The 57,671-nt window shown below is 59.4% G+C and carries 49 protein-coding genes and 7 pseudogenes; 32 read left to right on the top strand and 24 right to left on the bottom strand.

Translation table 11 applies throughout. From position 1 onward, the window contains the following. Window positions 1-1,100: 1,100 nt before the first annotated feature. From IVA87_RS14900 to IVA87_RS14835, 14 genes are all read left to right on the top strand, one after another. Window positions 1,101-2,348 carry an MFS transporter gene (locus tag IVA87_RS14900; RefSeq protein WP_247305827.1) on the top strand — a complete coding sequence of 416 codons (1,248 nt, stop codon included), beginning with the start codon at window positions 1,101-1,103 and terminating at the stop codon, window positions 2,346-2,348. A gap of 217 nt (window positions 2,349-2,565) precedes the next feature. Continuing rightward, complete coding sequence (locus IVA87_RS14895) at window positions 2,566-3,780, top strand: TlpA disulfide reductase family protein (RefSeq protein WP_247334037.1); 1,215 nt, start codon at window positions 2,566-2,568, stop codon at window positions 3,778-3,780. 540 nt (window positions 3,781-4,320) lie between these two features. Then, on the top strand, window positions 4,321-5,616 hold the full coding sequence (dctA, locus tag IVA87_RS14890) for a C4-dicarboxylate transporter DctA (RefSeq protein ID WP_247278019.1): 1,296 nt from the start codon (window positions 4,321-4,323) through the stop codon (window positions 5,614-5,616). A 490-nt stretch (window positions 5,617-6,106) separates the two neighbouring features. Then, window positions 6,107-7,027, top strand: coding sequence for a P-type conjugative transfer ATPase TrbB (gene trbB / locus IVA87_RS14885; protein ID WP_247305784.1), 921 nt, complete (start codon window positions 6,107-6,109; stop codon window positions 7,025-7,027). Window positions 7,028-7,029: 2 nt separating this feature from the next. Continuing rightward, the gene (locus IVA87_RS14880; protein WP_247278044.1) at window positions 7,030-7,350 is read left to right on the top strand and encodes a TrbC/VirB2 family protein; all 321 of its coding nucleotides are present in this window, start codon (window positions 7,030-7,032) and stop codon (window positions 7,348-7,350) included. After that, window positions 7,350-7,613, top strand: a complete 264-nt coding sequence (locus IVA87_RS14875; RefSeq protein WP_247278017.1) for a VirB3 family type IV secretion system protein — start codon at window positions 7,350-7,352, stop codon at window positions 7,611-7,613. Before IVA87_RS14880 ends, IVA87_RS14875 begins: the two co-directional genes overlap by 1 nt. 8 nt (window positions 7,614-7,621) lie before the next feature. After that, window positions 7,622-10,054, top strand: a complete 2,433-nt coding sequence (trbE, locus tag IVA87_RS14870; protein WP_247334036.1) for a conjugal transfer protein TrbE — start codon at window positions 7,622-7,624, stop codon at window positions 10,052-10,054. Then, window positions 10,054-10,788 carry a P-type conjugative transfer protein TrbJ gene (gene trbJ / locus IVA87_RS14865; RefSeq protein ID WP_247334035.1) on the top strand — a complete coding sequence of 245 codons (735 nt, stop codon included), beginning with the start codon at window positions 10,054-10,056 and terminating at the stop codon, window positions 10,786-10,788. The genes trbE and trbJ overlap by 1 nt, the downstream gene beginning before the upstream one ends. A 2-nt stretch (window positions 10,789-10,790) precedes the next feature. Next, a complete protein-coding gene (gene trbK-alt / locus IVA87_RS14860) occupies window positions 10,791-11,162 on the top strand; it encodes a putative entry exclusion protein TrbK-alt (RefSeq protein WP_247305793.1) in 372 nt (123 codons plus the stop codon). 3 nt (window positions 11,163-11,165) lie between these two features. After that, window positions 11,166-12,398, top strand: a complete 1,233-nt coding sequence (gene trbL / locus IVA87_RS14855) for a P-type conjugative transfer protein TrbL (protein WP_247305796.1) — start codon at window positions 11,166-11,168, stop codon at window positions 12,396-12,398. Between the two features lie 51 nt (window positions 12,399-12,449). After that, window positions 12,450-13,130: a conjugal transfer protein TrbF gene (gene trbF, locus IVA87_RS14850; protein WP_247278012.1), complete on the top strand. Its 681-nt coding sequence runs from the start codon at window positions 12,450-12,452 to the stop codon at window positions 13,128-13,130. Window position 13,131: 1 nt separating this feature from the next. Continuing rightward, entirely contained in the window at window positions 13,132-14,106 is a 975-nt protein-coding gene (trbG, locus tag IVA87_RS14845) for a P-type conjugative transfer protein TrbG (RefSeq protein ID WP_247334034.1), read from the top strand. Beyond that, entirely contained in the window at window positions 14,103-15,308 is a 1,206-nt protein-coding gene (locus tag IVA87_RS14840) for a TrbI/VirB10 family protein (RefSeq protein WP_247334033.1), read from the top strand. Before trbG ends, IVA87_RS14840 begins: the two co-directional genes overlap by 4 nt. A 5-nt stretch (window positions 15,309-15,313) precedes the next feature. After that, window positions 15,314-15,556, top strand: a complete 243-nt coding sequence (locus tag IVA87_RS14835) for a DUF2274 domain-containing protein (RefSeq protein ID WP_247334032.1) — start codon at window positions 15,314-15,316, stop codon at window positions 15,554-15,556. A gap of 310 nt (window positions 15,557-15,866) precedes the next feature. On the opposite strand, the pseudogene IVA87_RS14825 reads toward IVA87_RS14835, so the two are convergent. From IVA87_RS14825 to IVA87_RS14815, 3 genes and pseudogenes are all read right to left on the bottom strand, one after another. Further along, window positions 15,867-16,177 (bottom strand): annotated as a pseudogene (locus tag IVA87_RS14825) (acyl-homoserine-lactone synthase); the annotation flags it as partial. A gap of 179 nt (window positions 16,178-16,356) precedes the next feature. Continuing rightward, on the bottom strand, window positions 16,357-16,539 hold the full coding sequence (locus tag IVA87_RS14820) for a helix-turn-helix transcriptional regulator (protein WP_247334084.1): 183 nt from the start codon (window positions 16,537-16,539) through the stop codon (window positions 16,357-16,359). A 145-nt stretch (window positions 16,540-16,684) separates the two neighbouring features. Next, window positions 16,685-16,816, bottom strand: a complete 132-nt coding sequence (locus IVA87_RS14815) for an autoinducer binding domain-containing protein (RefSeq protein ID WP_247305808.1) — start codon at window positions 16,814-16,816, stop codon at window positions 16,685-16,687. A 560-nt stretch (window positions 16,817-17,376) separates the two neighbouring features. On the opposite strand from IVA87_RS14815, the gene ald reads away from it, so the two are divergent. Continuing rightward, on the top strand, window positions 17,377-18,489 hold the full coding sequence (gene ald / locus IVA87_RS14810) for an alanine dehydrogenase (RefSeq protein WP_247305810.1): 1,113 nt from the start codon (window positions 17,377-17,379) through the stop codon (window positions 18,487-18,489). 412 nt (window positions 18,490-18,901) lie between these two features. On the opposite strand, the gene IVA87_RS14805 is transcribed toward ald, so the two are convergent. The 3 genes and pseudogenes from IVA87_RS14805 to IVA87_RS14795 all read right to left on the bottom strand — a co-directional run bounded on the left by IVA87_RS14805 (window position 18,902) and on the right by IVA87_RS14795 (window position 20,936). Beyond that, window positions 18,902-19,033: an MFS transporter gene (locus IVA87_RS14805; protein WP_247334029.1), complete on the bottom strand. Its 132-nt coding sequence runs from the start codon at window positions 19,031-19,033 to the stop codon at window positions 18,902-18,904. Between the two features lie 438 nt (window positions 19,034-19,471). Then, window positions 19,472-19,960: pseudogene (locus IVA87_RS14800) on the bottom strand (aldehyde dehydrogenase family protein); the annotation flags it as partial. Window positions 19,961-20,384: 424 nt separating this feature from the next. Further along, on the bottom strand, window positions 20,385-20,936 hold the full coding sequence (locus IVA87_RS14795) for a hypothetical protein (RefSeq protein ID WP_247334091.1): 552 nt from the start codon (window positions 20,934-20,936) through the stop codon (window positions 20,385-20,387). 67 nt (window positions 20,937-21,003) lie between these two features. On the opposite strand from IVA87_RS14795, the pseudogene IVA87_RS14790 reads away from it, so the two are divergent. Further along, window positions 21,004-21,266, top strand: a pseudogene (locus IVA87_RS14790) (hypothetical protein); the annotation flags it as partial. Window positions 21,267-21,536: 270 nt separating this feature from the next. On the opposite strand, the gene IVA87_RS14785 reads toward IVA87_RS14790, so the two are convergent. From IVA87_RS14785 to IVA87_RS14745, 9 genes and pseudogenes are all read right to left on the bottom strand, one after another. Further along, a complete protein-coding gene (locus IVA87_RS14785; protein ID WP_247334027.1) occupies window positions 21,537-22,595 on the bottom strand; it encodes an EscU/YscU/HrcU family type III secretion system export apparatus switch protein in 1,059 nt (352 codons plus the stop codon). 5 nt (window positions 22,596-22,600) lie between these two features. Next, window positions 22,601-23,410 (bottom strand): type III secretion system export apparatus subunit SctT, encoded by an 810-nt coding sequence (gene sctT, locus IVA87_RS14780; RefSeq protein WP_247305819.1) that lies wholly within the window; start codon window positions 23,408-23,410, stop codon window positions 22,601-22,603. 78 nt (window positions 23,411-23,488) lie between these two features. Beyond that, window positions 23,489-23,749: a type III secretion system export apparatus subunit SctS gene (gene sctS, locus IVA87_RS14775; RefSeq protein ID WP_247305821.1), complete on the bottom strand. Its 261-nt coding sequence runs from the start codon at window positions 23,747-23,749 to the stop codon at window positions 23,489-23,491. Further along, window positions 23,746-24,408 (bottom strand): type III secretion system export apparatus subunit SctR, encoded by a 663-nt coding sequence (gene sctR / locus IVA87_RS14770; RefSeq protein WP_247334025.1) that lies wholly within the window; start codon window positions 24,406-24,408, stop codon window positions 23,746-23,748. The genes sctS and sctR overlap by 4 nt, the downstream gene beginning before the upstream one ends. Beyond that, window positions 24,405-25,391, bottom strand: a complete 987-nt coding sequence (locus IVA87_RS35380; RefSeq protein ID WP_247334023.1) for a FliM/FliN family flagellar motor switch protein — start codon at window positions 25,389-25,391, stop codon at window positions 24,405-24,407. Before IVA87_RS35380 ends, sctR begins: the two co-directional genes overlap by 4 nt. Further along, a complete protein-coding gene (locus IVA87_RS14760; RefSeq protein ID WP_247334022.1) occupies window positions 25,388-26,050 on the bottom strand; it encodes a hypothetical protein in 663 nt (220 codons plus the stop codon). Before IVA87_RS14760 ends, IVA87_RS35380 begins: the two co-directional genes overlap by 4 nt. Window positions 26,051-26,778: 728 nt before the next feature. Further along, a pseudogene (locus IVA87_RS14755) lies at window positions 26,779-27,142 on the bottom strand (IS66 family transposase zinc-finger binding domain-containing protein); the annotation flags it as partial. 290 nt (window positions 27,143-27,432) lie between these two features. Then, complete coding sequence (locus IVA87_RS14750) at window positions 27,433-27,750, bottom strand: hypothetical protein (protein ID WP_247334021.1); 318 nt, start codon at window positions 27,748-27,750, stop codon at window positions 27,433-27,435. A 71-nt stretch (window positions 27,751-27,821) separates the two neighbouring features. Next, window positions 27,822-28,106 (bottom strand): hypothetical protein, encoded by a 285-nt coding sequence (locus tag IVA87_RS14745; RefSeq protein WP_247334020.1) that lies wholly within the window; start codon window positions 28,104-28,106, stop codon window positions 27,822-27,824. Between IVA87_RS14745 and IVA87_RS14740 the strand changes: the two are divergent. Together IVA87_RS14740 and IVA87_RS14735 are read left to right on the top strand one after the other, a co-directional pair. After that, window positions 28,105-29,376: pseudogene (locus IVA87_RS14740) on the top strand (IS256 family transposase). The gene IVA87_RS14745 and the pseudogene IVA87_RS14740 overlap by 2 nt on opposite strands. Window positions 29,377-29,434: 58 nt before the next feature. Then, window positions 29,435-29,642, top strand: a pseudogene (locus tag IVA87_RS14735) (transposase domain-containing protein); the annotation flags it as partial. Here the strand turns inward: IVA87_RS14735 and IVA87_RS14730 are convergent. From IVA87_RS14730 to IVA87_RS14705, 6 genes are all read right to left on the bottom strand, one after another. Further along, a complete protein-coding gene (locus IVA87_RS14730; RefSeq protein WP_247334019.1) occupies window positions 29,609-31,450 on the bottom strand; it encodes a secretin N-terminal domain-containing protein in 1,842 nt (613 codons plus the stop codon). The pseudogene IVA87_RS14735 and the gene IVA87_RS14730 sit on opposite strands and share 34 nt — an antisense overlap. A 386-nt stretch (window positions 31,451-31,836) precedes the next feature. Beyond that, window positions 31,837-32,460, bottom strand: a complete 624-nt coding sequence (locus tag IVA87_RS14725; protein ID WP_247334018.1) for a hypothetical protein — start codon at window positions 32,458-32,460, stop codon at window positions 31,837-31,839. Window positions 32,461-32,510: 50 nt separating this feature from the next. Next, window positions 32,511-33,611, bottom strand: a complete 1,101-nt coding sequence (locus IVA87_RS14720; protein ID WP_247334017.1) for a hypothetical protein — start codon at window positions 33,609-33,611, stop codon at window positions 32,511-32,513. 42 nt (window positions 33,612-33,653) lie between these two features. Continuing rightward, the gene (locus tag IVA87_RS14715) at window positions 33,654-34,637 is read right to left on the bottom strand and encodes a hypothetical protein (protein WP_247334016.1); all 984 of its coding nucleotides are present in this window, start codon (window positions 34,635-34,637) and stop codon (window positions 33,654-33,656) included. 7 nt (window positions 34,638-34,644) lie between these two features. Beyond that, entirely contained in the window at window positions 34,645-35,166 is a 522-nt protein-coding gene (locus IVA87_RS14710; protein ID WP_247334013.1) for a SycD/LcrH family type III secretion system chaperone, read from the bottom strand. Then, window positions 35,163-35,438, bottom strand: coding sequence for a hypothetical protein (locus tag IVA87_RS14705; protein WP_247334012.1), 276 nt, complete (start codon window positions 35,436-35,438; stop codon window positions 35,163-35,165). Before IVA87_RS14705 ends, IVA87_RS14710 begins: the two co-directional genes overlap by 4 nt. A gap of 838 nt (window positions 35,439-36,276) precedes the next feature. Here IVA87_RS14705 and IVA87_RS14700 point away from each other — a divergent pair. From IVA87_RS14700 to IVA87_RS14670, 7 genes are all read left to right on the top strand, one after another. Next, the gene (locus IVA87_RS14700; RefSeq protein WP_247334011.1) at window positions 36,277-36,657 is read left to right on the top strand and encodes a hypothetical protein; all 381 of its coding nucleotides are present in this window, start codon (window positions 36,277-36,279) and stop codon (window positions 36,655-36,657) included. Window positions 36,658-36,743: 86 nt separating this feature from the next. Further along, on the top strand, window positions 36,744-37,121 hold the full coding sequence (locus IVA87_RS14695; protein ID WP_247334010.1) for an EscI/YscI/HrpB family type III secretion system inner rod protein: 378 nt from the start codon (window positions 36,744-36,746) through the stop codon (window positions 37,119-37,121). A gap of 6 nt (window positions 37,122-37,127) precedes the next feature. Then, window positions 37,128-37,904, top strand: coding sequence for a type III secretion inner membrane ring lipoprotein SctJ (sctJ, locus tag IVA87_RS14690; protein ID WP_247334009.1), 777 nt, complete (start codon window positions 37,128-37,130; stop codon window positions 37,902-37,904). Continuing rightward, on the top strand, window positions 37,901-38,626 hold the full coding sequence (locus IVA87_RS14685) for a hypothetical protein (protein ID WP_247334008.1): 726 nt from the start codon (window positions 37,901-37,903) through the stop codon (window positions 38,624-38,626). The genes sctJ and IVA87_RS14685 overlap by 4 nt, the downstream gene beginning before the upstream one ends. Continuing rightward, window positions 38,605-39,231, top strand: a complete 627-nt coding sequence (locus tag IVA87_RS14680; RefSeq protein WP_247334007.1) for a FliH/SctL family protein — start codon at window positions 38,605-38,607, stop codon at window positions 39,229-39,231. The genes IVA87_RS14685 and IVA87_RS14680 overlap by 22 nt, the downstream gene beginning before the upstream one ends. Window positions 39,232-39,299: 68 nt before the next feature. Further along, window positions 39,300-40,607: a type III secretion system ATPase SctN gene (sctN, locus tag IVA87_RS14675; protein WP_256466475.1), complete on the top strand. Its 1,308-nt coding sequence runs from the start codon at window positions 39,300-39,302 to the stop codon at window positions 40,605-40,607. Next, complete coding sequence (locus IVA87_RS14670; RefSeq protein WP_346658360.1) at window positions 40,595-41,032, top strand: YscO family type III secretion system apparatus protein; 438 nt, start codon at window positions 40,595-40,597, stop codon at window positions 41,030-41,032. The genes sctN and IVA87_RS14670 overlap by 13 nt, the downstream gene beginning before the upstream one ends. 2,056 nt (window positions 41,033-43,088) lie before the next feature. Here IVA87_RS14670 and IVA87_RS35140 read toward each other — a convergent pair. After that, window positions 43,089-43,217 (bottom strand): hypothetical protein, encoded by a 129-nt coding sequence (locus tag IVA87_RS35140; RefSeq protein WP_256466474.1) that lies wholly within the window; start codon window positions 43,215-43,217, stop codon window positions 43,089-43,091. 75 nt (window positions 43,218-43,292) lie between these two features. Continuing rightward, window positions 43,293-43,465: pseudogene (locus IVA87_RS14665) on the bottom strand (transposase); the annotation flags it as partial. Window positions 43,466-44,477: 1,012 nt separating this feature from the next. Here IVA87_RS14665 and sctV point away from each other — a divergent pair. The 7 genes from sctV to IVA87_RS14630 all read left to right on the top strand — a co-directional run bounded on the left by sctV (window position 44,478) and on the right by IVA87_RS14630 (window position 57,500). Further along, complete coding sequence (gene sctV / locus IVA87_RS14660) at window positions 44,478-46,574, top strand: type III secretion system export apparatus subunit SctV (protein WP_346658359.1); 2,097 nt, start codon at window positions 44,478-44,480, stop codon at window positions 46,572-46,574. Continuing rightward, on the top strand, window positions 46,571-47,953 hold the full coding sequence (locus tag IVA87_RS14655; protein ID WP_247334005.1) for an FHA domain-containing protein: 1,383 nt from the start codon (window positions 46,571-46,573) through the stop codon (window positions 47,951-47,953). Before sctV ends, IVA87_RS14655 begins: the two co-directional genes overlap by 4 nt. After that, window positions 47,950-48,204 carry a hypothetical protein gene (locus IVA87_RS14650; RefSeq protein WP_247334003.1) on the top strand — a complete coding sequence of 85 codons (255 nt, stop codon included), beginning with the start codon at window positions 47,950-47,952 and terminating at the stop codon, window positions 48,202-48,204. The genes IVA87_RS14655 and IVA87_RS14650 overlap by 4 nt, the downstream gene beginning before the upstream one ends. A gap of 1 nt (window position 48,205) precedes the next feature. Continuing rightward, window positions 48,206-48,424 carry an EscF/YscF/HrpA family type III secretion system needle major subunit gene (locus tag IVA87_RS35135; RefSeq protein ID WP_346658358.1) on the top strand — a complete coding sequence of 73 codons (219 nt, stop codon included), beginning with the start codon at window positions 48,206-48,208 and terminating at the stop codon, window positions 48,422-48,424. A gap of 23 nt (window positions 48,425-48,447) precedes the next feature. Next, on the top strand, window positions 48,448-49,386 hold the full coding sequence (locus IVA87_RS14640; RefSeq protein ID WP_247334001.1) for a LysR substrate-binding domain-containing protein: 939 nt from the start codon (window positions 48,448-48,450) through the stop codon (window positions 49,384-49,386). An 838-nt stretch (window positions 49,387-50,224) separates the two neighbouring features. Then, window positions 50,225-55,732, top strand: a complete 5,508-nt coding sequence (locus IVA87_RS14635; protein ID WP_247333999.1) for a shikimate kinase — start codon at window positions 50,225-50,227, stop codon at window positions 55,730-55,732. Between the two features lie 334 nt (window positions 55,733-56,066). Then, entirely contained in the window at window positions 56,067-57,500 is a 1,434-nt protein-coding gene (locus IVA87_RS14630) for an IS4 family transposase (protein ID WP_247333996.1), read from the top strand. Between the two features lie 15 nt (window positions 57,501-57,515). Here IVA87_RS14630 and IVA87_RS14625 read toward each other — a convergent pair whose 3' ends face one another. Next, entirely contained in the window at window positions 57,516-57,662 is a 147-nt protein-coding gene (locus IVA87_RS14625) for a transposase domain-containing protein (RefSeq protein ID WP_346658365.1), read from the bottom strand. Between the last annotated feature and the right edge of the window lie 9 nt (window positions 57,663-57,671).

Genomic DNA, 57,671 nt, shown 5'->3' with positions numbered 1-57,671 from the left:
AGTAAGGGTGCACGCACCGTCCGCGAAATCGCTCGTCTGTCGGCGACCTGACAGTCTAGAGGGACAAGAGGCTACGAGACGTCTGGCGCTGGTCTTTGAGAGTCCGCCGTTTCTTTCTTTCGGTACGCCAGACTGCGACCAGAATGTCCCCGCGGTTGAAGCGGCATGCGGTCTCGACGCTTTTGTCGTGCGTCATCGCAGCGCGATTCATCCGTTCGACCGAACATACAAACCACGCGCGTGCAAGCGCGGGCGGTGTGCAGTCGCAGAGAGAAGGAAGCTGGAGTATGCAGATTAGCGGCGAGCGCCGGGGAGAACCGACCTCAAGTCGGAATGAAGCTGAGGTAGACGCGCAGCCGAGTCCAAGCGATGCTCAGCAGACCAGAAAGATACCGATTCAACTTTCTGAGTGCATTTTTCAGCGACTCCAAGCCGCGACTGAGCGCGCTGGTATGGGCAAGAGCGTCGCCATCGAGGCGGCTCTTGAGCGCTTCCTGGATCCGGCGCCGCCTATAGAGGGCCTTGTTTTCGAGGCGATCGAGCGAACGAATGAGCAGGTGCTCAGTCTGCGGACGGACATCGCGATGATCGCGGAAATAGTGGCTCTCCATGTGCGATACCACCTCACGCTGACGCCGCCGATGCCGCCATCCAAGCAGGACGAGGCGTGCGTACTCGGGCTCGAGCGCTTCAAGGCGTTTGCCGAGCAGGTCGATCGTCGCGTACGGTTTGGCCGCCCCTTGCTGCAGGAGGCAATTGATCGCTCGGGAAATTCCAGCCGATCCGGGTCTGAAATGGGAGGCGGAGCGTCACGCGCCGTTCGACGAGCGCCAGCTGAAGAAGAACCCCACTGTGTGGCCGTCGTAGGTGAAAACTCAGAGGCGTGTGCTGTCGCCGAGGAGGGCGGCAGCAATATCAACTTTCGACAGCTGCCAACGCCTTGTGTTAAAGCCAGTGGCCGCGTTCCGAGCAACACGCGCAGCGATGCCGCTGGGCTGATATCAGGCGAGAAGCCGGTCAACCGGGGTTGGAGCTGGCGGATCATCTCTTGCGTGTTCCTTCCCTTTGCCGCGGGATATTATCTTTCCTACCTGTTTCGGATGATCAACACGCTAATTTGTGGCCGCCTCGCGTCTGAATTGGAGCTTGGTACGGCCGATTTGGGGCTGTTGGGCTCGATCTACTTTCTGGTCGTTACCGGCAGCCAGATTCCGATGGGCATGCTCTTGGATCGCTTCGGTCCGCGCCGAGTCCAGGGTGCGCTCTTGCTGCTGGCTGCAGCAGGCGCTGCGCTTTTCGGATTATCGAGTGGATTTCTGTCGCTTCTGGTTGCTCGCGCGATGATAGCATTTGGCACCGCAGCTTCCCTCATGTCTGGCCTGAAAACAGTCGTGCTCTGGTTTCCGAGAGAGCGCGTGGCGCTCATCAACGGCTGTATGATCATGCTGGGTGCACTGGGCGCGGTAACGGCAACCGCACCAGCCGAGGCATTGCTTAATTGGATAGGCTGGCGCGGTCTATTTGAGCTGCTTGCCGCATCCAGTGCCTCCGCGGCCGCTTCGATCTATTTTTTGGTTCCAGAGCATGAGGCAACTGCGAAGAGCCCTCCAGGAACGGTCAGCCTGAAGACCGTCTATACGGATGGGCGGTTCTGGAGAATTGCGCCGATTTCTTCAACATGTATTGGGTCCGCGTGGGCCCTGCAGTCCTTGTGGGCAGCGTCCTGGCTGAACGATGTGGAAGGGTTGGATCGAACAAGCCTTGTCACACAATTGCTCGTCATGGCGATAGCCCTAAGCATTGGCGCATTGCTGCTCGGCGTGGTCGCCGATTCGCTGCGTCGGCATGGCAAGAACATTGAAACGTTGCTCGCAATCATAGCTGCTGTGTTCATTGCAGCCGAACTCGCGCTGATATTGCATCCGCCATTTCCGTCGCTACCGTCGTGGATCATTGTGGCGGTGGTCGGATCAGCAATCGTGCTCAGCTACGCGATCATCGGAGATTACTTTCCGGCCCAACTGATCGCGCGCGCGAACGGCGTGCTCAACGTTCTGCATTTCGGGTGGGCTTTCCTCGTCCAGTACGGGACGGGGTTAATTCTCGCGCAATGGCCGGCAAAGGACGGACACTACCCCTCAATCGCGTATCAGACGGCGTTCAGTATCAATGTTGTGCTGCAGCTGGTCGCCCTGGTCTGGTTCATCGCCCCTCGGCTCAAAGAGTTGATTTGGAAATCTGAGATCGCCCTCAAGCGCAAGTCGACGGGCCAAAGCAGGTCAGTTCACGTCATTATCCCGATCGCCGAAATGGTTATCCTGAAAACCGATCAAGATGTGGAGTGGTGAAGTCGGCCCTCTGCCTGACCCGCCTCGCCGGTCTACAGGCGCGTCAAGAACGTCCGGCCGACTGATTGCCTGAGAAGCTCCAAACAGCTGGTCGGATATGCGACATGCGTCACAAGGTCGACAGGAAAGATACGAAAAATGCGTAATATCAATGAGCGCTGGCTGGCATGCGACTTGCTGTTGTTTTCCGCAGAGCCAGGTAAAGCGAATTTGAGCAATGACCAGTGTGACTGAGAGCGCAAGGCAAGTCGGTGCGGAGAATGTGCTGAGAGTCGGTTCGCCGGCTCCCTCCATCAAAGTTGAGGACTGGCTACGTGGCCAGCCCGTTACAACGTTCGAACCTGGGAAAGTATACATTATCGAGTTTTGGGCGACGTGGTGCGGACCATGTATCGCCTCGATGCAGAATTTGGTGATCCTGCAAAGCAAATACAGGAGCAGCGGAGTTGAGGTGGTGGGCATCGCGGCTCACGAACAAGCTTCGACGGCAGATGAAGCGCGAGCCAGCTTGGACGCTTGGTTGACGAAGAGCTTGCCAAATCTGAACTTCGCGATCGCATTCGACTACGCCGGCGAAATGAACAAGCTTTGGATGGATCCCAGCTTTTCTGTCGGGATTCCCTCGTCATTCGTGATCGATCGTGACGGCCGCTTCGCCTTTATCGGCCATCCGACGCAATTCGATAACGCGTTGCCCAAAGTTCTTGACGGCTCCTGGGCAGTGAGCGACGAAGCCCAAGCCCTGGATGCGGAGAGGATAACCAAGGGTCGACGCAGAAAGCGCGAACTATCGCAGAAGCGAGCGCTGGTGGAGCCGATCTTTGCCAGACTTGAAGCCGCCATGAACAGTAAGGATTGGGCGGCAGCCCTTTCAGGGGTTGAGGAGGCACTCGCTGCGATGCCGGACGAGGTCACCTTTCGTGGGCTTCATGCGGAATTGTTGCTTCACAAAATACGCGACATGCGGGCCGGCCTGGCGGTATTGCGCCAATTGGTTCGCGATGCGATCGACAAGAAATCCGTGGTTTGGATGAGCGTGGCCATCCGCCAGCTCTTCGACCCCGCGAAAGACTACTCCGGTTTTCCACATGCCGAGCGCTTTGCCATGGGCAAGGACCTCTCCGAACACATCCTGGCGGCGAATCCGCCCCAAGGCAGCGAGGGCGCGAAGTTTCTCTCGTACGGGGCGGTCGCTCGGTACTATTACGAGACCGGTAACAGGGATCGCGCGATCGAATTGGTCGAGGTGGCGCTGAAATGGCTGGATGCAGCGCCTGCCTCGGATGTAGCGAAACGGGATCTCGTGCAGTGCTCACTCCAGGCCTTGGCGAGCTACAGGAGTGAGAAGCTCTGTTACGAGGAGTGTGGTTCGACACCGCAAAACACAGCTCCCGAAAAGCCGCAACCGGGATCGCCAAGGGAGGCAGCGTGAGCAATGCTGCTGGCCATGTCTTCTCGGCCCTTGTGGTTTTGCGATCGACGTCGATGCCTTTGGGGATGTCGGGGCATTCACCTGAGGCGAGGATAGGATGAGTGAGGGGTGAACGCAGGCGAGCCGCACCACCACAACTTCTCTACGATGAATGTTTCTTCAACGTACGTCGCGATCCGGTGCGATAGCGGCGAGAATGCCTGTCCAGGTGAAGAGTGGTCGCGGGCTGCTAAAGGTGGCGTCTTATAAGATGCTGGTGGCATCTTCGAACAACCAAAAAAGATTGAAATGGGTGGTGACGTTGATGCATTCCAACTCTCAAGGAAGCTTTCTCAAGTTTTTATGGCTGGTTTCAGAAGGGATTCAGAACTTCGTTTCGCGTTGGCCACGAGCCCATTCGGGAGAGGCGGCAAACCCTGGCAACGGACGGGGTCGTTTAAAGCGGTCAGTGCCCTGTGCGCGCCGCGCTAAGGTAACACTGAGCCAAGCCGTGCCTTCATTGTCACCCCTCTTTGGTACCACGGCGCCGGGGCGAGCGTGATGCACAATCACCGCCAGCGCCGCTCTGTCAAAGCCGCCGCCCTGTTCCAGCCATCCGGCCCCTGGTACAATGTTCTTTATGTCCAGGTACTCATCGCGATCCTGATTGGCGTTCTCGTTGGTTGGTTGTGGCCTGCTGTGGGGACGAACAGCTGGGTCAAAGCGCTTGGTGACGGATTCATCAAGCTGATCAAAATGGTGATCGCGCCGATCATCTTCTGCACTGTTGTGTCCGGAATTGCGCATGTTCAGGATGCACGAAAGGTCGGCCGAGTCGGCGTCAAGGCGCTGCTTTACTTCGAGATCGTTTCAACCTTCGCGCTGATCCTGGGTCTCGTGATGGGCAATCTCGTTCAGGCCGGCCATGGGCTGGCTCCCAGGGCTGATGCCGCGGCGGTAGCCAACTACGTCAAAAGAGCGGAAGGGCAGAAGGCGGTCGATTTCCTCCTTAATATTATTCCGGATAGCGTAGTTGGCGCTCTGGCCCGAGGCGACGTGCTACAGGTGCTGCTGTTTGCCATCCTATTCGGGTTCTCGCTGATGGCGCTTGGCGAGCGGGGTGAGCGGATGCGCAGTCTGGTCGACGATGCTGCACACGCGGTGTTTGGTGTCATTAGGATCGTGATGAAGGCAGCGCCAATCGGGGCGTTCGGCGCCATGGCCTACACTATCGGCGAATTCGGACCGTCCGCGCTCGGTAAACTCATCGGCTTGGTTGCGCTGTTCTACGTGACAGCCGGGCTCTTCGTGATCATTGTGCTTGGTCTGGTTGCGCACTTGGTCGGTTTTTCTATTCTAAAGTTCATCGTTTACATCAAGGATGAGCTGCTGATCGTCCTCGGAACGTCGTCGTCCGAAAGCGCGCTGCCGCAGTTGATGGAAAAACTCGAACGGCTGGGCTGTTCCAAGCCGGTCGTTGGCCTGGTGGTGCCGACAGGATACTCTTTCAATTTGGATGGGACGAACATTTACATGACGTTGGCGACCTTGTTCATCGCGCAGGCGCTCGGGGTCGATCTCGACTTCGGCCAGCAGCTCACGATACTGGTTGTGGCGATGCTCACCTCGAAGGGCGCAAGTGGTGTTACCGGTGCCGGGTTCGTCACACTGGCCGCAACATTGACCGTGGTCAGTCCTGACCTCGTCCCGGGCATTGCGATCGTATTCTCGATCGACAAGTTCATGAGCGAGGTGCGCGCGCTTACCAACATTATCGGAAACGGTATTGCCGCGGTGTTTGTGTCGTGGTGGGAAGGCGAACTCGACCATGTCTCGCTACACGCGCAGCTCAAGTAGACCTGCGATCTCAGCTCGGCCATTGCGGACTAGAAATCACTCTTTGAATATCTGCATTCTGGGGGGCAATCGTCGTGCAGTACAGGGCCGGCCTGATTCCAGGGGGAATGGTGCAGGGTCATTACGCTCACGGTGGTGCACCAGACCAGCGTCGGCATTGGTACCTGCGGCAGCCCGCCGGCTGATGTGGTTCATTATCCCGGGTTTGAGCGTCCTCCAAAAGCGGGAGCTCAATCGTGCCTACGCGCGGCAGCGACAGTGGTTCGATTTCTCGCCTCGCCGTCGAGGGGTCGGCGCGTCAAGCCGGCGCTCTTTTCAAATGTTCCTTTTTCTACGCTAGACTTCGAACGGCATATTCCCTTTGTTGCGGTAAGACACGACCTATCTTTTATTTGCCTTCAGATGAGGGCGCCGAAGCGGCCTCAGCAGCTTGGGGCAAATCGTGGCGATCCATTCTTTTGATTCAGAAGCGAACTTGCGCGGAGCGCGTATGCTGCGTACCGCGTTGGGGCCCGCCATCGCATGGTTCTTGGAAGATCCGGCAATCGTCGAGGTGATGCTCAATCCCGACGGCCGACTGTGGATCGACCGACTGTCGAGCGGCCTTACGGATACTGGCAAGAATATATCCCCTTCTGACGGAGAGCGAATCATCCGCGTGGTGGCTCACTACGTGGGTGCCGAGGTTCATCCCGGGAGCCCACGGATTTCTGCCGAGCTGCCCGAGACGGGGGAGCGATTCGAGGGGCTGCTGCCGCCGGTCGTGGCCGCGCCAACATTTGCGATCCGAAAGCCGGCGGTCGCCGTGTTCAGCCTCGAGGATTACGTCGCAGTCGGCATTATGACGCCGGATCAGGCCGGTGCATTGAGGGATGCAGTTTGCGCGCGCAAGAACATTCTGGTCGCCGGCGGCACCTCGACCGGCAAGACGACACTGACCAATGCCCTTCTCGCCGAGGTGGCTAAAACGACTGACCGTGTCGTTCTCATCGAAGATACGCGCGAGCTTCAGTGCTTGGCGCCAAACCTCGTGGCGCTCCGCACGAAGGATGGCTTGATCTCGCTCTCCGACCTGGTCCGTTCGTCGCTTCGTCTGCGCCCCGATCGAATTCCCATTGGTGAGGTGCGCGGAGCCGAGGCGCTCGATTTGCTCAAGGCCTGGAGCACCGGACATCCGGGCGGAATCGGCACGATCCATGCCGGAACGGCGCTCGGGGCGCTACGCCGACTCGAGCAGCTAGTCCAGGAAGCTGTCGTCACAGTCCCCCGGCCGCTTATCGCCGAAACAATCAACGTAATCGCGGTGCTCAGCGGCCGCGGCGCCGAACGCCGCTTGAGCGAGCTCGCCCGCGTTACCGGCTTAGAAGCATCAGGCGATTACAGCCTTTCTGCAATTGGAGACCGATCATGACGATGCCTTCATCTCTCCGCCGCGCCAGCATTCCGGCCACGGCAATTGTGACCCTTTGGCTGAGCAGTATCCCGGCGTGCGCCGCTGGCTCAAATATGCCGTGGGAGCAACCGCTCAACCAGATTTTGCAATCGGTCGAGGGTCCCGTCGCCAAGATTATTGCGGTCATCATCATCATTGTCACCGGGCTCTCGCTCGCATTTGGCGACACGTCTGGTGGCTTTCGTCGCCTGGTTCAGATCGTGTTCGGTCTGTCCATCGCCTTTGCGGCATCAAGCTTCTTTCTGTCTTTCTTCTCCTTCGGCGGCGGCGTGGTGATCTAATGGAGGAGCCTGTCGCAGGCTTTATCGCGCCCGTGCATCGTGCGCTCACCGAGCCTATCCTGATGGGCGGTGCGCCGCGCGCCGTGGCGATCGCCAACGGCACGTTAGCGGCGGCACTCGGTCTTGGGCTGCGCCTGTGGGTTGCCGGCCTCCTCCTCTGGTTCGTCGGCCACATGGCCGCCATCTGGGCCGCAAAACGCGATCCCGATTTCGTGGAAGTCGTGCGCCGGCACGTCCGTATTCCAAGCCACCTCAGGTCCTAGAGTTGCCTATGATGAATCTTGCCGAATATCGCCGTTCAAACACGCGCCTTGCCGACTTCCTGCCTTGGGCGGCCCTGGTCGATGAGGGCGTCATTCTCAACAAGGATGGATCCTTTCAGCGAACGGCCCGGTTCAGAGGGCCGGATCTCGACAGCTCAGTGCCGGCCGAGCTTGTTGCTGTCGCAGGCCGCCTCAACAATGCGCTCCGTCGCCTCGGATCGGGGTGGGCCGTCTTCGTCGAGGCGCAACGGCATTCGGCAGGACGCTATCCGCCGGATACATTCCCGGACGTCGCCTCGGCGCTGGTGGATGCGGAGCGGAAAGCGCAATTCGAGGAGGCCGGCAGCCACTATGAGTCGAGCTACTATCTGACTTTCCTCTATCTGCCTCCGGCAGAGAGTGCGGCCGTGGCGGAGCGCCTGCTGTACGAGGGCAGCCATCGCGCTGCGGGAGCGGATGCGCGCGAGGTGCTTGCCGGCTTTGTCGACCGGACCGGCCGCGTCCTGCAGCTCGTCGAGGGTTTCATGCCGGAATGTGGCTGGCTCGATGACGAGCAAACGCTGACCTACCTGCATTCGACGGTCTCGACCAAACGGCATCGCGTGCGCGTGCCAGAAATTCCGATGTATCTCGATGCGTTGCTTGCCGATCAATCCCTGACAGGAGGTCTCGAGCCCATGCTGGGCGAGGCGCATCTGCGCGTTCTGACGCTCGTGGGCTTTCCGACCGCGACCACGCCCGGAATTCTCGACGACCTGAACCGGCTGGCATTCCCGTATCGCTGGTCCACGCGGGCGATCATGCTCGACAAGACAGATGCCACAAAGCTCCTCACCAGGATCAGGCGGCAATGGTTTGCCAAGCGCAAGTCGACCGCGGCGATCCTGAAGGAGGTGATGACGAACGAGGCCTCCGCGCTTCTGGATACCGATGCCCACAACAAGGCGATGGACGCCGACAGTGCGCTCCAGGAATTGGGCTCGGATCAGATCGCACAGGTCTTCGTTACGGCAACGGTCACGGTCTGGGACGGGGATCCTCGCGCAGCCGACGAAAAGCTCCGCCTCGCCGAAAAGGTCGTCCAAGGCCGCGACTTCACCTGCATGGCCGAGACGGTCAATGCCGTCGAAGCCTGGCTCGGCAGCCTGCCGGGACAAACTTACGCAAACGTCCGCCAGCCGCCGGTCTCGACCCTGAACCTCGCCCATATGATCCCGCTATCTGCCGTATGGGCCGGAGAGGTGAGGGATCACCACCTCAACGCGCCCCCATTGTTCTTCGGTAAGACTGAGGGTTCCACGCCATTCCGGTTTTCGCTGCATGTCGGAGATGTCGGCCACACCATGGTCATCGGGCCGACGGGCGCCGGTAAGTCGGTGCTGCTCGCGCTCATGGCGCTGCAGTTCCGCCGCTATCGCGAGGCGCAGATCTTTGCGTTCGACTTCGGAGGCTCGATCCGCGCATCGGCCATCGCCACGGGGGGCGACTGGCATGATCTCGGCGGCGCCCTGGAGTCCTCAGAATTCGTCTCGCTCCAGCCGCTTGCAGGCATCGACGATGTCGGCGAGCGAGGCTGGGCATCCGACTGGATCGCATCGATCCTGACGCGCGAGCGGATCGAAGTCACCCCTGAGACCAAGGATCATGTCTGGTCGGCGTTGACCTCACTCGCCTCGGCACCAGTTAAGGAGCGGACTCTGACTGGGTTCTCCGTTCTTCTGCAGTCCAACGCTCTCAAGCGCGCGCTGCAGCCCTACTGCCTCGGTGGTCCATACGCCCTGTTGCTCGACGGCGAATATGAACGGCTGGGTGAAGCCTCCGTCCAGGTGTTCGAGACCGACGGATTGATTGGGACCTCTGTCGCGCCCGCAGTTCTGGCCTATCTGTTTCACCGGATCGAGGACCGCTTTGACGGCCGTCCGACACTGCTCATCATCGACGAAGGCTGGCTTGCGCTCGATGACGCCGATTTTGCCGGCAAGCTCCGCGAGTGGCTCAAAACCCTCCGCAAAAAGAACGCCTCGGTCGTGTTTGCGACCCAATCGCTTGCCGATATCGATGGCTCCAAAATCGCGCCTGCCATCATCGAGAGCTGCCCGACCCGCATCCTTTTGCCAAACGATCGCGCCATCGAGCCGCAGATCAAGGCGATTTACCGTCGCTTTGGGCTCAACGACCGGCAGATCGAGATCCTCGCCCGCGCCACTCCGAAGCGGGACTACTACTGCCAATCGCGCCGCGGCAACCGCCTGTTCGAGCTCGGACTTGGCGAAATCGCGCTCGCCTTCGCGGCCGCCTCGTCCAAAGCCGACCAGGCTTTGATTGATCGGGTGCTTGCCGAGCACGGAAGGGACGAGTTCGTCACCGGCTGGCTCAAGGCGCGCGACCTCGGCTGGGCCTGCAATCTCATTCCGCAGTTCGCCAAACAAGGAGCGCTCTGATGAGCTGTATCCGCCCGCTTCTGGCAGCAAGTATCATCGCCATGACCATGATCCAAGCGCCCCGCGAAGCGAAGGCGCAGTGGATCGTGTTCGATCCCAACAACTACGTTCAGAATGTGCTGACGGCCGCGCGTGAGCTGCAGCAGATCAACAATCAGATCACTTCGCTCCAGAACCAAGCGCAGATGCTGATCAATCAGGCGAAGAACCTGGCGAGCCTGCCTTATTCATCCTTGCAACAGCTCGAGAAGTCGATTCAACGCACCCAGCAGCTACTCTCGCAGGCGCAGCGGATTGCCTACGACGTCCAGCAGATCGATCGCGCGTTTTCCACCACCTATGCGCCGGCATCGGCGAGCATGTCCGATGGGCTCCTGGTCGCAAATGCCCAAACACGCTGGCAGAACTCAGTTGCCGGGCTGCAGGACGCCATGAGGGTCCAAGCGAGCGTTGTCGGCAATCTCGACGCCAACCGCATCCAGATGTCCGCCCTCGTGACGGCGAGCCAGGGCGCAGCGGGTGCGCTCCAGGCAAGTCAGGCCGGCAACCAGCTCCTTGCGCTGCAAGCCCAGCAGCTTGCGGACCTTACGGCGACTGTTGCCGCGCAAGGTCGCGCACAGACGCTCGAATCCGCCCAACGGGCTGCAGCGCAGGAGCAGGGTAGGGAGCAGCTGCGGCGCTTTCTCAATCCGGGCCAAAACTATCAACCGACAACCGTGCAGATGTTCCACTGATCATGAAAATACGATTTGAACGATTACCTGTCGCGGCAGCAGCTGGTCTTGCTGTCCTGTTGGTTGCCGCCTGCGCCATTCGCCTGCGCACCGACGAGAGCGCGACCCAGTCTTCCGTCTCTCTAGCCTCAAAACCGGATTTGACCGCAGCAAAGCTCGAGCAATGCCGTACCGTCACCTACGAGCAGAAAGACGCTCTGCCTGAATGCCAGAAGATCTGGGCCGAGCAGCGCAATCAGTTCTTAGGCGGAAGCAGGTCAATTGATGGTTCGCATAGCCGGACCGGCGCGGCGCCATTCCCCTCTCCAGTCCCGCGTAAAGACGAAGGTCGCCTCCCGTCCGGCTTTCCCTCCATTCCGAGCCAAAGCGAGTGAGCCATGGGCGGCACGGGCGTCATCGACCAGTTTCTGGAAGCTTTCACCCGCTACATCGATTCCGGATTCGGTCTGGTCGGGGGCGAAGTCGGATATGTCGCCACAACGCTGGCTGCAATCGACATCACCCTGGCTGGCCTGTTCTGGTCATTCGGAACGGACGAGGACATCATCGCCCGGCTGGTCAAGAAAACCTTGTTTGTCGGCGTCTTTGCTTACCTGATTGGCAATTGGAATAACCTCGCCCGGATCGTCTTCGAAAGTTTTGCGGGGTTAGGTCTGAAAGCCTCAGGGACAAGCCTTTCGTCAGCAGATTTCCTAAGGCCGGGCCGCATTGCGCAGGTAGGCCTTGATGCAGGCCGGCCAATCCTGGACTCCATCTCTGGGCTGATGGGCTATGTCAGCTTCTTTGAGAATTTCGTGCAAATCGTGGTCCTGCTGTTTGCTTGGACCGTGGTGCTGCTCGCGTTCTTTATCCTGGCGATCCAGCTGTTCGTGACCCTCATCGAATTCAAGCTGACGACACTTGCCGGGTTCGTCCTGATCCCCTTCGGCCTGTTCGGCAAGACCGCTTTTGCGGCTGAACGGGTGCTGGGCAATGTCATCTCATCGGGGGTCAAGGTTCTGGTCCTTGCCGTCATCGTGGGCATCGGGTCGACCTTGTTCTCGCAGTTCACGAGCGGCTTTGGCGGCAACCAGCCGACCATCGAGAATGCGATGGCACTTGTCCTGGGCGCGCTCGCCCTCTTGGGCCTTGGCATCTTCGGCCCCGGTATCGCCAATGGCATCGTCTCCGGAGGTCCGCAGCTTGGCGCAGGCACCGCCGTCGGCACGGGCCTCGCTGCCGGTGGGGTGATCGCGGCAGGAGCTGGCGCTGCCGCCGGCGCTGCAGGTCTTGCCGCCGGCGCGATTGCGGGCTCGCTGCGCGGTGGAAGCGCGATTGCAAGTGGCGCGACGAACATGTTGCGGGCGGGAAGCTCCGGCGTCGAGGCGAGCGCGCCAGGCGCGGCAAGTCCCTTGCGTTCGCTCGCAGCCGGCCTTGGGCGAGCGACTGGTCATGTCGGTCAGGAGGAGGGGGGCTCCTCGGCCGCCCCCGACAGCCCGCCAGCCTGGGTTCGGCGTATGAAGCGTGCGCAGACCATCCAACAGGGAGCATCAGCGGCCACGCACGCGGTTCGGTCAGGCGATCACGGCGGGAGCGGCGCATCGGTGGACCTCTCACAAGACAATCGCTGAGTTCGCTGTCTCTCCAAAATCCATTTCCAACCATGCCTTGAGGTCAGACAAATGTTCAAACGATCGGCCGTTCACTATGGCCGCACGCCGGAGCCGGTCACGCCCTATCAACGCGCAGCTCAAGTCTGGGATGACCGCATTGGTGCAGCACGAGTCCAGGCCAAGAACTGGCGGCTCATGGCATTCGGCTGCCTGTTCCTCTCCGCGGGCTTTGCTGGAGCTCTGGTCTGGCAATCAGCCCATGGCACGATCACGCCCTGGGTGGTTGAGGTCGATCAATTGGGTGAAGCGAAAGCACTTGCCCCTGCAAATGCTGCCTACCAGCCGACGGACCCTCAAATAGCGTTTCACCTGGCGCGCTTCATCGAGCACGTCCGCGGCTTGCCGATGGACGCGATTGTCCTCCGCGAGAACTGGCTGCGTGCCTACGACTTCACGACCGATCGCGGCGCCGCCGCGCTCAACGACTATGCCCGCAACAACGACCCCTTCGCTAAGCTCGGAAAGTCTCAAATCGCGATCGAGGTCTCGAGCGTCATCCGAGCCTCGCCTGAGAGCTTTCGCCTCGCCTGGATCGAGCGCCGCTACGATAACGGCCAACTTGCCGCAACGGAACGGTGGACTGCCATCCTTACCATCGTCGTGGAAATGCCTCGCGATCTGGATCGCCTACGCAAAAATCCCCTTGGCATCTACGTCAACGCTATCAACTGGTCAAAGGAGCTCGGCTAACATGCCGTCAGGTCTTGTTTTTGTGTCACGAAAAGCGCGGCCGTGCTTGCCTCTGGCTCTTCTGGTCTGTGTCTCGACGCTCGGCGGCTGCACGACCTTCAGGCCGCCGCAAATCAGCTACGACAACGAGCTCCCGCCGGCACCGGACTTGCCGGCGCTTGCCGATGATCGCCCGCGACCGCTACATGTGCCACCGACCTGGAAGGCTGCACGAGGCGGCAAGAGCGCGGAGGCCGAGGAGCCTGTCGAGCGCATCGAAACCGCAAATGACGCTGCACGCGTGCAGCCTCGCAAAGCCGGCTACTACAATGCGGTGCAAGTGTTTTCCTATAGTCCGGGCGCGCTCTACCAGATCTATGCCGCGCCGGGGCAAATTACGGACATTGCGCTCGAGCCCGGTGAGCAGCTGATCGGCTCAGGACCGCTCGCCGCAGGCGATACCGTCCGCTGGGTGGTCGGCGACACCGAGAGTGGCAGCGGCGTCGCCCGCCGCGTTCACATCATGGTCAAGCCAACCCGTCCCTCGATCGAGACCAACCTCGTCGTCAATACTGATCGCCGGACTTACCTGATCGAGCTTCGCGCCAACGAAAAGCCCTATATGCCCTCGGTCGCCTGGTTCTATCCGCCGGATGCTGGCGGGCGAGCTCAAGCTTTACCGCCGGCACCCTTTATTCCGGACCTGCCGGCGCGCCGCTATCGCTACGCCATCGAGGGCGACAGCCCGCCTTGGCGTCCCGTCAACGCTTATGATGACGGCCGAAAAACCTACATTGAATTCTCCCCCGGCGTCAGTCAGGGCGAGATGCCGCCGCTCTTCTTGATCGGGCCCGACGGCAAAACCGAGATCGTCAACTACCGCGCTTACGGAAATGTGCTGATTGTTGACCCGCTGTTCGCGGCCGCGGAACTGAGGCTGGGGGAGGAGCACCAGCAGAAGGTCAGGATCGTGCGAACCGACGGGAGGTCGCTTTGAACGATACGGACCAGGCGATCGATACACCAAAGGAAGCGCCTCGGGGCAAGCCGCCGGAAGAGATTGCCGAAACCCTGCGGCTCCGGCCGGATCGGCCAAAAGTTGCGCGCCTCTCGCGGAAAGTCCTTATCGGCGGCAGCGCCCTTGTGCTCGCGCTGATCACTGGCGCGGTGCTCTGGGCGCTGCACTGGAAACGGTCAGGTACTTCAGCACCCGAGGAGCTTTACGCGACTGACCACCATAACGTCGCCGATCAGCTCGCGACCTTACCGAAGGATTACACCGAGATCCCGAAGGACGTGCCGCGCCTGGGGCCGCCTTTGCCCGGTGATCTCGGTCGGCCGATCGTCGCAGCACAGGGATCTTCGACATCCAGCTCGCTCGGTATTGATGCCGAACAGCAGCGTGTCAATCAGGAGAGCGAGGCGGCACGGACCAGCAAGGTATTTGCCAGCACCAATGTCCGGCCACAAGCCCCCGCCACTTCATCGAGCGAAGCCCGTTCGAGCGGCGTGCCATCATCCGACGAAGCATTTGCGCAGAATGGCCAAGACCGAAAGCTTGCGTTCGTCAGTGCAACGGTCGATCGTCGGACGACAAGCTCCGATCGCCTTGTGAGGCCGGCTTCGCCTTTTGTCGTTCAGGCCGGAACGGTCATTCCGGCCGCTCTCATCACAGGAATCCGCTCCGACCTGCCTGGCCAGATCACGGCGCAAGTCACAGAGTCGGTGTACGATTCTCCTACCGGGCGAGCTCGCCTTATCCCTCAGGGAGCAAGGCTGATCGGGAGCTACGATAGCCAGGTCGCATTTGGGCAGTCGCGCGTGCTCCTGGTCTGGACGCGCCTTATCATGCCGAATGGGAGGTCGATTGTTCTGGAACGGCAGCCCGGTGCAGATGCGGCAGGCTTCTCTGGTCTTGAGGACGAGGTCGACAATCATTGGAAGGAACTGTTGGGGGCGGCCGCTCTTTCGACGCTGCTTTCCGTCGGCACGGAGGTGAATTCCGGGGCGGATAACGGCAATACCAACAACGATCTCATTGCCGCCCTCCGCCGTGGAGCTGGGGATTCGATCAATCAAACAGGCCAGCAGGTTGTCCGCCGCAATCTCAACATACAGCCGACTTTGACGATCCGTCCGGGATTTCGGGTACGGGTGATCGTCAACCGTGACCTGATGCTCGAACCGTATAGAGGCTGAGGACGATGACAAAGCTTAAGATCGGAGCAATCGAAGACGACAAGCCGATCAAGATTACGCATGAACTGCCCGCGAGCGTGCACAGGGATCTCGTGGCATATGCCCAGATCCTTGCACAGGAGACCGCTCAGCCGATCGGAGATCCGGCCAAGCTTATCGCGCCCATGCTGGCCCGGTTCATGGCGGCCGACAGGAGCTTCCGGAAAGCGCGCCGCGCGCGTCAGCGACCGATCGAAGGCGAGGAATAGCGCTCGGAGAGGCGAATTTGGCGGACCTTGTCTACCGAAAGCTGCGCAATGGCGCGGGTGCGAGTCGTTTCGAGTTTTCTGCCTATCGGCACGCCGGCAATGAGACCCGGCCCTGCAGGAATTCCTGATGTTGCTCGTCAGTCACGGCATCATCAAAAGGCTGATCAGCATGAAGACAGGAATAAGCCTCGTGCTCGAGTCCGACATAGGTGCTGCCGCTGACCTCGACGGTCCAATCCAGGCGTTGCTCGAAAACGCGGTAGCGCAGCCGGTGCATCTCGGCGAGATCGTGGACGAATTCCCCGAGTTTTCCCACCCTGCCAAGGGGCCATCCGGCCCGGCGAAGAATGCGCTCCATGCGGGCGTCGGTCACGGCGACGATTTCGATCAATTCAATGGAAAGGCCGAATTCAATCATACCCGCAAACAGCTCGTAACTGGCAGCAGCAAGTCCGCCGCTCGCCTTCGGCGCATCCGCGGGAACATCGAGCGCGAATCGGCTGCTCCCCCAGATCCGATCGCTTCGTGGCGCCGGCTGGCCGTCCAGCAGGATCGGGAAGATGTCCCCCGCATGGTTGGACCGGTCGAAGGCAAAAGCCGGACGCAACCTTGAATTCGTCCGGCTCCCGAGGATCCACCGCTCAAGGACGTCAAACTTGTCGACTTCGTGATGAGCTGCATCATTTTTGCCTCCCTGCTTCGTTTCGGCAACTAAGCAGAAGGCCTAGGCAAGCGCATCCTGTGCAGTTCCACAGGTGTTTATGGAAGGCCGGTGTTTCATTTTCGAGATTTTGATTCGGTCAACCGCACGATCGCTTGACGAAGCGAGCTGACACCAGCTTTGCACGGGCGTTGTCCAGGTGAAATCCCGCGGTTGGCTCTGCGATGCCGAGAATGATCCCGATCTCCCCAGCCGAATTACCGCGCGCGGACCATTCGAGACACTGGTACTCGCGAGGAGACAGCACCACGCCGCCGATCATGCGATCGATCGTCCAGAAGCGTTTTGCATGCTCATGTAAAAACGTTGCGATTAATCGCAGGCTCTGGGCGTGCTCGACAAGCGCGCGCTCGAAACCAGTTCGACGCTCGTCACTTGCAAAGCTCAGCGCGGCGATTGCGCCCTTGTCATCGTGGATAGAATGTAAACCTGCAGCAAATCCCAAATTTTTCGGCTTCTTCGAACAAAGCGCGTTCGGACTCCGACCGATTTCGCGCCTCAAATCCAAGCCCCCATCGAAAGGGATTAGGCTGGCGCATTGCCCGACGCACCCCGGATCGACGGATTCGTAGCCACGCTGCAGATAGATGGCGGTCCACGAGGGGATATGTCGAGATCACGTTGGGAGCACTGCCCGGCTCATGGGAAGAGCTAGATATGCGAAGCGCGACAGCTTGAGCGCAGCGGCGACCTCAGCCATGCTCTGCTGAGCTGCGTCTTGATGCGTGCTTTCGGTCAATCGTTCCGCAAACCTTTGAAAAACCCGATCCATCTTTGATGAACCCGCGGGTCACCCTCGCAAGCGCCACTCGTCTTAGCGAATCGAGCATCGTTGCGAATGAGGCAAACAACGAAGAAGTCGATCCAGTCCGGCGTAGACCAATCCTGATCACGAATGCCCGGTTTGGCTGCCGGTGCCGCATCAGGTCCTGCCACCCTGTGGTAGCATCCCTGCCAACTCGGCGGTCTTCGGTCGTCTGTTCGAAATCCTGCAAGCAGGCGGGGCAGATCGCCGGATTACTGCGCTATTTGGCTTCTCGCCTCGCAGGTTTGTACCGCTCTTCCGATTACAACGAACTGCTCACCAAGGAGATTGCAAATGAAGGTCGGTATTCTCAAGGAAATTAAGACGCACGAATACCGCGTCGGCCTGACGCCTGGGGCCGTCCGCGAATACGTTGCAGCTGGCCACAGCGTATTGGTCGAGAGCAACGCCGGCGCCGGGATTGGCGCGACAGATGATAACTACCGCAAGGCTGGCGCGACGATTGCGACCTCTGCTCGCGAGGTATTCGCGTCGAGCGAAATGATCGTGAAAGTCAAAGAGCCACAGCCCTCCGAATGGACGCAGCTTCGAGAAAACCAGATCCTCTTCACTTATCTGCATTTGGCTCCGGATCCGGACCAGGCGAAGGGCCTCATGAAGTCTGGCTGCACCGCAATTGCCTATGAAACTGTGACCGACGCGCACGGTGGCCTTCCACTGCTTGCCCCTATGAGCGAGGTTGCGGGAAGACTTGCGATTGAAGCCGCGGGTGCGGCGCTGAAGCGGTACGCGGGCGGGCGGGGACTGCTGATCGGCGGGGTACCGGGCGTGCCACCCGCTCGCATTGTGGTGATCGGCGGGGGCGTTGTCGGCACTCACGCTGCACGGATGGCGGCAGGCTTGGGTGCTGAGGTCACGATCCTCGACCGTTCGATTCCCAGGCTTCGCGAACTGGATGAGCTGTTCGAAGGGCGAGTACGTACCAGATTCTCGACGATTGAGGCCGTTGAAGAAGAGGTATTTGCGGCGGATGTTGTCATTGGTGCCGTCCTCGTTCCTGGCGCGAGCGCGCCGAAACTGGTCAGCCGCGGTATGTTGAGTTCGATGCGCAAAGGCTCCGTGATCGTGGACGTAGCGATCGATCAGGGCGGATGTTTCGAGACATCGCGGGCCACGACACATGCCGATCCAACCTATGAGGTGGATGGCGTTATCCACTATTGTGTCGCAAACATGCCGGGAGCTGTGCCGCTCACCTCAAGCCAGGCACTCAACAACGCTACGCTGCCTTTTGGTTTGGCTCTCGCCAGTAAAGGATTTGCAGCTGTGCTCGAAAATCCGCATCTGCGCGCAGGCCTAAATGTCTATCGGGGCCGGCTAACCTATAAGGCTGTCGCCGAGAGCCTTGGTCTTCCCTTCTCGCCGATCGAACAGGCCGCGGCCTGATCCTAGAGGTCCCCTACGGGACGTTTCGTCGCAGACTTGGGCCGCTCATCAGAGTGGCCCTTTTTGTGTGCCGAGTATGAGCGACAGCTCGGAGATGGAAGTCCTCTACCCAACTTGATTGACGGCGAAGGCTTAGCCAAGCGCAAGGGCGTCAACGTGCCCGAGGTCTTTGAATGCGGGTGCGATGGAACGGACGACAGCTAGTGCCTGCGCCGCGCGCTCAACCAGCAGCTAGAGCTCACTCGCGGCGCGGTCGAACACATTATTTTTCCAGCGTACCGACCCAAGCGGACGCTCCAGCATACGACGGATACGCAGGGGCTCAGGCCCGATATGAAAAGCCATGGCATTCTCGCCTAATGCGCGCTCCGACTGGTTGCGTTGGCGCAAATATCGAGTCATGTCGGCCAGTCTAGCACTCGGTCCACAGCTCGGGGGCGGCGATATCACGCGCAATTGACCAACCATAGGCGCCGTTGCGTTGCCGGTAGAGCTGCACGTCCTGCATGAGGTTGTGGAACGCTCGCTCATTTTCTGAGGCCACGCGATAGTCGAGCTCAATTACCAGTGGGCCGTTCCGGTGGTCAGCGTGAGCCGCACCTTAGGATCGCAAGAATGTCGGCGTCATCCCGCGCTCGGTGATGGTCGGCATGCGCAGCCAGCGCCCAAGCAGCGGCAAGAGCAGCATCAGTCCGGCAGAGACGAGCAGCGTGATGTCGAAAGCGATGGCATCGGTGAGGCGCCCTCAGCCCAAACTGCCAACTGCGAGGCCCCCAGAGAACGCAGCCTACCAAGCGCAACGGATTGGCCCGCAACCAGCGCGGGGCGTAGAGCTGCACGCCAATGTCGAATAGCGTCCACGTCCATACGGCGCCCGCCAAAACCAGAGCTGCGGCTGTCAAGAGCGAATTATGAAACTGAGCACAACCGTCGCGATCGCGCCGCTCATGGACAGTGTGCTGGCACGAACCGCAGCCTCGCGGATCTTTATCGCCGCGACCTTGAGAGCTTCCGCACGAATCCTTATAGATGCCTGCCTGTGCGTAGAGGCGGTTGGCGCAGACGCAGGTCTAGCCCATGTTGCGGTATTTGGAGACGATGGCGCCTTCGATGGCGGCATCGATATCGGGTCGTGGAACACCACGTAAGGCGCCTTACCGCCCACGCCGAGACCGAGCTTCTTCAGGCCGACGGTAGAGGATCTTGCCGACCTCGCTCGAGCCGCCGAAGCCGACAAAGCGGACGCCCGCGTGCTCGCACAAAACTTCGCCGATCGGTCGCGGATCTCCGGTGATGACGTTGAAGACACCTTTGGGCACGCCGGCCTTCTCAGCGAGGGACGCGGGCGCAAGCGCCGAGAGCGGCGTCATGCTGGTTGGCTTCAGCACCGCCGTGCAGCCTGCGGCGGGCGCGCCGGCCATACTTTGCGGGTGATCATCGAATTGGGGAAGTTCCACGGCGTGATGGCGCCGCGTCAGCTCTCCGACGCCCGTGAGGCTCGCCAGGGCTTGGGCGCGATGCTCGGGGTCGTCAAGCCCCTCGGTGAGGACGACGAGGCGCTCATGGAGGGCGGGCGAAAGCCTTGCCACGCCTGATCCGAGGCTCCACACGGCCGAGACGCGATGCTCCGGAAGTCCCTCGGCGAGGACAACGAGGCGCTCTTGCAGCGTGGACGCAAAGTCTCCGATGTGTTCCACGAGGCCCTCGATGGCGGAAACGCGATGCTCGGGGCCGTCAAGCCCCTTGGCGAGGGCAACAAGGCGCTCCTGCTGTGCGCGCGTAAGCTGTCCTGCGCGCGCTCCGAGGCCCAACAAGGCCGAGACGCGATGCTCGGGAGCGTTAAGCTGCTCGGCGAGGGCAACGAGGCGCCCTTGGAGCGTGGGCGCAAGCTCTTCCTAGCGTGCCCCGAGGTCCTCTATGACGGAGACGCGCTGCTCGGGGTCGTTAAGCCCTTCGGCGAGTGCAACGAGGTGCTCCTGCTGCCCCCTGGTCAGGCAATTGACGTTGGGCGCGAGCGTTCGGATCGCACCGGAATTTATCAGCGCACCAAAGCGATCCGCGATGCCTGGGCGAGGCGTCGTCACCCTGTCCCAGACGGATTGAACCCGGATAGCTCTCTGGCGCGTTTCGTGAAGCTCCGGAGATAGCTGGGCGGCATCACGCAGTTGGCGACCTGCCCGCGACGTCATCAACAGATCGATCGGGCTGAGCTGCTCGGCAATCACACCGAGTACGTCCAGCGTCAGATGAGGGCCGCGTCCCTCAACAGGCAGTGCACCAGCATTTGATCCGTGAGGGTCAGAACGTGTCTGCTCCACGGCAGAATGGGATGGGCCGGCTCCTTCGAGGTCAATCGCTGGCCGAGTGGGAGAATCGTCCGCGCTGTCAACTTCGTCAGTGTCATATGCCACGATCGGCGCCTTGCCGCGTTCGTCAATACCCTTCATGATCCACCTCCTGCAAAGCGACAAACTGGATGAGTCCTCGTATTGCTGCACGACGATCATCATCCGGGCTGCCGCCGACAAAGGCGCGCGAGCCGTTCTTCCTAACGATCGCCTTTCGGTCGCTGAAGCACCCAGTCGACAAACATCTCTCCGCGCAGCGTCACCTCGTCGAGTGCTGTCTAGGCAAACTGAAGTAGTTTCGTCGCGTGACAACCCGCAACGCTAGGCTTCCGCAAGCATCTCGCTACCGTCACTGTCATAGCTACGCTGCTATGGCCAATAAATGTTCAAGTGACCGCGAAGAGCATCAACTATTCCGGCTTAAGTTGATATGTATGAGTCGAGGGGCTCTCCAAGAGAGCCCACTCGCGTCGACGTGCATCTTGGCAGCAAGACGTCGAGGCCGATGGGACCGTCGCATTGGGCGGCGCCCATTCCTTTCCCACGTACGTGAAGATAGAGGCTCGCAATCTCCAGAACAAATAGATGTTCGTTATGAAGCAATATCTCTTGCCTATGGCTGCTACAAGAACCGCAGATCCGTCGCACCGGCGGCATGTTTCGGGCTGTTGAAAACTGCGAGCAACCATCAAGCTGAAGTCAGGACCGATAACCGGTCTCAGCCGCCAGTTTTTCGAGCGCCCGCAGAACCGTCGCGAGAGGTACAATCAGGTGCGATGGAATATACTCATCCACCAGGCCGTCCTTCAGGAGCGCGCGCGCTAGCGGAATGTTTGGCATCACCGGCACCCCCGCAGCGGCCGCGGCATCAATCATTTGCTGCGCCAAGCGATCGGTACCTATGGCATCGATCATGGGCAGGGGGGTGCGCTGCCGATCGTAGTAGATCGCCACTGCAATATGTGTGGGATTGGTGATCAACACGGTCGCTCTACGCGACTGCTCAATCGCGTCCTTGGCTAACAATTGCGAATGGAGGCGCCTGCGTCGGTCTTTGATCAGAGGGTCGCCCTCATTTTCCTTAGCTTCTCGTTTCACTTCGTCCAGCGACATCAAATTCTTGTTCGTGAACTGCCATCGCTGGAACGCAAAATCCGCAATTGCCACCACAAGATAGCTCGCCCCCACATAACCAGCAATCCCGAGCAGCAGGTTACCCGTCACGGCACTTAGGCACGATATGCCACAGCTCGGCGTCCACACAAGCGCATGCACACCTTGGCGCAGCACAAGCATTATGACGAGGCCGAGTATCAGCACCTTCACGATCGCCTTACCCAGATCGACGAGATTCTGCAGCGAGACTATCCTTCTGACGTTCTCACCGGGGCTCAGCTTTTTCAGCGACGGTGTGACAGCCTCGGGGGAGAAAATCGCCCCGTTCTGCAGCAGGTTAGCGCCCACGCCAAGGACCAGGACGATGCCGAGGAAAGGTGCGACCATACTTTGTACTTCACCGAAATAAAACTCGAGTAGCTGTCGGCTGACAATTAGGAAGTCCTCTTCAATAAACGGTACGGGCAACAGGATCGTTGCCTTAAGTCGGTCTACTAGGCCAGGCAAAGAGGCGAAGAACAGCGCGAAGAACCCAAGGGTCACGGCCGCCGACACGACTTCCTTACTGTGCGGAACCTGTCCCTTCTTGCGCAAGTCCCGCAGCCTCTTGGGGGTCGGCTTTTCGGTCTTTCTGCCGGTCACGACAATCACCTAGCGATGCGATTGACGATCGCGAAAGGCGACGGCATATGCTTGTCGGCATTGGCCAAAGCAATCGTGAGCGATAGAATCAGCAGCAGAAGGGCGACTGCGCTCTTGACCGGCATGGCGAGAAAGAAGACCTCCAGTTGCGGCGCGAACCGGCTGACCAGAGCCAAGCCCAACTCGCTGAGAAACATCGCAACGATGGCTGGACCGGCGAGAAGCAATGTCAGCAGCATCACGAGGTCTGCAAGATCTAACATACCGGTGACGAAGGCCGGACCAAATGCAGGATGAAAGCTCCACAGCGGCCAGATGTCATGGGAGCGATAGAGCGCTTCTAATAGTTTGGAAAAGCCGCCGCTGACGAACAGCCAAGTAGCGTAAAGCTGAGCTAGGAAGGTCCCAAGCGGCGAGTCCAGATTGAGGTTTCCCGGGCTCAAGAGGCTTGTCATCGTGGCCCCCCTCTGGTGGTCAATGAACGTGCCCGCGGTTTCCACACCCCACATAGTAGCGGCAACTGGCATGCCCAGGAGGCACCCGAGCAAGAGTTCCTTGAGCCCCAGGCCCAGGATCGGTGTTAGACGTGTGATGTCGAGATCCGCAGGCCTCGTTGTCCAAGCAAACACCATTATCGGGAGCGCCAATGCCATGATCATGCCGTTGCGCGCTAGCGCTGTCACCATGCCGCGTCCCAGAAAGGGCATGACCAGCATGATCCCTGTCACGCGCGCCATCGCAAGCGCAAGAACAACAAGGAAAGTATGCAGATGAGCCAGATCAAGTGGCGACATGGCATGGATTGGTCGAGCCATGGACAGCCAGCTGGCGCGATTGCTCCTGTTGCGTGCCGCGCGGTGGGAGGCAATCGAGCAAGTCCCTGGAGCCTTAGCCTAGATCCCGGCGATCTGGTCGAAGATGTTCACCGTATACCGGTTTAGTTCGCCGAACCAATTCGCGGTCGCGACCAGTATCAGGCTCACGCATATCAGCTTCGCCGCGAAGGAGAGTGTCTGCTCCTGAACTTGGGTCAGAGCTTGCACAACACTAACGATCAGTCCGACGCCCGTAGCGACGAGGACTGTGGGCATCGACAGGACAAGTGTCAGCTTGAGCGCGCCAATGGCGATGTTGGTGAGTGTGGCGGTATTCATGGTGCTGCTCCCGTGTAGGAAAAGATGAGGCCATGAATTAGGCGCTGCCACCCGTTCACGGCAACGAACAGGAACAGCTTGAATGGCAAGGATATGGTCATTGGCGAAACCATCATCATGCCCATTGCCAGAAGGATGTTCGAAACGACGAGATCGATGACGATAAAGGGCAGAAACAATAAGAAGCCGATCTTGAACGCGTCCTCCAGTTCGGATGTGATGAAAGTCGGAATCAAGATTATGAATTCGCTGCCCGTTATGGCGGCGGCGTCCTCCTTGCTCCACAATCCCCGAGTCGCATTGACGAAGAATTGCCGTTCCCGTTGCGACGTGTTCTTCAGGAGAAAATTGCGAAGGGGCTCAGCAGCTAGCGTAATCGTTGTCCCTAGTTCGCGGAGATCTTGGGATGCGATTGGCTTGTCGCGCACTGCTTCATACGCACCTTTGGCCACTGGCTGCATGATGTAGGCCGAGAGCAGGATGGCGATCGCATTCAGCGCCATGTTCGGCGGAATGTTCTGAACGCCGAGGGCATTGCGAATGAGCCCAAAGACGACCACGAGCTTCACGTAAGAGGTGACGGTAATCGCAACGAAGGGGGCGATCGCAATGGCTGCGATTAGGAAGATCAGCGTCGTGGGATCAGGCAGCTCCATCATCGTTCTGCTCGTGCTAATCGCAAGTCCAGCACGCGCACACCTGTTCGTTCGGCGATGCGCACCAGTTCACCGGTTGCGACGACCTGGCCATTGACGCGCAAGCTGATATTGGTAGTGGCATCAAAACCAAGATCCAGCACCTGCCCGATAGCCAATTCGCGAAGCTGCCTAAGCGACATGGTCAGGCGTCCAGCATCCACATCAACGGGTAGGTCAATGCTGTCGAAGGTTTCCGGTGCGAGCGGATCCGGTCTATCCATCATACAGTCCACAGCTGAAAGGACGGTAAGGCGGCCATTGCAGATGGAGGCGCGAAAGCAAGGATCGCCAGAGAGGCATAGGAGAACAGTTATGATGCCGTCATTGCCCACCGGGGTGGTATCCAGCAGGATGACGTCACCTGACGCGAGTTGATGCAGATCCGTCAAGATAAGGCTGAGGCGCTCGACCAGCAGAACGAGAGAAAGGGACAGATCATCGAGCGCGGCGCATACGACCGGAAGCCCAGAGCAGCAGTCGGCGATCCATTGCAGTCCGCTGCCATCGAATTCGACCAGCCCGAGGATGTCGTTTGGACGCTCCAAGCGAAGAATCTCAAATGCGTACGGAAACCCTTCAGTGCTTTCGGCCGAAGACCAGATCGGCCGATGCCCACACCATTGTTCCACCTGGATCGCGAGATCTCGGAAGATAATGTCGAACAGGATTTCTCGCAGGCCGTCACCTGGAGGCAATGCGGTAATTTCCGGCCAATGTTGCACAGCCACCGCCGGAAGGAGCGTCGAGTCAATTGCGACTCGAATCCTGTGGCCGCGTGGGCGCATCAAAGCCCGGCAGTAATCCGCTGGAAGCCGCGGAGGTGTCGAGCCTGGCATGACAGCTTCCACGTCGATGCCAGCGATGTTGAAGGGGACTGGCAGACGTGTAGCAAGACGCGAAACGGCGGCAGCCTCACGTGGGCCATAGCAGGCTAGATCGATCACGCGCCCTTCTCAACTTTATAGTAGAATAGCGTCTCAAATGCGCGAGATCGCCGGTTACTGCCTTGTTCGTCCAATATTGAGCTGCAGGCGACGACGACCAGCAGGATGCGCATTTCAAGCTGATCGGACAAATCGCGCGCAAATGGATAGCCATGTACCTGCAGGATAGGCCAAAGCCGCTCGGATTCGATGCAAACCCTCAGGGTATCATGCTGGAAACTGACGATTACACGCGCATTGCCGAACAATTCGCGGTTCAGCATGATCTGCACCCCAGTATTGCCGGCATAGTCGCGGCTGACCAAAGTGCGCTCGGTGATCCTCCTGGTCAACTCGGCGAGTTCAACCGATCGTGACAGCTTTTCGGGCGCTAGCCGGCGCTGTATAGGGCTCGGCATGGCACCGATGATTGAACCGGCAATCAAGGGAGAAGACGTGGCGCTTTCGCTTTCGGCCAGATCATGCGGATCATTGTCGAAATCCTTGCAATTGGGTGCGCGATCGGATCCCTCGCAAGCGTCTAAGTTCGTCTCTTCGATCATTTGCGAGAACCAAGCGATATCCCCGGTACGCACGCACGTCGGCACCGGGGCCGCCACCGCAATTGAACGGTCACATGGCGTGATGCACGACATCGCAGCCCTTTTCGCTAGTTGCATCCAACTCCCTCCGCTGAGTTTGGCCGCTATGGGAATGGGTTACCTGGCGCAGCCGCGTTGACGCGCTCGGCAGGAAACTTCATTCACCATCACGGCGACTTACCGAACCACAACAGTAGTTTTCACTGGGCCAACGTCTCCAGGATCGTATTTGTCGGAACCTACTTCCTAGGAGAAGAGCAGGCAGCCGCTCAACGGAGTAGCATCCACCTCTCCATCTACTCACGGTCGACCAGAAGCCAATACAATTTCGATATGGGGTCAGCTGATGACGGTATGCCTTTCAGGAACAACATGCTCAGCGTCCGATGGCCGATTTGAATGAGCAGAGACCTGTGCTATTTTCGGAGGTCACTCACACATTCGGCTGATCGGCATGACGTCCCGTGACTGGCAAGGGTCTTCGCGGCGTGCTTGTCTGGTGAGACGCAGGCCATGTTATGTTTGGAGTGCTGGCCGACTAAGATGGACTCGATTTTCGATTCAGAGGCTTGACTGGAAACAGTCGCGCCGTTTGACAGATGGGCCGGTTAGTGTCCCGGCGTCTCGTGTGCGTGGAAAGCAATGATGCTTGCAAGCGAAGCGGATACCGGATGGCTATGATCAGTTCACGATGGCTTGCAGTGCGACCGCTCGTCCGGAGTATCCGCGATCCCGGATGAGGCGTGGTCCATCTTTTTGGTGGCTGAGCTTAATCGAAGCGAAGTGTCCGATCCGTACGGAGTCGAAAGGCGCGCTTCCGTCGGAATGCCTCCTTCAATGATATGGGCCGGCGCCGGCGCCTGACGACGCCGTCCGCGTTCCTGAAGGCGTACTTCGGACGACGCGTGACGATCACACGGAACTTCGCCGGCACCACATCCAGACGCTCCGCCAGACGACGCTCACCGCCTTCGAGGAACTCCTTGGACCAGCCATAGTACCTTGAGGCGGCAATGCCCTCGCGCCGGCACAGCTCGGGAATATTCTCCTCGCCCCGCAGCCCTTCCAACCGGGTCTTCTCTTCAGCTGAATACTGCCCGCGTGTCTGGCGCCGAATGTCCTTTACCACTTGTTCTGCCGGCGCTTGCGCGGTCCGGATTTCTGCTTCATCTTCGCTCTTGGCGGCTACGATGAACCAGAAATCCTACCCCTCCGCAAAACCGTTCAATTTGTCTCACAAGCCCTGACGGCGAACACATCGCCGCTGCGATGCTCTGGATTAGAGCCATCAACGCGACCTAGCTTTCCCAAGGTGAATGGCTTTCAATATAGAGCGGTCAGCTTCCAACTAAGAAGCCGGTTCAAGCGGTCCCGCCACGCGGGGTCCATTTCACGGCATCCTATTGCCGGGAGGCGCGGTCGGCGGCATACCGGAACTGGATGTATCGAACATCTGATGCTCATGATGTGCTTTTAAAGCGAGCCATTCCGTCCAGGAAATGGCATCCGCTTCTTACCTGGCGTTCTATGATCTGTGCACATTGCACTTTGTCGGAATTGTGCAACATGTCTGCCAGGGTCATCAGCAGCGTTGTACGCCCCATGCCGCCCCGGCAATGAACATGCAAATGAACATCACCCGTATGAGCGACGTTTCGCAACTCCGATACAAGTTTATCTATTTCAGCATCGGTGGGGCGCGCATGATCTGGTGTCGGAATGCGCAGATACGCCGCACCCTTTCTTTTAACTAATTCCTCTTCCGTTTCTATTTTCACTTTCCCGAAGTCGAGAGCCTTTGGAGGCGCCGAAGAAGCCTTTCCCTTGACGACACTCCCGGATTCTATGGTCAGACCAGAAGGAATTTAGTCGGTAGTTTTGCGAGCTTCTTTGTCTCCTTCGCGGGAATAATGTCAGCAGGCTTTTCCACGTTACCCCAATTGTAATTATCTGCAGCAAACCAGGATATTGGTTCTCCATTTGCGAATCCATGGAACTCTTGCCCAGTATCTATAATGACGAGCCGTTTTGGAGGGGATGTCCCGGGTTCTGTTGAATTTCTGAAGAGGTCGGCGTTGCCCACCTTGAGCCGGTAGGCTCGGGGTGCTGATTCCACAAAGGAGAGCAACGCCATGACGAGAGATATCACACCGGCTGGTTCGCCGGCGACCGGGGCTGTGGACGAAGCGCTTGCAGAAGTGCGGGCGAGCTTCGATCGGTTCTGCCTTGCGGCAGGGATCGAGGCGCTCGGCACAATGATGGAGGCGGATGTCACGGCTGCCTGTGGGCCGCGCCACGGTCGCGACGCGGCGCGGCGGGCGCACCGTTGGGGCCGAACGTGGGGACGGATCGGCTTCCACGGCGGCAAGATCGAGGTCGAGCGCCCGCGGGTCCGGGGCGTGGACGGCCGCGAGGTCACGATCCCGAGCTGGGAAACGGCGGCGCAGGAGGACTGGCTCGGTCGCTGGGCGATGAACCTGATGCTGATCAATGTGTCGACGCGCCGGTTCGGCCGCGCCGTCCGGCTGCCCGAGGGTGACGTGCCGGCACCGCCTGGATCGGGGGTGTCGAAGTCGGCGGCCTCGCGGAGGTTCGTGGCGCTGTCGGCGGCGCGGCTGGCCGACTTCATGGCTGCCGATCTGTCCGCGCTCGACCTTCTGGTGGTCCAAATCGACGGGCTGCATCTCGGCGACGATCTCGTGCTGGTCGCCGCGATCGGGGTTGACGGCGAAGGCAACAAGCATCCGCTGGCGTTGGTGGAAGGGGCGACCGAGAATGCCGCAACGGTTCAGGCCCTGCTGGATAACCTGGTCTCGCGCGGGCTCGACCCGACGGTGCCAAGATTGTTCATCGCCGACGGCGCGAAGGCGTCGTCGAAGGCGATCCGCCGCACCTTCGGTTCGGCCGCTGCGATCCAGCGCTGCCAGATCCACAAGGCGCGCAACATCATGGAACGCCTGCCGAAAGAGCACCATGCGGCCAGCCGTCGGGTGCTGCGCCAGGCCTGGGAGCTCGATGACGCCGACAAGGCTGAAAAATTGATCCGCAATCTCGCGCGTCGACTCGACCAGCAATGGCCCGGCGTAGCGGCCAGCATCCTCGAAGGCCTCGACGAAATCCTGACGGTCGTCCGGTTGAAGCTGCCGAAGGAACTTCGTCGATCGCTCGCCTGCACCAACATCGCCGAGAACATGATCGGCACCATTCGCCGCGCCACGCGCAACGTCAAAAGCTGGCGGGATGCCCGCATGGCCTTGCGATGGGTCGCGGCAGGCATGATCGAGGCCAACAAGCGCTTCTGACGTTGAAGGCGCATAAGCAATTGTCGGCTCTGCGTGCGGCTTCAAGCTCACCACGATCGCATGACAATCAAGCCAGTTGGCCACGTGACGAGGGCCGCGTAACATTCATTCCGGCAACGTCGGCCTCACGTAGTTCAACACCGATCGGGACATCCCCCACAAAAACGCGCCGCTTGCCGGATCCGGCGGTGGGACCGAACACTGGACTGTCGTCGCGTCCCTGGTCGAGACCTGCAAGCTTAACGATGTCGATCCGCTTGCGTAACTCTGGCGTCCTGATTAAGGTCACCAACGGACATCCCAACCGCGACATCGTACAGTTTCTGTCCTGCGCCTACCGCGCCCAAGCCCCCAAAGCCGTGGCCTGAGAACGACGCCCACGTTGGGGCGTCAGGTGGCGGCCGAGATCGGGGGCTAGCGATTCGAACTTCTCCCGCAGTTCCTCAGTCAAAGCCCGCGCATCGGCGCCACTCTCAACCACCCGAGGATTCAGTAACACCAAGAGCTCGGTTCGGTCCTTGGCGTGCTCCGTGCTGCCGAATAGAGGCCCCAACAACGGAATGTCCTTCAGCACGGGAGCCCCAGAATCCATCCGGTTGGTGCTATCCTGCATCAAACCGCCGATCGCGATCGTATCACCGTTTCGTGTCGATACGGTGCTTTGGAGGCGACGTACCGAAATGACCGGGGATTGGACGTTGGTCAGTGTGTTCTTGTTCGCCGTACTGACCTCCTGAAAGGTGTCGAGCGTCACGCTACCCCCGGCGCCGATGCGAGGTGTTACAGCCAAAATGACCCCCGTGTCGCGCAGTTCGACGTCGCTCACGATTGATGAACTCTGGCTTAGCGTGGATTGTGAGGATCGCGTAAGGACCGGAACCTGATCGCCCACTTCAATTGTCGCGGTTTGGTTGTCAACTGTGAGAATACGTGGCGCCGATACGACCTTGACGTCCCCGAGGCCACTTAGCGCGCGTAGCACAACGTTGACATCCCTATTTGGGAACACATAGGACAAACCACCTTGTGGAACGGCACCCAAATCCAGAGAGGAGAGAAGATAGTCGACACCGTATCGCAAATGATCGCTCAACCGCACCTCCGCGACAATGACCTGGATCAGGACCTGCCGCGGCTTGACGTCAAGCCGATGAACTGCGGTTTCGATGATTTTGTCGTCGTTCGGCGTTGCTAAGATCACGAGTGCATTTTGGCTGGGATCCGCCTGGATCCGGACCGGCGCCGACAGGCCAAGACTGACTGCGGAGACCACCGCATCGTCCTTTGCTTGCGTTGTTGACGCGGCCGCATCTGATCTTTCGTCCGACAGGCCGGGAACGTTTAGGGGCAAACTCGATCGATCGGATGCGCTTCCGATTGACAACTTTCCAAACGCTCCCGCGGGCTGCGCGCGAGATATGGCACTGGGCGGCTGAGCGCCAAAGATTCGTGCTAGTACCTGCGCCACTTCCGTAGCCCTTCGGTACCGAAGTGGACGCACGTGAACGTTTGCCGCCGCCGCCGACGTCTTATCCAGCTTGGCGATAACCCGACGAACTTGCTGAAGTACCGCAGGGTCGTCCGCTACCACAAGAATGCCGTTCAGCCGCTCGAGTGGCGCAAGCCGAACGCGCACTCTGCCCTGGTCATTCTGGTTGAACAAGAAACTGAGTTCTCGCTCTACCGCGGCCGGACTCGCCTGAGCCAGCGTATATAGCGCAAAGGATTTGTGAGCCATAGCATCGGTGTCAAGTAAACCGATGAGTTCGCGCACGGAACTCACCGAGCCGGGCGGCCCACTGATGGCAATACCTTGTTCTCCCGGCGCGGGTGTCAGACGCACGCTCTCCTCGACGTTTGGTCGGATCACCTTGATGACGTCGGCTGGATCGACATAGCGAACGGGAATCACTTGAACATCGCTTCGTACTCCGCCGGCGAGGTCGACCAAGCGCCCCACCCGAACTCCGCGGTCAACCACGGCCAGTCCGTAGCCGTACGGTGCTAGCGCTTGGTCGAGCAATCGCGGCACATCACTCACGGGGATTTTGCCCGAGGTCCGAAGTGTCATTTTTCCCCCAACGCCCGGATCGATGATGACGGGCATGCTCATAATCTCGCCCACGACGTCAATCACAACTTGCCGAATATCGGCATTTGCGTAGTCGAGGCTCACGCGAGTGCTATCGGGGGTGACCGGCAGCCGCCGCTCCACCGAGGCGGTGACCGGCCGAGTCGGCGGCTGTGCCAGCAGTTCAAAGCTACGTGCTTGCGGTTTCCCCGCCGAGAGGGAGGGCTCCGACGCATGCCAGCGGACGCTTGGCGAAGACAGCAGAACACCGCGTTCAGCAATCGGGTCGGAGCCGGCACATTGGGTGAGTAGCAGACAAAGGAGGGTTAGCAAAATCCTGTTAGACATTGAGGAAGTAGCGTTCCCGCGAAAGAATGCGCATCCATCCAACTTTCCATCCAGCGCCGCGCCCGCGCTCATTGCGACTGTGAGGACAGTTGGGCAGAACAGGGATGACGACCCTGTCTTGCACTACTTGTTGGTGCGGTCTCTCAACGAGAGTTGCCAATAATCATCTCCTTGATCTTTTGATCTTTCGAAAGAAGGTTGGACATCAGTTCAGCAACCTGATTGAGCTTATCCAGCAGCCCCTGCAGGTAAATCAACGCCATCTGTCCTTCGCTGTTGGCACCGTCAATCGATGCCTTAAGATTCTGGATGGCAGCATCGAATTGAGACTGCACACCTCTCTTGCCGCCATTTTGCGTGTCGTCGAACATAAGTTCGAACCTATCGCTATTAGGGTTTACGCCCCAAGTTAAACTCGTTTTCTGCTGGTCCTCAGTTGCCTCGATGGGAATGCCTTTTTGGCGCATCCATTCAAACACATCCTGGGTCTTGCCCTGCGAATCGACGAAGGTGCCGTAGTCCTTAGCCGTCTTTTCATCGGTCGGGCGATTGGCCCGCAGGGCCGCCAATGCCTTATTCATATCCTTCAGCAAATTGTTTCGCGCTTGCATATCGTCGTATTCGGATCGGACTTGATTCAGGTAGATGTCATGCCGTTCCATCAGAACCAGCATCATGATCGAGCACAAAGGCAGGCCACCCGGGAGAACATTTCCTACGCTGTTGGCCGACGCATAGGGCTGGTATCCAGACATTGCATTGATCATCTTACGCCATTCTCAAAGCTCAGACGTTTGTCGTCGAACGTGCATTGCACTCAAGCCATATAGACGATCTTGCTTCTCGCCTCGGTATCGGCACGACGAATTTCAGCAAGCTTGCCCAGAAATTCCTGAATCACCGTCTCATAGCTTGCCATGAATTCACTCTCGTCCTCCATCTGCGCCCGCGCCTTGGTGCCGTCCGCCTCTAGCTTCGCCTTCTCCTCCTGGTAGTGCGTCGCGCCCATGTTCAGGCCGGCTCCCGGAAGCTTAAAGGCTTCTGTTGCGATTGTGCCCATGCCATTCCATCTCATCGCCGCCTGCTGGGCTGCTGTCTGTGCCTGGACAGCGTGCGTAAACTCAAGAGGGTCCGTCGTGCTATCGGGCGCGTCCAGCCTAAGTGGGTCGCCAGGTGTATTGCCTCTGCTCGATGATGTGCCCCCATCCAGACGTGTCATCTCGATGTTGTCTTCCGAGGGCCGCGCCTCGCGCTCCGGAGCTCGGGTAGATTGCGCTTTGCCGTGAGGCGGGTCGTAGAGCTCCGGCCCGCCTTCCGGTTTGTCTAAGCGCTGCGTTCGACATGAAGTGCTGTTCGGGGGCGTCTCCACACTAGACTTCGGGAGCGGCGTCTGGATCTTGGCTTTGTACAGCTCGTCGAAGCGCGCCTGAATCTGGCGAGCACCCTTGAGGTTCACACCGGCGCCTAACATCGGGCCGCCAGAAATGGCTATTGCGCCGAACAACTGGCATAGTCCTGAATTGCGAAGCGCCTTGGCTGCAGCTTCCTGCGCAGCGATCTCGACGTTAAGCGCAGCCGACCGGTCCGACCTCGCCGCCTTGCGGAACTCCGCATTGAGCCGAACGATGAGCGCGGCGACTGCTGATATGTCGTTCCCCGTAGCAAAGTCCTTCAGCTTGACCTGGATGTTGGAAAGCTTCTCGTGGATCACAACGTCCGCGAAATTCGGTACACCAACCGATCCCCAACCCCGCGCCCCCTCAACGGGATCTGTAAGAGGGCGAGTGATCTCGCCTTCTGGCGCGTTTCTGCCGCGGACCGTAGCAGAGCTCGGCACGCGCGGAAGTTGTTGATGCGAGGCAGGATCCAACAGGTCGCACCCGCCAACGGTCGTTTCACGCTCGATCGCAAACACCATCGCTACATTCCTCAAGTTCGATAAGTGGCCCCACGCAGCCTGTCAGGCGAAGTGCCTTACGAGATTGGCGTTGGAGTCACTCTGCCTCTCAATCGCCTCGGCAACCCTCTGTGTGGTCATCGTCCTGTCGAGAAGCAACTGCTTGATGAAGTCCATTTCATCGTTTTGCAGTGCTCTCAATCTTGCAATGCACTTGCTAATGTCCAACGTTTCCGCTTGGGCGTCCGTTGCCTCCTTCTGTTGGATGCCATTGGCGATACCGGCGCCAGCCTGGCCCAGCGATGCCACTGCCTCGCCGACTCGAGCCGCCGTCGAAACTCTCTGGCCTATCTGAACAGCCTTGACAGAGCTAGACGGTATCAAGGCGGTGATCCGCAATCCACTCGCAGCTCCATTAACGAAGCCGGCGCCGACCGTTAGCACCGAGATAGCAAATATGATGCCAATCGTGATGAGCGCGCCCGAGGTTTTGGCCTTGCCGCCCTCGATTCCGTCTTTCTCGAGACTCTTCACAATTGCCGCGGTCATCCTATCGATGACCCCCGTCTCGATGAGAGTCGCCACTCCAACGCTCACTGCCGCCGCCATGACTGCAAGAGTTCCGCCGGTGGCGACGGCAGCCAGGACCGTCAATCCGACCGCCAGCCATCCGAAGAACTTCATGATGCCGGAGCTCTTCTTTGCTTCTGCCAATCTTTTTGCCGCTTCAATGATGCTTTTAGCGGTTTTCTCGTGCAACTGCCTTTGCTGCTCTCCCCAGTGTCGCGCGTCCTCTATTCCGGCTGCGACCTGTCCATCCGTCATCTTGGTCTTCAGAGCCAGAAACGTGGTAAGGAGGTCAATCGCATCGAATGCACGTGGTGCTGGTAAGCTTGGAATCGAACCTGACGCGACAGCCTCTCCGGAAACCGGTTGCAGCAACAGGTTGGCGTCGGTCTTGCGGTCATTGCCCGACAGACCGGTGGCGGAGGCACTGAATGGCAGCGACCCGACTTCAGGGAGTGTTTTGCTCGTCAAAGCCCTCATGTTCACTCTATCCATGGCTGGGCCCTAGTTGGGATTTGAGGCGATTAAGCATCATCAGCCCACGCCCGGCCAAAGCCTTGTGTTCGGGCCTTCCGACAGTCAGCGCCAAGGCATTTTCGAGTGCGGTGATGGCCGCTGTGGGATGATTTAGTTTGATGAAGCATTCCGCAGCTCGAAGCGGGATCTGCGGGTTCTCACTATCCAGGAGCCTGGCCAGCCGATAGGCGTGCATGGCGTTCTCTGGGTCCCCAAGCATCTGACTACTAGCAGCCAGACCAAACCAGAATCGTGCGTCGATGTGCCGGTGTAGGCACAAGAAGCGAAAGAAAGTCCGCGCCTCTTCGTACTTGCCGCAAGAATAGTAGCGATGGCCAAATACATATAAGGCCTCAAGCTCATCGTCCGTGATCCCAATGACGCTAGCTAGGTCCGCGGGCCCTGCCACGAAGTCGATGGCGAGCTGTGCCAGCCGCCCGGTGTCTGTCGCAGCACCACCATTCAATAGCTCACCGTCCGCCATCCTCATCATGTCACACTCCGTTGAGACGGCTTGGTGCTTGGAACATGCGACATTGATTGGGGGGCTGGCAGGATGTGACTGAGCGCCGCCTGCTCGTCCGCATACGCCCTTTGAAACGCTTCGTCCTGATCGGCGACAAATGCAGAAATTGAAGCGGCACTCATAGTGGTGTCGCCCAACGGGCAAGCACTACGGCCAAGTTGTTCGCGAGCCCGCGTCAAGAGACTATCCATCTGTGCGATGGTCTGTCGCGCAGCCTCCATCGTGTTATCGAGGTTCATTGCTCCTCCCAAACGGTCTCCTTGGCAACGCACTGTAGCGCTTGCAGGATTCGAAACCGCTTGCGCCACCAGCCCCGCTCAAAGGGGCAACGACCTGCTCTCAGGAACGAGCGCTCAAGGCCACCGACAGGCATCGTCTGCTGCCGATGATAAGATGTGCCAGAATCCCCTTTCTCCTCACGACGAGAACTTTCCCGCAACTGGCCTAATGGCATTCCCCCGCGTCCCGGTTGGATCAACGCCTCCGCACGTCACTACTAGAGGCGGCGCATGGCGCAAAATACTTGATCGCTATGGAGGCATAGGCGCCCGGTATGGATCGGTGCGTCTCGGTGCGAGCGCTTGAGACGGCGGGCTAGCCCTGAAGTACGTGTCCTTGCGTCAAACAGCCGTTCGGCAAGAACTCGTCGCCGTGTAGCACGCATTTTTGGCCTTAAGCAGGTAACGATGAGGATCGCATTGACGGCGGATTGGGTTCTGCAGTCGCCTTGGACGAAACGCCGCGAGCAGCTCACACTTCGTGCCGGACCGAGCGGCTGGCGGAGGGCGCCACTATCCATAGGCTACCGTTATGACTCCATGCCCGTATTGTATTGGCGCCGAGCGAGACGCCGAATTAGATCATTATGAGAATAGATCGCTTGCAGCGCGCAACGCCACTCGGCAGACGGTCTCGTTATGTGGTGGCGAAATGAGTGCTTGGTCGCGGCACGTGTTGCGAGCGTGCGCACTTTCGGAGCTCAGGCGCGATGTTTGCCGGCGGAGGTCGGTGGCAGGACATGACATGGATGATCGCCAAACGACACATGGCTCGGTTAGGGACAGGGATTCGGTATGTATGTCTTTGTTGTCGACTTGTGCGACACCCGACAGTCGCTCCGGCCTGCTGCGACGTCTCACCGAGGCGGCGTTCTTGGCTTGTGTCACGAACGACGTGGTGAGGGCGAGGCGGATTGCGAAGGGACTTGAGGTCATTGCGCCGGGCAGCCGGGAGTGTGTCATTGCTTATGCGGTTGCAGATCTGACGGCAGGCGATGTTGCAGCAGCGCTGGAACGCCTCGATCCTCTTGCCAAGGCGAATGATGCATATGGGATGGCGTTTCAGGCGCTGGCTCTTGGGCTTAATGGACGCCTAAGCGAACGCGATACTGTGCTCAGGAGCCTGCCAAGCGGCCAGCCCGGCCTCGAGGGGTTCCTCACAGCCTTGGGCCAGACCTAGCCAGCCCATACCGCAGGAAAGGACATCTAATGAGCAGCGTAGGTAGTATCCTCCCGCAAACAGGGCCAGCCTTTTTGGCGGTCGAGATGCCAGTCACATCGAAAGTATCGGCTGAATCCGTCGAGGCGTTTCGAGCCGCACTCGAGCCGCCTGTGCCATCGCAGCGAGCTGACGAACCGCTGATCATGGCTGGAGGCGAGCTGACGGAGGAGGGAGGGGGGGCGCGCGTTCCTCGCCTATCCGATGATATCCTCAGTGGCATGGAAAAACTGAGCGCCGGTTTTGCAGAATCCATGCAAGGCGTGCACAGGGCCGCCGAAGCTATGAACGCGGGGAGCATCCGCTCGGCTGAATGGCTCGATGCGCAGGTCCAGCTGTCAGCTATGGGCCTGCAATACGACATCGTGACCAAGGTGGTTGGGAAGGCGACCCACACTCTTAACACTTTCCTGAGCGGCCAATGAGCCACGGTGACGCGGGGCGTGGTGTTTGTATTGAAGCGGGCGGTGGCACTTCTGGTGCTATTCACGCTGGTCGGCTGCGGATCGAAGATTGAGCTCTATCGCAACCTTTCAGCGCGCGAGGCCAATGAAATGCTTGCATTGCTTATGCGGCAAGGCATCCACGCGGAACGGACGGCCGAAACCGGCGGCACGACCTCGCTCGTGGTGCCAACAGAAGACGTGCCGCGTGCCATGGCTGTGTTGGACAGCGCCGGCTGGCCTCGCGATCATTTCGCCGATATGGGCACTCTCTTCAAGAAGGACCGGATGATCTCATCGGACACAGAAGAGCGTGTGCGCTACATTTATGGCGTCACACAGGAGCTTTCGCAGACTCTGTCCAGTATCGACGGCGTGCTCAATGCCCGAGTCCACGCGGTGTTGCCGGAAAGCGCGAGTGACGATCGTAGTCCACCCGCCCCGCCAACTGCCGCTGTGCTCGTCCGTTACAAGCCTGGTGCCTCGATCGATCAGGTCGTGCCGAAGATCAAGGAGCTGGTCGCAAATAGCTTGAAGGGCCTGTCCTATGATCGGGTCTCAGTTGCCCTTGTGGAGGCAAATCAGGACAATACCACGCTTCGCCGAACGGAAATGACTGCCGGAGCGTTCGAACGTGGCGACTCATCGCGCCTCTTGATCGGCCTCGTCGGCGGCATGGCGGCATCGCTGATTGGCAACGCAGTGCTCGTCTGTCTCATATGGCGGCGGCGCTTTAGCGATAGGAACGGTATGGCAGCGTCATGAACTTCGGCGAAGCGAACAATCCGACTGTGCTCGCAATGAGCTCAGCAACAATCCAGGATGAATGGCTTGATACGTCGTGGGCGGGAGCGATGATGCGCTGCATCGCCGATCCTGCGGCCGATTTCGATGATACAATAGCAACCGATTGGCCCGAATGGATGCCTCTGGACCTTGCTCAGTCCGACCCGTTTATTCGCGTCAAGCTTGGACGTTGGCTGCTTCGTGGCCAAGGTGGTGAAGCGTCGGCGATTATTTCGGCCGGCAACGCACCACGAAGCCGCCTCGCATTTCTGCCGACGCCGGACGCTGCACGCCTTATCAGCTTCGCTGGAGCTTGGACCGGCGTGTCCAGCCTCATCGGCCTTCTTCGGACAGCCGATGTTTTGGCGGCACGCGCCGTTCTCGGAGAAGAGGCTTTGGCATTCGTTTCGCATGCGGCCTTGCTACCCCGACCGACCGCCGAACTGATGTCCGCGGTTAGCGCTTCCGAGATGCCGGCTGGGCCTAATGCATTCCTCTACCGCGGTGCGGCGATGTTCGGCCTTGCGATAGGCACCATCCCACATGGGCTGCGCGCCCGACTACGATTGCGCCGACCTGCAGCGATCTGGATGGTGGTGGCGGACGCCTGCCGTGACGACAGTGCTGGCGAAGATGCCTTTCGTGCGATGCGGCGCCTGGCCCGCAAAAAGATGCCAACATGGTCGCATTGGTTCAACTGACGTCTGGCAGGGTCCGCATCCTGGGCGCAGGGCGAGTCCTGCCGGCGGAAAACGCACAGACGATCGTCGACGCGGAGCAATTGCTCGCTCAGGCGCGACGCGATGCGGACGCGCTGGTGGATGAGGCGCGCGAAAACGCAGGGATGATCGAGACGGCAGCCAAGGAAGCCGCGCTGATAGCGGCGCAAGCGACCATCGAACAACGTTTGACCGCGATCGCCGTGGCGTCTCTGCGGATCATGGAGGAGAATCAAGAGCGGATTGTCGACATGGGCCTACAGATCGCACGTCGGCTAATCGATACCATCGCGCCGGATGATGCGGCGGTGCAGATCGCTTTGAGTAGCCTCAAATTCACGGGTCATAGCTCCCTCGTCCGCTTACGCGTGGCACCGGCGCATGTCGAGACGGTTCGCAGAGAATTGAACGAACTGCTCTCGACGGCGACGTCGCGCGCCGTCGTCGAACTGATTTCTGATCCGCGCGTCAAAGATGCCGGATGCATCCTTGAGACTGATGCTGGACTGGTCGACGCCACGATCGAAAGCCAATTAGCGGCGATCGAAGCCGGCCTGCGCAGCAGCCTAAAGGCCTCTGCAACGTGATTTCCGAGCGACCCGAGCAGCCAACGGCAGTCACCGCCATTCATTCTTCGCACGACGGAATCGATCGCTTGTTCCAGCTTGCTCACACGGTGGTGGCGCAGACGTCGGCAATGAGCGTCCGCGGCCGAGTCCTTCAAATCGTCGGGACAATCATCCGTGCAACGGCACCTGGCGCCCGCATAGGCGACCTGTGCACGCTCCGCAATCCCGAGAACAACTGCGAATTGTCCGCGGAAGTCATCGGTTTCCAGCACGACATCGCCATTCTAACACCGCTTGGCGAAATACAGGGACTCTCTACCCTCACTGAGGTGATCCCGATGGAAGAGCCCCTCACCGTGCCCGCGGGCTGGAACCTGCTTGGCCGGGTGCTTGACGGTCTCGGCCGCCCTCTCGACACATCCACTCATGGGCCCCTGCTTCCAGAAACCCGCGTGCCAGTCCAAAGCGAGGCACCGGGTCCCTTGACCCGGCGCACAATTGATCGCGCTCTTCCAGTCGGCATACGGGCGATCGATGGTCTTTTGACGTGCGGGGAAGGACAGCGCATGGGCATCTTTGCCGCAGCGGGCGGCGGCAAGAGCACACTACTGTCGATGCTGGTGCGTAGCGCGGCGGTCGACGTGACAGTGATAGCGCTGATTGGCGAGCGTGGCCGAGAGGTGAAGGAGTTCATCGAACATGATCTCGGCTCAAAAGGCCGACGTAGATCAGTTCTTGTCGTTGCGACCTCCGATCGTTCCGCGATGGAAAGGGTGAAGGCGGCCTACGTGGCGACGGCGATCGCAGAATGGTATCGAGATCGGGGACAGCGTGTGCTGCTTCTCATGGATTCGGTTACGCGCTTTGCGCGCGCACAGAGGCAGATTGGTTTGGCGGCCGGCGAACCGGCCACCCTGCGAGGTTTCCCGCCTTCGGTCTTTGCAAAATTGCCGCAGCTCGTTGAACGCGCCGGCAACAACGAGCGCGGATCGATAACCGCGTTTTACACTGTGCTCGTTGAGGGCGATGACCTCACCGACCCCTTGGCCGATGAAATCCGTTCCATCCTGGATGGCCACATTGTGCTCTCACGCACCTTGGCGATGTCGAACCACTATCCTGCCATCGATGTTCTGGCAAGCGTCAGTCGTGTCATGAGCACTATCGTGTCGTCGCGGCATGAGAAGTTAGCAGGTCAGCTGCGGGCGCTGCTAGCTAAATACCAGGAGGTGGAGCTATTGATACGGGTCGGCGAATACAAAGAAGGAGCCGATCCGCACGCTGATGCCGCAATCGCCAAGATAGAGAACATAAGGACCTTCCTGCGACAGCCGAGATATGAACAAATTAGCTTCGACGCAATGCTTCATGAGCTTGCCACGTGCCTGGAATAACTCCCGAGGCCGTACATCAATTGCTTGAGTTGAGGAAATTGCGGCGCCGCCGGGCCGATGAGACTCTACGAGTGCGGCAGTCAGCCATCGAGAAATCCGATGCCGCTATCGAAGGGGCAAGGACAATCCTTCGCACATGGCGGCAAGAACGGCCTCGTCTGGAATGCGAGATATACGGTTCGCTGATCGGAAAAAAGGTCGCTCTCAACGATCTTGAGGAGGCGAAGGCGAAGGTGATCTCACTGCGCGAGCACGAACGGCTGCTTGAGCGGCGCCTTGATGAGGCACTGTCGGAAAGCGAACAAGCCAAGCAGGCGCGTGAGGAAGCCCACAACGCCGCACGTAAGGCATATCGGGAGCTCGAGAAATGCGACAATTTGGTGCGTGCCTGGAAAGTCGCGCCGCTGAAGGAGAGGGATCTCTGATCTGTGGATCTAAGGAGCGGACCGCCCAAGGGTGCGGGTGCAGTCGGTTGTGGTTGGTGGACTTAGAAGTTTAGGAGCGCCCCTGTAAGAAGTCTGCGATATCAGCGACCAGACCCCACCGAGTCCATCCGCTGAGCTTGCGAAGTTCTCGCCGAACTGGGTGGCAAAACTGGCAATTGCGTTCATGTAACCGATCATCGTCAATCGTCGTCAGCATTCCTGATGGCGAAGGAGCAGCTTTATCGCCGGCTAGCCGTGGGCGGTCGGCATAAGGATTGCTGCTTTCAAACACGACGCGCTGGTCGATTGCGTCAAACTGTTCTTCGCGAGTGACAAGCACATGAGGTCCGCGCTGCACTGGCTGCGTCATCATCGTGAGCCCGGTGCTCCACCTCCTCTCAGGCGAGTACTCCCCTCGGAGCATGACGAGATGCGCATTGACGAGGCGATCAAGCAAGCTGCTAGGCGCCGGAGATGGGAACCGGGAACCGCATAGTGCTATGCTCGGGTTCTTCGCAGATTGTCGCAGGACCTCGCATCGCGAGGGCAAACGATCGCTGCATTCGATCACAGCGCGTTGGCCGCTCACGCTATGCAGACTGCACCAGAGTTCGAAAAGATAAAGCTTGGCCCGGCTCTGATGGCGCTTCGTGAGTACCGGCAACCATTGGAGGATCTCTCCTCCAAATCCCCGCCAAGCTTTGCTGCGGCGAAACGTTCGGACGCGGCGGATCATCTAGCTCCGTTGCCAGGCGCAAGTTGGAACACCGCAAACGTTTGCCGAGGCGTACCGTCAGCCCACTCGCGAGCTGACAGTGCAAATCAGCCAAGCTCTTTCGGAGTGGGGGAGTTCGAGGCATCGAGCTCCAATCCGCCAAATTACCCAGCTTACGACCCCTCTCCGCTGCTTAGTCCATCATCGCACGTCTCTCCACACTTGCAGCACAGCAACCAACAGCCGCAATCAGAGCAGCGCCAGACCGCATACGTAGTCGGCGCAATATCCGCAACTCGCGTCCGGAGGACTCTTCCTCAGGCCGCTCCCGAGGATCAAAAGCTCATCCAAGCAGCGGTCCAGGCCGCTGTTGCACGCCTAAAAATAGGACGGAACACAGCGCGTGATTGCACGAGAGTCCTTCTCAGATTGGCGGATCATTTCAGGGGGCGCGGCCAGACCCTTGTTGCACTCGATCACGATGCCTTGGTCGCTCACGCCGATCAGGTCCTCAAGATGAGCCCTCGAATCCGTCGCGCGTTGACCATGCTCCGTAACTATCGAGAGCCCGGTGCCTCAGCTGGTCGGGTTCCTCGACGTCATCCTTTCTCTCAGGACGACCAGCTTGTCATCGAACGCGCGGCTCATGCTGCCGTTGTAGAAGGGCGTTCCTTGACCGCCGTTGACCGTTATTCCCGCAGTCTTCGCAGGTTTTCAGCAGTGCTCAATCGTAATGGCGAAGGCATCAGTACGGTGGATCATGGCTCGCTTATTGCGCGTGCCAAAGAACTATTCCCAGCTGACGCAGCCCTCATCGCCGGGCTGAATATGATTCGTGATTCCTACAGTAGCGCGCCCGTGGCGGCCTCTCACGCGATCGGCGTAAGGCAGCCGGACGATCGGACGGTTCAATTTGCGGGGTCACGAGTCGAGTCAGAGGAAACACCACAGGACTACTCGAAGAGGGTCGAGTCGTCGTGTCTTTTTCGCGACTTTGTGTCGTCAATTCCTGAACGGTCGTTCTCAGCAGGCTCCCAGGTCTCTCCTTGATCGGATTTCCCGCGCAACTAAGAGCATTCGGAAGTATGGCACTTCATGTGAAGAGCAGTATGTAAAAGCTCGCATGGACTACGTCGAGGGCACCATCCGTTCCGATAGGAGCGCTTATCTCGAGAAAACACACGATCTCCAGCTGCTCTTCACTTGCCGGCAAACCGTGAGCGTCGATTCCGCCCCCCCCACGGACCAGCGCATTTGCTAGCGACATAGGCAAGCCCAACCTATCCGGCGCCTGAGGGGCACCCCCGCTATCCTGCCGATAAGGACGGCGTCAGCTACGTTCTATCCTAGAAATTCGTCAACAAAGTCGTGCGAATTTCTGGAGGACGGAATCGCCGGTGTTTTGGCCGCGAGCTGTGTGCCTTCATCGCCGCGCATCGTCAGCATCGTCTTCGAGCGTCCGGTGCGCATCGGGTCTCTCCTTCGATCGGCATATGGCTTATCGCTCACAGACGTAATAACATCCAACGTCAGGTATTGAGCGCACTATCGTGCCGCTGCCGCCGATGGTGAGTGCATCGCTTCGCCGGAAAGCTCAGCCCGTGTCGGTTGTTCGCTCAGGATTGCACAGACCAGGCGAACGATGGCGCCTTCGTTTGGAAAAGCCCGACCATCTCGGTCCGCCGCTTGATTTCATCGTTGAGGCGCTCGATCCGATTGAGTCCGGCGCGGCAAAAACCTGTGTGGCCGAACACGTTGCGTTCGGTCGCACTCGTCAAGGGTAATAAAGTGCACAGTCTGGGTGCGCGGCACTGCCCGCGCCACAACAGCTTCATACTTGCCACCCCACCGCGCAGGCCACTTCGTCGCCTTGACACGCATTTTCAATCACGCGCAACGTGGAACGCTATCTTTGTCTAGTCATGGGTGATCGAGAAAAACGTGACCTACGTCGGGTGACGGATGAACAGCATCTAAATTCCGCTCACTAGACGGCGGGCACGCCTGCATTCCCGCTGAAGAAAGGTCTCCTGGTCCAAGAACGGGCCGGCATGACATTTGCTACCTTCGGACAAGGTTAAACTGATCTTGAAACGAGCTTCCTACACCGCCGCTGCGGCTTGTCGGCGTGACAAGATCAATCGAGACTTAGGAGACGGCGTCATGCTCCGGCAAAACGGTGGTATCAGTTGGACGATCCTTATTTGCTCGGGGAGCCGATGGTATTGACGCTGGATGCCCCGTGCATCTCCAATCGCTCTGAGGGCGCGAACACTATTGATCGGTTCCCGCCACAACACTGTTTCGAACACGACCATGGGGAGATTGCAAACGCCGATTCGGAGCGATGCTTAGGACGGTCCCGAAGCCTGAGAATTCCACGTGCATACGGTACGCTAGCTTACTTCGTAAGCTCAGGGAATCTCTCAAGAACAAGGCCGCCCGGGGAATCGCAACTGAGCTGCGTGCTGAGGATGCCAGCTGCGACTGACAAATGGATCTCAACGCCCGGGCGCGTCGTACCGCCAAACGCTGAACATTGGGGGGCGCCGACCCATGTAAGGCGGTTTCTACCATTGTCAGGGAACGGCGAGCGGCGATTTCGAATGCCACGGGTATTAGTCAAGATATCTGAGCAAGCATCAGGGCCGAGGCGGGATCCTTTCTGCGGTTCGTCCCGTCGCTCATGCCGGACACGCACCAACAGAGGATCCAGCGCGAGTGGTTAGTGTGAAGTTTCTTGACAGAGTTGCAACGGTCGCGTCCGGCCGTAATGATATTGTTCTGGTGGCGCTACTGATCACGATCATCTTCATGATGATCATTCCACTGCCGCCGGTTCTCATGGATGTTCTACAGGCCGTCAACCTGGGAATCTCGGCACTCCTGCTGATGGTCGCGGTCTATATTAAATCCCCCCTTGCGTTCGTCTCCTTTCCGTCAGTGCTCCTGGTGACGACACTATTTCGGCTGTCGCTTGGCATCGCCGCGACACGCACTATCTTGCTTCATGCGGACGCCGGCCAAATCATCAAGACCTTCGGGGACTTCGTCGTAGCTGGCAATCTCGTGGTGGGCGCGGTGACTTTTTTGATCATGACAATCGTTCAGTTTGTCGTCATCACCAAGGGATCTGAGCGTGTGGCGGAGGTTGCTGCACGGTTTTCTCTGGATTCCATGCCGGGCAAGCAAATGAGCGTTGACGGGGACTTGCGTGCCGGCAGTATAGATATCCGAGAAGCAAGTCGACGACGCGTTGCGATTGAGCGCGAGAGCCAGCTGTACGGTGCCCTGGACGGCGCCATGAAGTTTCTCAAGGGTGACGCCATCGCAGGGCTGATCAGTATTGCCGTGAATATCATAGGTGGAATCGCAATTGGTTCGTTTCAAAAGCAGATGGGATTGTACGAGGCGCTTGAGGTCTATGCGATCCTGACCATCGGAGACGGGCTCGTCGGTCAGATACCGGCTCTCTTCACGGCGATTACAGCGGGATTTATCGTTACGAGGGTTAGTGACGAAGATAACGGTGTGGATCTGGGTAACGAAATCGGAAACGAGGTTATCGCACAACCGCGTGCGCTGATTGTCGGGTCATTCATTCTCTTCCTCTTTTCGTTCGTCCCTGGCTTTCCGACGGGAATCTTCATGATCCTCGCGGTTGTAGTCGGAGGTGGTGGCTGGCAATTACAGCGTAATCGGCGGCTGGCCACACCGGCAATGCGTCGCTACTCGGTGACAGGGGGAGCGCGCTTAAGGGCCTCGGACGAGCCGACCGGCGGGGCTGATGGAGCCGACGACAATGGCATCACGTTCACTGTGCCGCTGATGATCGACATTGGTCACGACATTCAGGCGGCCATCCCTCCTGATCTGCTAACGAAAGCATTGGATGCAGAACGGCACGCGCTCCTTCTTGAGCTCGGGGTCCCTCTTCCAGCGATCAGTGTGCGGGTGAACGACACCTGCAAGGATGGAGCGTATGTCATCATGGTAAATGAAATACCATGCGGCGAAGGGCGACTGCGGTCGCAACATCTTTTGGCGCGCGATACTCCTGAGAACCTCGATCTTGTGGGCATTCCGTATGTTCTGGACAAATCTTTCCTTTCTCAGATCGAGACGGTCTGGGTGGACGCCATACATCGCGAATCATTACGAGCTGCCAGCATCCGTTTCCTGGAATCGGTGCAGATACTTAGCTACCAAACCGGTCAAATCCTGCGCAGGCATGCTGCCGAGTTTGTCGGCATCCAGGAAACAAAAACTCTTTTGAATCGCATCGAGGTGTGGTCGCCGGAACTCGCAAAGGAAGTACTCCGCTCAGCCCCTCTGCAGAAGATTGCAGAGGTCTTTCAACGACTGATCGCGGAGGAGGTTTCACTGCGTAACATGCGCACCATCCTCGCCGCACTGGTCGAACGGGCACAGAACGAAAGAGACGTTGTCCTGCTGACCGAGCATGTGCGCTGTGCGCTGAGGAGGCAAATCTGCATTCCGTATTGTATCGGCATGAACCTGCTGCCGGCCTACCTTCTCACGCCAGAAGTGGAAGATACGCTGCGAAATGCCATTCGGCAGACTTCCGCCGGCAGTTATCTCGCCCTTGACGCGCGAACAACAGGTCAGATCATTGACGCAATACGAGAAGCTATCGGCGACCTTAACCAGCAGCCGCACAAGCCGGTGCTGCTGACTTCGATGGATATACGTCGATACCTACGCAAGGTCATCGAAACCGACTTCTACGGACTGCCAGTGCTATCCTATCAGGAGCTTCCCCCCGAAATCTCCATACAGCCATTGGGACGGATATCGCTGCAATGAGAAACGCGAACGTAGCGCAAGATGTTCTGACGGGTGATCAGGGCCAACTGATCTTACGGGTCCTGTCTGGCCCCAACAAGGGGGCCGAGACATCGCTCAGCGAAGGAGTCTGGCTAATCGGCAGCGACGACGCTGACGACCTTACCTTCGCAGATCCGGAACTGATTGCCTCACATCTTCGCATCGCCGTCGAGGCAGGGCGAATCCAGATCACCGCACTGGCACCGGGTGTGCTCATCGGCGGTAGTGATTGTCCAACAGAGTGCCCGACGACCCTCGATCCACTCACTCCGGTTCAGGTTGGGCGGACGATTTTCAGTATCGGCCCAACTGGTGGTAGCTTTCCCGATATGGACTCCTCGGTCGAGCGCAGAAGGTTGCACGCCGAGCATGCCCCCCCAGGTCTCGAAGGAGCGGCGCCCCGGGGGCGAGAAACTCGTCTTGTGGTGAACTCGATGCCTCGGCCATTTCGGCTTGGCGCGGCCGCTTGCGGCCTTCTGGTCATCGTCTATGGAGCTTGTGCCGGGGTGGGGTGGGTTGCGTCCTCTTTCACCTCGGCCGCCGTTCCGGATGCTGACGCGATCAAGATTGCCAGGAACGTCCTTCGCGATTTGAATGTTGGACGCGACGTCAGCATCGCGCTTTCCGACGATAACCTGATCATCGACGGCGACTTGCGACCTGGAGAGGTTACAAGGATCAAATCAGCCCTGCGCGACGTCGGGCTAACTGCAGAGGTAACACCGAAACCGGCGACCGCTACCGCCCCGTCTGATGCAAAGATCATCGACCTGTCAACCACGGTAATGCGGGCATTCGGCATCGAGGGGAGTATTCGCGTGGGAAGCGCCGGAGAGATATCGATAGCCGGATATGGCTCGAGTGATGCAATCGTCAAAGCGGCGCTTCGTCACCTGCAGCAGGATGTTCCCGGACTCCGCACAATTGATGACACAATCGCAACGCCGGACCGCGCACGAACCTTTCTAGAGACAGCGACGACAGCGGAACTCCGTCGTTCCATTCGCATCGTGGTGAAGCCAGACGTCATCCTCGTTTCTGGGACGCTTACCCCAAGTGCCTATAGCGAATGGAAGACCGTTGCCTCCCACTTCGAGAAGAAGTTCGCGCCTCACATTCGGCTCGAGGCACACTGTTCGCCAGTGGTGTTGCCGATAGCGAGAGGCGTGAACCTCGGCCGGTCTCCGTTTATCGTAGTTCAGAACGGAACACGCCTGAAAGTCGGCGACAATATCGATCATTTCGGCAAGATCATTGTCATCGATCGTGACGGAATGCTTGTGCGTGTCGGAGAGGCCGACGTGCACGTTCCCTACCCGAACAAGCCGGAATGGATAGCAGAGGAGGATCAACTGTGAGCGAGCATCTAGTCAATCTTGAGCTGCAGAAACAGCTGGTAGATGACGTCGACGGCGCGGAGTTATCCGCCGTCGAGAGAGAGTTCGAGAGTTGGAGACAATCGTTGAAACGCGACATGGATGGCGGCGTCACGCGGCATCATTTCGACGCGTTGTGCACATTGCTTGACGCAATAGATGCCGCAACAGACGTTGTTAATTTAACATGGATGCGCCACCACAGCGGTCTATCCTCTGGCTTGGAGAGGTAAGGTGGATTTTAGGACTATAAGCGGCTCCCTTGGCAGATCTGTTGCGGCATCGGAACGCAGCCTAAGAAGTCACATGGCGACCATGAACCCGGACGACACCATGGATCAGCTCAAGCTTCAGCTCTCAATGAACACACACACTACACTCTTGAGTCTGAATTCGACCGTTATCAAAGCGGTTCACGAAGCGCTGAATGGTATTATCCGGAATATCGCCTGAGCTACGAACGATTCTAGGCTGCTATGTCTTCCAGCTTTATGCAACTACGTCATCTCCGATATTTCACGGGCATCGTGGATGCTGGTAGTTTTTGCCAAGCAGCGGCGACAATCCACGTGGCGCAGCCGGCCCTGAGTCAGCAGATGGCTGCCTTGGAAGCCGAGCTTGGCGTCGCGCTGCTGCACCGTAGCGTTCGCGGCATTCGCCCGACCCGCGAGGGCAAGGTCTTTTATCGTGAGGCCACGTCCATTCTTCAGCAGGTTGACCAACTGCGCAGCATCATCCGCTCTAAGGCAGGAGAACCGGAGGGTGTTGTAAGGCTCGGCATGTCCTCCGCGCTCGCCGCTTCGTTCGCCCGCCTCCTGATGGAAGCCAGCCGGACAGTGCTTCCAAAAGTGCGCCTTCATCTTGTTGCGGGTGACTCTCTTCAGATGAAGCCGCTCATCGTATCACGCGCGCTTGATATCTGCGCTGTGCTTGAGGATGAACCCACTTCAGGTGTTACTCGCCAGTCACTCTTTCAACAGCGACTCCATCTGGTACGTCCTCCCGATACAGGGGAAGCCGCTCGCGCCATTTCGGTTGAGGAATTGGCCGAACTCCCTCTTGTATTGCCGACGCGCCCAAGCACAATTCGCGATGTATTAGATCGGACGTTTGAAGCGGCCGGCGTGATGCCGAACTGCATCGCAGAAGTCGACACCTTCGCCAGTGCGCTCTCTTTGGTCAGGGCGGGTCTCGCAAATGCGATCCTGCCCAAGGGCGAAATTCCCGATATTCCAGGCGACGAAGATTTGAGGCCCTTCGCGATAGATCCACCGGTCCATATGACAGCTTGCCTCATCTCTTCTGGCGACCTCGGTCCCGCCGCCGAAGCCGTGAGCGCCTTGCTGGTTGCGCAGGTGCGAAAAGTGCTTCAAACGAGACCTCTTGCAGGACGCGAGCTGATGACGACACCTTGATCTCGATTCAAGGCTGGGGTCCTATCGGTTGCCGAGTGACAATTCAGTGGCAGGTGGTTTGCGTAAGAGATGATAGAAAGTGGGTATCACAAATAGTCAATCGGGAACGGTGTTTCAGGCGGTGCAACGCACCGGGATCGCATCACAGGGCTTGATGGTGCACCGCAGCTGGTCGCGGCTAGAGTGGTAGTGTCCTGAACCAGAAGTTCGCAAAGCGTTGTCTTTTACTGGGCACTGTAACTGCAGAAGCGCTCGATGGAAGGAAGTACCGGAATTAGAAGCTCCGTCGTTGTTTGGCTCTCTCCTTGGCAGGGCGACACGAATGTATTGCGAAACTACGATTGGGAACTGTGACTCGATACATACCTCACGGACCATTTGATCGCGGGCTATCATGACGGGCATTGGCCGAATAGGGAAGCTGCACATTTCAGGCTTTGAAGCCGACGGTACCCGTGGAGCGAGCGCGTCTCGCCCTGACCCCGCTCTACGCGATGGAGAAGGTAGCCAAAGCTATCCTTCTGTCGTGGGGCGGATGCACGCGGGGCCTCGAAAGGCCTCTGCTCGCGCAGCGTCTTGTCCTAGTGATGTCTTCCGTGACGGGCTTGCCAATCGCTCCGGTGGCTCACATCAAATCCACGCGGCTGCACAATGGGCAGCCGGTGGGAGGCGCGGTGATCCTTTCTCAGTGTCGGAGCGCGGCGTACAAGGTGGGGGCGCAAGCTCATCGCGTTCAGGCGATGAACAATGGCGAATCGATGGAGGAGGCAGAAGCTCGCAATCAGGCGCGGTCTCATCACAGAAGCAATCCGCGTCCAAACAGAGGGCAGGACTGGCAATGCAGCGCACCATGGAGGTGGGCGCATACAGCCTGCACCTTACAGACTTGAAGCGACATAGACGTGTAGATCTTGAAGCAAAGCTTCGTAAAGCGCTGCAGGCCATTCAACGCGCTTGTAAGGCCGTGGCAGAACAGGTATCGCGGCTTGATTACCAGCTAATCAAGAAGGTGAAGCCGAGGGCGCTTTCGCTCTTCGCATTCTCATTTGGTCGTCACCCAGGCTCGACTAAAGGCCGCGAAGCAACGACGAAAGTCGCCAAGTCGTATTGCAGCGAAAACAGGGTGCTTGAGGAGCCGAACGGTCAAGATCTGTCATTACTGGTAGACAGCTTCAGCAAGTGGCCGAAAGAACGCTCCTGTCGACAGGCGGGAGCTGCGATCGCCCGTGAGATGCTTTCCCGCAACCTATCCGACTTTAAGCCGCAGGAGCTGGCGAATCTGGTAAACGATTTCAGCAAGTGGCCTGACGAGCCCGGTTGTCGTGAGGCCTCAATCGCAATCGCCGGTGAGGTGAGTCCCGGCGAGCTCTCCCATTTTGAACCGCAGCGCTTGGCGAACCTGGTGAACAGTTTCAGCAAGTGGCCCGACGAGCCCGGTTGTCGTAAGGCCACAGTCGCAATCGCTGGTGAGGTGCGTCCCGGCGAGCTCTCCCATTTTGAACCGCAGCACCTGACGAACTTGGTGAACGGTTTCAGCAAGTGGCCGGACGAGCCGGATTGTCGCAAGGCCACAGTCGCAATCGCTGGTGAGGTGCGTGGCGGCAAGCTCTCCCATTTTGATCCGCAGGCCTTGGCGGCCCTGGTGAACGGCTTCAGCAGATGGCCGGACCAGCAGGAGACGCGTGAAGCGACGGTTGCCATCGCCGGCGCGGTGGTTGCCCGGGCCGGCAATCTCGACGGATTCTCGGATCAAGAATTGGCCAATCTGGTGAACGGTTTCGGCAAGTGGCCGGAAGAAGAAAAAGCACGCGAGGCGATCGTTGCCATCGCCGGCGAGCTCAGCTCCAAGGGCCGACGCTTCAGCACTTTCAGCACGCCTGCGCTAGTCAGGATCGCCAACGGTCTGTCGCGGGGTATCGAGGGGGGTGAGACCGCCGGCGAGGTCGCCGAACCCGCCTTGAAGGACCGGCTGCATCAGCTGGCGCACTACCTCCAATATGCCGAGGATCGGCTGCAGCAGGCCGATGTCCATGCCATCGCGAGTATATTCAAGGCGTTGGGCAAGGCGCAGTTGTTGGACGAACTCGGTGCGCTGGCACAGCCGGGGCTGGACAGGCTCGAGATGTTACGTGCCGCTCCCGGGTTTAAGCTCGACAACAACCTCGAGACGATGGGCAATCTTTGCGCCTCCCTGCTGCCACTGGCTCGCAGCCCGAAGCCGGCGTTGCGCTGGCACCGCAGGTCGGCGCTGAACCTGCTCAACGCCATCCAGCCGGTGGTGGAACACAAGATCGATGCCCATCTCAAGCCAGGCCAGGCCGAGCGCACCAGCGGCGCCAATGCAAGCCGCTGCCTGGCGCTTTCGATCTATCAGGTGCTCAAGACCCGGGCGGTGCTGGGGACGCTCTACCGGCGGCCCTATGTCGATGGCGACGAGCTCGCCTTGAAGGCCAGGCAGGAAGAGCTGCACGGCAAGACCAGGCAGATCCTGGACAGTGCCCGCGCCCTCATCTACGCCGACCTTTCCTACATGAGCTGGAACGTGATCGCCGAGATCGAGGCGAAGGAGCCGCTCGAAGCGCTCGACACCTTCATGGCGCAGAACGCATCGATGGTCCAGGCCCAGCATGCAGCCGCCAGCTTCGATGTCCATCGGGTCCTTCAGGCCATGGACCACGAGCCGAGACCGCCGCAAGGCGATGCCCGACTGATGCGGCTGCCGGTGGTCGACATGCAAGGCCGGCCGCTGGCCAGCGAAGCCGAGTTGCGCTATTCCATTTTCCACCGCTTGACCTCGGGCGCGGTGAAGGTGGTGGCAGTGCAGCTAAAGGGAACTCCGACTGGCGCCATGCTGACACGCACGTTCACCGTGGAGGGCGTGCCCTACCGCATGGACCTGTTCGGCGGCAGCAAACTGAAGCCGCCGCAAGAGAGCCTGAACAAGCTTGCCTCTCACCTGCCCTTCGCGGCCGAAGAGGCCCCAAGCGGCAAGCTTTTGGCGATCCCCTATGCCGAGACGGCTCCGGGTACGGCCTTTGAGCAGCTGTCGCGGGCCTGGGCGCCCTTCAAGGAAGCCTATTACTATACCCAGCGCCGCGGATTTGCCGCGCCGCCGGGCATTCCCGATGTTGGCCCGCATGATTATGCGCTGGAAGGGTGCTTCAAGCTGTCCCTTCTGCCCGACCGCCCCGCAGGCGCAGTGCATCCCTTCCGGTTCGAGGGGCGAGACGGCGAGATCGCCTTGCGGCCGCATGACGGCTGCGGCTTCATCAGGGCCTCACTGGCCGAGCGCATGCCGGCCATTGCCCGGGCTCGCCACGACGCTCCCGAGCGGATGCCTGCCTATGCAGATAAAAGGCAATCGGCGGTACCGTCCTCGGCGCTGCAACATTATCCGCGCAGCGTCGAGGTGGCACAGGAGACCCGCGAGAAGGCTCTGGCTTGGCTCGAAACCCGTCAAAGCCTCAGCGCCGAGGAGCTGTTCCGGACGGTCACGGGCGGGCATATCGAGGGTTCGAGCGCTATCGCCGTGCCGTCCAGCGACGAATGCCTGCATGTGCCGACGGGCAAGAGCAAGACCTTGACCCGTGACGCTGGCGTGCTTGTCGGACGCTCCCCCTATGACAAGCCCAACCTGCGCCCGTTCGCCGCCGACCGGGTCAGGTCGGCGCGCGATGGCGATCGGACCGCGGCGTTCCTGGATCGGTGCGTGGCCTTCCAATACAGCTTCAACGTCGCGCACAGGTCGGGGGCTGGGCTTGCCGCCGACGATCCGACCTTCTTTGCCAAAGGCATCTTGATCGTTGTGCCCGACGAAATGTGGCCGGCGGACTTCGCCGAGCGCGGGGTGGTGATGTCTGCCGAGGACGTAAAGTGCCATTCGCGCTGGCTGGAGAAAAAGGACCGAGTCAAGGCCGACACCGCGCTCGAGTGCGTCGGCATCCTGCAGGCGACGGAGGTGTTCGCGCCCGGCTCTTTGGTTGCGGTTCCGAGCGCCGAACAAAAAAATCTCGACGGCGATTTTGACGGCGACATCGTCGTCATCATCGGCGACCGGCCTCGCCTTTACGAGCATGTGCGCCAGTTCGACGCGGAGCTGCAGGCGCGCGGCATCGCCTCGATGAAGCCGCCGAAGTCGCACACGCCGGCCATTGAGAAAGGCGGCTACCAGTTCAGCCGGTCCAAGCAGATCCTGTCGGCCACCGGGCTGGTGCTGGAGACCTACAGCTGCCTGCAGCGCAACGTGCTGGCGCAGCCGCTGGAGGCGCAACGCTGGTTTGCCGAGCGTGCCATCTTCGGCACCTACGAGGGCATTCATCATGAGCTCAAGGCCGACATCCGCGCACTGTTGCAGGAAGATCGGCCGGATGGCCAGACCCTCCATGAGCTCATCGTCAGGGCGGGGGAAGACAGCAAGGCCGCCAGCCATCCGGTGGCCTGCGAACTGGCCGCCTTGCTAGTGGCCGAGCTCCAGGACTGGAACCTGCAGCTCAATAGCGAGCCGGCTCATGAGCAGTCGGACGTCAACGTCAAGCAGCAGTTAGCGCGATCCGTGGCCTCAACCGGCGCGAAGCCTGCCGTCAGCGCCGACGCCGGCGCGCTCTTCCCGAAACTCAGCGAATCCTATCCGGCAACCGCTGACGCCAGGAAGCGCATCGACTTCCTGCTCAACCACTACCAGCCGCGCATGGATCCGCGGCCCGACGGCTACAACCCGGACGATCTGCATGAAAGTGCCATCAATCTGTTGAGCGTCGGCATCAAGGCCGGCACGGACGCCTACAAGTCCGATACCGGTGCGCGGGTGTTCATGCAAAAAACCACCGAATTGCAGCGGCTCTTGGAGCGAAGGCCGGGCTTCAAGTCGGCGCCCTATGTCAAGGCGCAGGCGGCAAAGCTCCACCAGGGCCGGTTCGACGTCGATGGCAGCCTGGCGGATCTGAAGGACAACCCCACGCTGGCGGCCTCGGTCATGGAGGCCTCGATCAGACTCGCCGTCGAAAAGCGCATCCTGCCCAGCGCCTTAGCCATCTCGGCCGACGACGACCCCGCCAGCAGGATAACGCTGAGCAGCGAACAGGCCCTGGAGCGCGCCAGGCTCGAAGCCGCCCCCGCCGAAGCGCAAGAAAGCGCGATTACCGAAACTGTGCATGCGGTTGCCGAGCTTTTGCGGCAGGACGGCATCGAGGTGAAGGTGCCGCATCTTGACCAACGGTCGCGCGGGCAGGTCTGGATAGCCGATGAGTTGACCGGCCAGAGCGTGAGCGCGGCGCCGGAGGCCCAACTGGTCACCAATACCGTGCGCCATGTCTTCGAGATCCCGGACGAGGCTTTTACGCGCGCCTTCAGGAAGGCGGTACTGGCCTTCGAGGAGCGGGACTGCAGCGAGGTCGAGACCACCAACTGGTTCATCAGGATGGACACGCCGCGGTTACGCGGCGTTCACACGGCGTTCAGAACCGCGCAGAACTATCGCTTCGAGGTCGAGTTCCATACGCCGGCCACTTACCGGGCCGAGCTCGCGCAGAGCGAATGCGAGCTGGTCCCCATTCCCCGTGGTGCCTGGGAGATATTACACTGGGGCTCGTCAGGAGAAAGCAGGTCGAGGGCGGCAGGGACCTCCAGGTCGCTCACCGTCGCAAGACAACAGATTGCGGTCGCTCGCTCGCCGCAAGCCGGCGAGATCCTCCCGGCCCTCGGTACGCGGCCGGTCGTGCTCGTCGGCATGCCGGCGAGCGGCAAGTCGACCATCGGCGCCCAGCTTGCCAAGGAGTTGGGGGTGGAGTTTGTCGACATGGATAAGCGTATCGTCGCCGAGCACGGCAATCTGATGGAGATGTTCGCCGACCCTGGCCGCGGCGAGGCGCACTTCAGGGACCTGGAGACCAAAGAGCTCGCCAAGCAGCTGGAGAGAGGGCCCATCGTCATCGCAACCGGCGGCGGCTGCTTTGGCAAGGAGTCCAATCAAGCCCTGATCCTTAATAAGGCGAGGTCGATCTGGCTCGACACCGAGCTGAAAGAGCTCCGCAGGCGCCTCAAGAGGGACACCAGCCGGCCGCTGCTGCAAGGCGCCGACATCGAGCAGAAGGTTGACCAGCTGTACGAAGAGCGCAGTCCGTTCTACCAAAAGGCCGATATCAGGTTGCCCCTCGTCCCGCCCTTTCAAAAAGACAAGAAGGTCGCCCGCATTTGCGTGAAGGAACTCTACGCTTTCCTGTGCAGCGACAGAGAAGCCGCTCTGCCCGCTGCCGAGATATCACAAGTCTCCGGTCCTTCCGGCACCGCCATCAGCATGTCCCCAACAGCGCAGCGCATGCACGATGATCATCACAACGGCTGCGATTAGGGGGCGGCGTCGTGGAAACCATCCAGGCGCCGGCACCTGAGTGAAGGGGAACGGCGCATCTCGACACCCTCACCGCCGACCCGCAGCCTTTGCTGGCCGGCAGTAACGCACGAGCGGATTTAGCGTTTACCGCGAGAAGCAGAGAGCGCTCAACTTCAGGGCGATAAGCTTTAGGCGGCAACGATCAAGGGTTCTTTCGTAAGCGCTTAGCCGTGCTTTCAATTACCCACATTTGACGTCGGATTTGAACGCCGCGCCGCAGGCGAAATCTTGAATCGGAAGAATCTGTTGTGATTCGTTGTTGAGCACCTGATTCGGAGGCGTGGGGTGCTCGATGGGCTTGGTGAAGGAACGCGCGGAGGCGCGTGCTCAGCGATTGACGACCGGTATTGACACGTGGGTTGATCGGGAAGCTGCGGGATGCGAGTTTAAGGATGAGCGGCTTGGCCGCCGGTTCTGCAAACTGCTCGCACAAATCGGGAGCGACATGGGACAAAGCATCCCGCTGGTTTGTCAGGACTGGGCCAACACGAAGGCCGCCTATCGCTTCTTCTCCAACGAACGGGTCAAGGAGGCGGATATTCTTTGCGGTCATTTCGAGGCGACGCGCGGGCGCGTAACGGCGACGAAGGGACCGATCCTCATTCTCCATGACACGACGGAATTCAGCTTCAAGCGCGAGAAGCCGGATTTGATTGGCTTTACGCGCAAGACGGCAGGGCGCACACAGTGCGGCATCCTGATGCATTCGAGCCTCGCCGTGACGACCGAGGGTCTTCCGCTCGGACTGGCGGCAATCAAGTTTTGGACACGCAAGAAGTTCAAGGGGACGACGGCGCTGAAGCGGAAGATCAATCCGACGCGTGTTCCGATCGAGCAGAAGGAGAGTATCCGCTGGCTGGAGAATTTACGGCAATCGACCGACCTTCTCGCTACCCCTGGACGATGCGTTCATATTGGTGATCGCGAGAGCGATATCTATGAGCTGTTTTGCCTGGCCGAGGAGGTTGGAACACACTTCTTGGTACGAACCTGTGTTGATCGGCTTGCCGGGGACGGCAATCATACAATTGCCGACGAAATGGACGAGGTTACGGTCAAAGGCCTACATCGGATCAAGGTCAAGGACGACAAAGGCGATCCGGATGAAGCGCTTCTCGAAATTCGTTTCCGCAAGCTTCGAATTCTGCCGCCGATCGGTAAGCAGAAGAAATATCCCGCACTCACTCTGACCGTGATCCATGCTCAAGAGCGGGGAACGCCGAAGCGGCGAAAGAAGATCGAGTGGAAGCTCCTCACCGATCTCTCGGTCCAATCGCGCAAGGACGCCGTCGAGAAGATCGAATGGTACGCGTTGAGGTGGAAGATCGAAGTCTTCCATAAGGTCCTCAAATCAGGCTGCAAGGCGGAGGACTCGAAATTGCGAACCGCTGAGCGTCTGGTCAATCTGATCGCTGTTTTTTGCATTGTAAGTTGGCGCGTCTTCTGGATGACGATGCTCAATCGTTCCTCGCCGAATGCCCTACCGCAGACGGCGCTGACAGATCCCGAACTCAGGCTTCTTGATCATTTGGTGAAAGACAGGGGTGGCGATCGCCCTCGACGAAGCACGCTCTCGCACTATGTCGTCAAGATCGCGCGGCTCGGAGGATATTTGGCCCGAGCCAACGATCCGCCTCCAGGAAATACCGTGATCTGGCGCGGACTATCGCGGCTGACTGACATCGAACTGGGAGCCGCGATCGAGGCAAAGATTATGGGTAATTGAAAGTTAGCCGTGACCCTATTGAGGCTGGCTTGACGTTTTGCGGAATCGCCACGGCATGAGATCATCGATCTTGCTATGGGGATGACCGTCGATGATCGCCTCGAGTGTTTCAGCGATGTAGGCAGCCGGGTTGACGCTGTTGAGCTTGCAGGTAGCGACTATCGACGCCAG

Origin of the sequence: Bradyrhizobium sp. 147 (assembly GCF_023073935.1) — a bacterium.
GTDB lineage: Bacteria > Pseudomonadota > Alphaproteobacteria > Rhizobiales > Xanthobacteraceae > Bradyrhizobium.
The sequence above is the reverse complement of the archived record's forward strand: the minus strand, read 5'-3'. Positions and strand labels throughout refer to the sequence as shown.

What these genes read in the sequence shown, in the direction of transcription:
- IVA87_RS14875 (WP_247278017.1), top strand. Translation starts at nt 7,350, where the DNA reads ATGGAGGAGCCTGTCGCAGGCTTTATCGCGCCCGTGCATCGTGCGCTC.
- trbJ (WP_247334035.1), top strand. Translation starts at nt 10,054, where the DNA reads ATGAGCTGTATCCGCCCGCTTCTGGCAGCAAGTATCATCGCCATGACC.
- IVA87_RS14880 (WP_247278044.1), top strand. Translation starts at nt 7,030, where the DNA reads ATGCCTTCATCTCTCCGCCGCGCCAGCATTCCGGCCACGGCAATTGTG.
- IVA87_RS14895 (WP_247334037.1), top strand. Translation starts at nt 2,566, where the DNA reads ATGACCAGTGTGACTGAGAGCGCAAGGCAAGTCGGTGCGGAGAATGTG.
- IVA87_RS14745 (WP_247334020.1), bottom strand. Translation starts at nt 28,106, where the DNA reads ATGGCGTTGCTCTCCTTTGTGGAATCAGCACCCCGAGCCTACCGGCTC.
- IVA87_RS14685 (WP_247334008.1), top strand. Translation starts at nt 37,901, where the DNA reads ATGAACTTCGGCGAAGCGAACAATCCGACTGTGCTCGCAATGAGCTCA.
- IVA87_RS14695 (WP_247334010.1), top strand. Translation starts at nt 36,744, where the DNA reads ATGCCAGTCACATCGAAAGTATCGGCTGAATCCGTCGAGGCGTTTCGA.
- IVA87_RS14720 (WP_247334017.1), bottom strand. Translation starts at nt 33,611, where the DNA reads ATGGTGTTTGCGATCGAGCGTGAAACGACCGTTGGCGGGTGCGACCTG.
- IVA87_RS14635 (WP_247333999.1), top strand. Translation starts at nt 50,225, where the DNA reads ATGCAGCGCACCATGGAGGTGGGCGCATACAGCCTGCACCTTACAGAC.
- IVA87_RS14640 (WP_247334001.1), top strand. Translation starts at nt 48,448, where the DNA reads ATGTCTTCCAGCTTTATGCAACTACGTCATCTCCGATATTTCACGGGC.
- sctT (WP_247305819.1), bottom strand. Translation starts at nt 23,410, where the DNA reads ATGGCTCGACCAATCCATGCCATGTCGCCACTTGATCTGGCTCATCTG.
- trbL (WP_247305796.1), top strand. Translation starts at nt 11,166, where the DNA reads ATGGGCGGCACGGGCGTCATCGACCAGTTTCTGGAAGCTTTCACCCGC.
- IVA87_RS14680 (WP_247334007.1), top strand. Translation starts at nt 38,605, where the DNA reads ATGGTCGCATTGGTTCAACTGACGTCTGGCAGGGTCCGCATCCTGGGC.
- IVA87_RS14700 (WP_247334011.1), top strand. Translation starts at nt 36,277, where the DNA reads ATGTCTTTGTTGTCGACTTGTGCGACACCCGACAGTCGCTCCGGCCTG.
- dctA (WP_247278019.1), top strand. Translation starts at nt 4,321, where the DNA reads ATGCACAATCACCGCCAGCGCCGCTCTGTCAAAGCCGCCGCCCTGTTC.
- sctS (WP_247305821.1), bottom strand. Translation starts at nt 23,749, where the DNA reads ATGAATACCGCCACACTCACCAACATCGCCATTGGCGCGCTCAAGCTG.
- IVA87_RS14705 (WP_247334012.1), bottom strand. Translation starts at nt 35,438, where the DNA reads ATGAACCTCGATAACACGATGGAGGCTGCGCGACAGACCATCGCACAG.
- trbK-alt (WP_247305793.1), top strand. Translation starts at nt 10,791, where the DNA reads ATGAAAATACGATTTGAACGATTACCTGTCGCGGCAGCAGCTGGTCTT.
- trbE (WP_247334036.1), top strand. Translation starts at nt 7,622, where the DNA reads ATGATGAATCTTGCCGAATATCGCCGTTCAAACACGCGCCTTGCCGAC.
- sctR (WP_247334025.1), bottom strand. Translation starts at nt 24,408, where the DNA reads ATGATGGAGCTGCCTGATCCCACGACGCTGATCTTCCTAATCGCAGCC.
- IVA87_RS14710 (WP_247334013.1), bottom strand. Translation starts at nt 35,166, where the DNA reads ATGATGAGGATGGCGGACGGTGAGCTATTGAATGGTGGTGCTGCGACA.
- trbG (WP_247334034.1), top strand. Translation starts at nt 13,132, where the DNA reads ATGCCGTCAGGTCTTGTTTTTGTGTCACGAAAAGCGCGGCCGTGCTTG.
- ald (WP_247305810.1), top strand. Translation starts at nt 17,377, where the DNA reads ATGAAGGTCGGTATTCTCAAGGAAATTAAGACGCACGAATACCGCGTC.
- trbB (WP_247305784.1), top strand. Translation starts at nt 6,107, where the DNA reads ATGCTGCGTACCGCGTTGGGGCCCGCCATCGCATGGTTCTTGGAAGAT.
- IVA87_RS14715 (WP_247334016.1), bottom strand. Translation starts at nt 34,637, where the DNA reads ATGAGGGCTTTGACGAGCAAAACACTCCCTGAAGTCGGGTCGCTGCCA.
- IVA87_RS14815 (WP_247305808.1), bottom strand. Translation starts at nt 16,816, where the DNA reads ATGCGCCAGCCTAATCCCTTTCGATGGGGGCTTGGATTTGAGGCGCGA.
- IVA87_RS14795 (WP_247334091.1), bottom strand. Translation starts at nt 20,936, where the DNA reads ATGAAGGGTATTGACGAACGCGGCAAGGCGCCGATCGTGGCATATGAC.
- IVA87_RS14900 (WP_247305827.1), top strand. Translation starts at nt 1,101, where the DNA reads ATGATCAACACGCTAATTTGTGGCCGCCTCGCGTCTGAATTGGAGCTT.
- IVA87_RS14820 (WP_247334084.1), bottom strand. Translation starts at nt 16,539, where the DNA reads ATGATCGGCGGCGTGGTGCTGTCTCCTCGCGAGTACCAGTGTCTCGAA.
- IVA87_RS14655 (WP_247334005.1), top strand. Translation starts at nt 46,571, where the DNA reads ATGAGAAACGCGAACGTAGCGCAAGATGTTCTGACGGGTGATCAGGGC.
- IVA87_RS14760 (WP_247334022.1), bottom strand. Translation starts at nt 26,050, where the DNA reads ATGCAACTAGCGAAAAGGGCTGCGATGTCGTGCATCACGCCATGTGAC.
- trbF (WP_247278012.1), top strand. Translation starts at nt 12,450, where the DNA reads ATGTTCAAACGATCGGCCGTTCACTATGGCCGCACGCCGGAGCCGGTC.
- IVA87_RS35140 (WP_256466474.1), bottom strand. Translation starts at nt 43,217, where the DNA reads ATGCGCACCGGACGCTCGAAGACGATGCTGACGATGCGCGGCGATGAA.
- IVA87_RS14835 (WP_247334032.1), top strand. Translation starts at nt 15,314, where the DNA reads ATGACAAAGCTTAAGATCGGAGCAATCGAAGACGACAAGCCGATCAAG.
- IVA87_RS14630 (WP_247333996.1), top strand. Translation starts at nt 56,067, where the DNA reads ATGGGCTTGGTGAAGGAACGCGCGGAGGCGCGTGCTCAGCGATTGACG.
- IVA87_RS14725 (WP_247334018.1), bottom strand. Translation starts at nt 32,460, where the DNA reads ATGATCAATGCAATGTCTGGATACCAGCCCTATGCGTCGGCCAACAGC.